53 protein-coding genes (2 of these 53 running past the window's edge) are annotated in these 56,106 nt (G+C 68.6%); 21 read left to right on the top strand and 32 right to left on the bottom strand.

All coding sequences use genetic code 11. The annotated features are described in order from the left end of the window. The 4 genes from pdsR to FHW85_RS18710 all read right to left on the bottom strand — a co-directional run. A protein-coding gene (pdsR, locus tag FHW85_RS18725) for a proteobacterial dedicated sortase system response regulator (RefSeq protein ID WP_167252635.1) crosses the window boundary here: on the bottom strand, window positions 1–582 show its 5' portion. 108 nt of this gene lie to the left of the window's left edge; only the first 582 of its 690 coding nucleotides appear in the window; the start codon lies at window positions 580–582; the stop codon falls past the left edge of the window. Between the two features lie 660 nt (window positions 583–1,242). Then, the gene (gene rpe / locus FHW85_RS18720; protein ID WP_168649264.1) at window positions 1,243–1,911 is read right to left on the bottom strand and encodes a ribulose-phosphate 3-epimerase; all 669 of its coding nucleotides are present in this window, start codon (window positions 1,909–1,911) and stop codon (window positions 1,243–1,245) included. Between the two features lie 148 nt (window positions 1,912–2,059). Next, window positions 2,060–2,863 carry a co-chaperone DjlA gene (gene djlA / locus FHW85_RS18715; protein ID WP_167252637.1) on the bottom strand — a complete coding sequence of 268 codons (804 nt, stop codon included), beginning with the start codon at window positions 2,861–2,863 and terminating at the stop codon, window positions 2,060–2,062. Continuing rightward, window positions 2,860–3,171 carry a c-type cytochrome gene (locus tag FHW85_RS18710; protein WP_167252638.1) on the bottom strand — a complete coding sequence of 104 codons (312 nt, stop codon included), beginning with the start codon at window positions 3,169–3,171 and terminating at the stop codon, window positions 2,860–2,862. Before FHW85_RS18710 ends, djlA begins: the two co-directional genes overlap by 4 nt. A 117-nt stretch (window positions 3,172–3,288) precedes the next feature. On the opposite strand from FHW85_RS18710, the gene FHW85_RS18705 reads away from it, so the two are divergent. Genes FHW85_RS18705 through FHW85_RS18695 form a run of 3 tightly spaced genes read left to right on the top strand, consistent with a single transcriptional unit; the run spans window position 3,289 to window position 5,089 of the window. Continuing rightward, on the top strand, window positions 3,289–4,185 hold the full coding sequence (locus FHW85_RS18705; RefSeq protein ID WP_167252639.1) for a phosphoribosylaminoimidazolesuccinocarboxamide synthase: 897 nt from the start codon (window positions 3,289–3,291) through the stop codon (window positions 4,183–4,185). 8 nt (window positions 4,186–4,193) lie between these two features. Further along, window positions 4,194–4,685, top strand: a complete 492-nt coding sequence (locus tag FHW85_RS18700) for an Mpo1-like protein (RefSeq protein ID WP_168649263.1) — start codon at window positions 4,194–4,196, stop codon at window positions 4,683–4,685. Then, window positions 4,682–5,089 (top strand): hypothetical protein, encoded by a 408-nt coding sequence (locus FHW85_RS18695; RefSeq protein ID WP_167252641.1) that lies wholly within the window; start codon window positions 4,682–4,684, stop codon window positions 5,087–5,089. Before FHW85_RS18700 ends, FHW85_RS18695 begins: the two co-directional genes overlap by 4 nt. A 30-nt stretch (window positions 5,090–5,119) precedes the next feature. Here FHW85_RS18695 and FHW85_RS18690 read toward each other — a convergent pair whose 3' ends face one another. The 3 genes from FHW85_RS18690 to FHW85_RS18680 all read right to left on the bottom strand — a co-directional run bounded on the left by FHW85_RS18690 (window position 5,120) and on the right by FHW85_RS18680 (window position 9,485). After that, window positions 5,120–7,216 carry a beta-agarase gene (locus FHW85_RS18690; RefSeq protein WP_168649262.1) on the bottom strand — a complete coding sequence of 699 codons (2,097 nt, stop codon included), beginning with the start codon at window positions 7,214–7,216 and terminating at the stop codon, window positions 5,120–5,122. 148 nt (window positions 7,217–7,364) lie between these two features. Beyond that, window positions 7,365–8,696 (bottom strand): amino acid permease, encoded by a 1,332-nt coding sequence (locus FHW85_RS18685; protein ID WP_168649261.1) that lies wholly within the window; start codon window positions 8,694–8,696, stop codon window positions 7,365–7,367. A gap of 105 nt (window positions 8,697–8,801) precedes the next feature. Then, a complete protein-coding gene (locus FHW85_RS18680) occupies window positions 8,802–9,485 on the bottom strand; it encodes a type 1 glutamine amidotransferase domain-containing protein (protein ID WP_167252643.1) in 684 nt (227 codons plus the stop codon). Between the two features lie 202 nt (window positions 9,486–9,687). On the opposite strand from FHW85_RS18680, the gene dinB reads away from it, so the two are divergent. Together dinB and FHW85_RS18670 are read left to right on the top strand one after the other, a co-directional pair. After that, a complete protein-coding gene (dinB, locus tag FHW85_RS18675) occupies window positions 9,688–10,782 on the top strand; it encodes a DNA polymerase IV (protein ID WP_167252644.1) in 1,095 nt (364 codons plus the stop codon). Between the two features lie 67 nt (window positions 10,783–10,849). Continuing rightward, window positions 10,850–11,533, top strand: a complete 684-nt coding sequence (locus tag FHW85_RS18670; protein ID WP_168649260.1) for a hypothetical protein — start codon at window positions 10,850–10,852, stop codon at window positions 11,531–11,533. A gap of 4 nt (window positions 11,534–11,537) precedes the next feature. Here FHW85_RS18670 and dapB read toward each other — a convergent pair whose 3' ends face one another. After that, window positions 11,538–12,341, bottom strand: a complete 804-nt coding sequence (dapB, locus tag FHW85_RS18665) for a 4-hydroxy-tetrahydrodipicolinate reductase (RefSeq protein WP_167252646.1) — start codon at window positions 12,339–12,341, stop codon at window positions 11,538–11,540. 132 nt (window positions 12,342–12,473) lie between these two features. On the opposite strand from dapB, the gene FHW85_RS18660 reads away from it, so the two are divergent. Together FHW85_RS18660 and FHW85_RS18655 are read left to right on the top strand one after the other, a co-directional pair. Further along, window positions 12,474–13,154: a hypothetical protein gene (locus tag FHW85_RS18660; RefSeq protein ID WP_168649259.1), complete on the top strand. Its 681-nt coding sequence runs from the start codon at window positions 12,474–12,476 to the stop codon at window positions 13,152–13,154. Between the two features lie 473 nt (window positions 13,155–13,627). Continuing rightward, window positions 13,628–14,656: a hypothetical protein gene (locus tag FHW85_RS18655; protein ID WP_167252648.1), complete on the top strand. Its 1,029-nt coding sequence runs from the start codon at window positions 13,628–13,630 to the stop codon at window positions 14,654–14,656. A 59-nt stretch (window positions 14,657–14,715) separates the two neighbouring features. Here the strand turns inward: FHW85_RS18655 and FHW85_RS18650 are convergent, their stop codons facing one another. The 6 genes from FHW85_RS18650 to FHW85_RS18625 form a co-directional block, all read right to left on the bottom strand. Continuing rightward, window positions 14,716–15,498, bottom strand: coding sequence for a substrate-binding domain-containing protein (locus FHW85_RS18650; RefSeq protein ID WP_168649258.1), 783 nt, complete (start codon window positions 15,496–15,498; stop codon window positions 14,716–14,718). Window positions 15,499–15,550: 52 nt separating this feature from the next. Further along, window positions 15,551–16,846, bottom strand: a complete 1,296-nt coding sequence (locus tag FHW85_RS18645) for an MFS transporter (RefSeq protein WP_168649257.1) — start codon at window positions 16,844–16,846, stop codon at window positions 15,551–15,553. A 342-nt stretch (window positions 16,847–17,188) separates the two neighbouring features. After that, the gene (gene lpdA, locus FHW85_RS18640) at window positions 17,189–18,973 is read right to left on the bottom strand and encodes a dihydrolipoyl dehydrogenase (RefSeq protein ID WP_168649256.1); all 1,785 of its coding nucleotides are present in this window, start codon (window positions 18,971–18,973) and stop codon (window positions 17,189–17,191) included. Between the two features lie 16 nt (window positions 18,974–18,989). Further along, window positions 18,990–20,687, bottom strand: a complete 1,698-nt coding sequence (gene aceF, locus FHW85_RS18635; protein ID WP_168649255.1) for a dihydrolipoyllysine-residue acetyltransferase — start codon at window positions 20,685–20,687, stop codon at window positions 18,990–18,992. Window positions 20,688–20,982: 295 nt separating this feature from the next. Continuing rightward, window positions 20,983–21,807, bottom strand: a complete 825-nt coding sequence (locus tag FHW85_RS18630; protein WP_167252653.1) for a mechanosensitive ion channel domain-containing protein — start codon at window positions 21,805–21,807, stop codon at window positions 20,983–20,985. A gap of 166 nt (window positions 21,808–21,973) precedes the next feature. Continuing rightward, window positions 21,974–22,804, bottom strand: a complete 831-nt coding sequence (locus FHW85_RS18625; RefSeq protein ID WP_168649254.1) for a DUF2884 family protein — start codon at window positions 22,802–22,804, stop codon at window positions 21,974–21,976. 186 nt (window positions 22,805–22,990) lie between these two features. Between FHW85_RS18625 and FHW85_RS18620 the strand changes: the two genes are divergently transcribed. Continuing rightward, window positions 22,991–24,649, top strand: coding sequence for an FAD-binding dehydrogenase (locus FHW85_RS18620; protein ID WP_168649253.1), 1,659 nt, complete (start codon window positions 22,991–22,993; stop codon window positions 24,647–24,649). After that, entirely contained in the window at window positions 24,646–25,662 is a 1,017-nt protein-coding gene (locus FHW85_RS18615) for a 2-dehydropantoate 2-reductase (RefSeq protein ID WP_168649252.1), read from the top strand. The genes FHW85_RS18620 and FHW85_RS18615 overlap by 4 nt, the downstream gene beginning before the upstream one ends. A 106-nt stretch (window positions 25,663–25,768) precedes the next feature. Here FHW85_RS18615 and FHW85_RS18610 read toward each other — a convergent pair whose 3' ends face one another. The 9 genes from FHW85_RS18610 to FHW85_RS18570 all read right to left on the bottom strand — a co-directional run bounded on the left by FHW85_RS18610 (window position 25,769) and on the right by FHW85_RS18570 (window position 31,362). After that, entirely contained in the window at window positions 25,769–26,995 is a 1,227-nt protein-coding gene (locus FHW85_RS18610) for a low temperature requirement protein A (protein ID WP_168649251.1), read from the bottom strand. A 65-nt stretch (window positions 26,996–27,060) separates the two neighbouring features. Beyond that, window positions 27,061–27,375, bottom strand: a complete 315-nt coding sequence (locus FHW85_RS18605) for a DUF2845 domain-containing protein (RefSeq protein ID WP_168649250.1) — start codon at window positions 27,373–27,375, stop codon at window positions 27,061–27,063. Window positions 27,376–27,492: 117 nt separating this feature from the next. Further along, window positions 27,493–27,768, bottom strand: a complete 276-nt coding sequence (locus FHW85_RS18600; RefSeq protein WP_167252659.1) for a DUF2845 domain-containing protein — start codon at window positions 27,766–27,768, stop codon at window positions 27,493–27,495. Between the two features lie 33 nt (window positions 27,769–27,801). After that, on the bottom strand, window positions 27,802–28,383 hold the full coding sequence (locus FHW85_RS18595; protein WP_243867818.1) for a DUF924 family protein: 582 nt from the start codon (window positions 28,381–28,383) through the stop codon (window positions 27,802–27,804). A gap of 8 nt (window positions 28,384–28,391) precedes the next feature. After that, window positions 28,392–28,829 carry a PA2169 family four-helix-bundle protein gene (locus FHW85_RS18590; protein ID WP_168649249.1) on the bottom strand — a complete coding sequence of 146 codons (438 nt, stop codon included), beginning with the start codon at window positions 28,827–28,829 and terminating at the stop codon, window positions 28,392–28,394. Window positions 28,830–28,958: 129 nt separating this feature from the next. Next, entirely contained in the window at window positions 28,959–29,705 is a 747-nt protein-coding gene (locus tag FHW85_RS18585) for a DUF2884 family protein (protein WP_168649248.1), read from the bottom strand. 69 nt (window positions 29,706–29,774) lie between these two features. Beyond that, window positions 29,775–30,248 (bottom strand): hypothetical protein, encoded by a 474-nt coding sequence (locus FHW85_RS18580; protein WP_168649247.1) that lies wholly within the window; start codon window positions 30,246–30,248, stop codon window positions 29,775–29,777. Continuing rightward, complete coding sequence (locus FHW85_RS18575; RefSeq protein ID WP_168649246.1) at window positions 30,248–30,808, bottom strand: peroxiredoxin; 561 nt, start codon at window positions 30,806–30,808, stop codon at window positions 30,248–30,250. The genes FHW85_RS18580 and FHW85_RS18575 overlap by 1 nt, the downstream gene beginning before the upstream one ends. 101 nt (window positions 30,809–30,909) lie before the next feature. Beyond that, window positions 30,910–31,362 (bottom strand): hypothetical protein, encoded by a 453-nt coding sequence (locus FHW85_RS18570; protein ID WP_167252665.1) that lies wholly within the window; start codon window positions 31,360–31,362, stop codon window positions 30,910–30,912. A gap of 199 nt (window positions 31,363–31,561) precedes the next feature. Between FHW85_RS18570 and FHW85_RS22580 the strand changes: the two genes are divergently transcribed. The 3 genes from FHW85_RS22580 to FHW85_RS18555 all read left to right on the top strand — a co-directional run bounded on the left by FHW85_RS22580 (window position 31,562) and on the right by FHW85_RS18555 (window position 33,338). After that, window positions 31,562–31,900, top strand: a complete 339-nt coding sequence (locus FHW85_RS22580; protein WP_168649245.1) for a glycine zipper 2TM domain-containing protein — start codon at window positions 31,562–31,564, stop codon at window positions 31,898–31,900. Between the two features lie 33 nt (window positions 31,901–31,933). Then, window positions 31,934–32,347 (top strand): universal stress protein, encoded by a 414-nt coding sequence (locus tag FHW85_RS18560; RefSeq protein ID WP_168649244.1) that lies wholly within the window; start codon window positions 31,934–31,936, stop codon window positions 32,345–32,347. A 169-nt stretch (window positions 32,348–32,516) separates the two neighbouring features. Next, entirely contained in the window at window positions 32,517–33,338 is an 822-nt protein-coding gene (locus FHW85_RS18555; protein ID WP_167252668.1) for a ferritin-like domain-containing protein, read from the top strand. A gap of 155 nt (window positions 33,339–33,493) precedes the next feature. Here FHW85_RS18555 and FHW85_RS18550 read toward each other — a convergent pair whose 3' ends face one another. The 4 genes from FHW85_RS18550 to FHW85_RS18535 all read right to left on the bottom strand — a co-directional run bounded on the left by FHW85_RS18550 (window position 33,494) and on the right by FHW85_RS18535 (window position 35,970). Then, on the bottom strand, window positions 33,494–33,757 hold the full coding sequence (locus FHW85_RS18550) for a hypothetical protein (RefSeq protein ID WP_168649243.1): 264 nt from the start codon (window positions 33,755–33,757) through the stop codon (window positions 33,494–33,496). Further along, on the bottom strand, window positions 33,754–34,212 hold the full coding sequence (locus FHW85_RS18545) for a DUF6491 family protein (protein ID WP_167252670.1): 459 nt from the start codon (window positions 34,210–34,212) through the stop codon (window positions 33,754–33,756). The genes FHW85_RS18550 and FHW85_RS18545 overlap by 4 nt, the downstream gene beginning before the upstream one ends. Before the next feature lie 66 nt (window positions 34,213–34,278). Beyond that, complete coding sequence (locus tag FHW85_RS18540) at window positions 34,279–35,019, bottom strand: hypothetical protein (RefSeq protein WP_168649242.1); 741 nt, start codon at window positions 35,017–35,019, stop codon at window positions 34,279–34,281. A gap of 63 nt (window positions 35,020–35,082) precedes the next feature. Continuing rightward, a complete protein-coding gene (locus FHW85_RS18535) occupies window positions 35,083–35,970 on the bottom strand; it encodes a LytTR family DNA-binding domain-containing protein (protein WP_168649241.1) in 888 nt (295 codons plus the stop codon). A 156-nt stretch (window positions 35,971–36,126) separates the two neighbouring features. On the opposite strand from FHW85_RS18535, the gene FHW85_RS18530 reads away from it, so the two are divergent. Next, a complete protein-coding gene (locus tag FHW85_RS18530) occupies window positions 36,127–37,947 on the top strand; it encodes an FAD-binding protein (RefSeq protein WP_168649240.1) in 1,821 nt (606 codons plus the stop codon). 99 nt (window positions 37,948–38,046) lie between these two features. On the opposite strand, the gene FHW85_RS18525 is transcribed toward FHW85_RS18530, so the two are convergent. Beyond that, a complete protein-coding gene (locus FHW85_RS18525) occupies window positions 38,047–38,352 on the bottom strand; it encodes a DUF3247 family protein (RefSeq protein WP_167252674.1) in 306 nt (101 codons plus the stop codon). Window positions 38,353–38,485: 133 nt separating this feature from the next. Between FHW85_RS18525 and FHW85_RS18520 the strand changes: the two genes are divergently transcribed. The 3 genes from FHW85_RS18520 (at window position 38,486) to FHW85_RS18510 (ending at window position 40,886) form a co-directional block, all read left to right on the top strand. Next, window positions 38,486–39,751, top strand: a complete 1,266-nt coding sequence (locus FHW85_RS18520) for an MFS transporter (protein ID WP_168649239.1) — start codon at window positions 38,486–38,488, stop codon at window positions 39,749–39,751. Window positions 39,752–39,781: 30 nt separating this feature from the next. Further along, window positions 39,782–40,456 carry a glutathione S-transferase gene (locus FHW85_RS18515; protein ID WP_168649238.1) on the top strand — a complete coding sequence of 225 codons (675 nt, stop codon included), beginning with the start codon at window positions 39,782–39,784 and terminating at the stop codon, window positions 40,454–40,456. A 100-nt stretch (window positions 40,457–40,556) separates the two neighbouring features. After that, window positions 40,557–40,886 (top strand): hypothetical protein, encoded by a 330-nt coding sequence (locus FHW85_RS18510; protein ID WP_167252677.1) that lies wholly within the window; start codon window positions 40,557–40,559, stop codon window positions 40,884–40,886. 150 nt (window positions 40,887–41,036) lie between these two features. Here the strand turns inward: FHW85_RS18510 and aceE are convergent, their stop codons facing one another. From aceE to rsgA, 4 genes are all read right to left on the bottom strand, one after another. After that, window positions 41,037–43,730, bottom strand: a complete 2,694-nt coding sequence (gene aceE / locus FHW85_RS18505; RefSeq protein WP_168649237.1) for a pyruvate dehydrogenase (acetyl-transferring), homodimeric type — start codon at window positions 43,728–43,730, stop codon at window positions 41,037–41,039. Window positions 43,731–44,086: 356 nt separating this feature from the next. After that, a complete protein-coding gene (locus FHW85_RS18500; RefSeq protein ID WP_168649236.1) occupies window positions 44,087–46,372 on the bottom strand; it encodes an NADP-dependent malic enzyme in 2,286 nt (761 codons plus the stop codon). A gap of 185 nt (window positions 46,373–46,557) precedes the next feature. Continuing rightward, window positions 46,558–47,832: a flavohemoglobin expression-modulating QEGLA motif protein gene (locus tag FHW85_RS18495; protein ID WP_168649235.1), complete on the bottom strand. Its 1,275-nt coding sequence runs from the start codon at window positions 47,830–47,832 to the stop codon at window positions 46,558–46,560. A 25-nt stretch (window positions 47,833–47,857) separates the two neighbouring features. Further along, window positions 47,858–48,910, bottom strand: coding sequence for a ribosome small subunit-dependent GTPase A (rsgA, locus tag FHW85_RS18490; RefSeq protein WP_167252681.1), 1,053 nt, complete (start codon window positions 48,908–48,910; stop codon window positions 47,858–47,860). Window positions 48,911–49,049: 139 nt separating this feature from the next. Between rsgA and FHW85_RS18485 the strand changes: the two genes are divergently transcribed. The 5 genes from FHW85_RS18485 to FHW85_RS18465 all read left to right on the top strand — a co-directional run. Further along, window positions 49,050–50,288: an aminotransferase class I/II-fold pyridoxal phosphate-dependent enzyme gene (locus tag FHW85_RS18485; protein ID WP_168649234.1), complete on the top strand. Its 1,239-nt coding sequence runs from the start codon at window positions 49,050–49,052 to the stop codon at window positions 50,286–50,288. 7 nt (window positions 50,289–50,295) lie between these two features. Beyond that, the gene (locus FHW85_RS18480; RefSeq protein ID WP_168649233.1) at window positions 50,296–50,892 is read left to right on the top strand and encodes an SGNH/GDSL hydrolase family protein; all 597 of its coding nucleotides are present in this window, start codon (window positions 50,296–50,298) and stop codon (window positions 50,890–50,892) included. Window positions 50,893–50,993: 101 nt separating this feature from the next. Further along, entirely contained in the window at window positions 50,994–51,851 is an 858-nt protein-coding gene (locus tag FHW85_RS18475) for a UDP-2,3-diacylglucosamine diphosphatase (protein ID WP_168649232.1), read from the top strand. A 258-nt stretch (window positions 51,852–52,109) separates the two neighbouring features. Beyond that, window positions 52,110–53,033, top strand: coding sequence for a Grx4 family monothiol glutaredoxin (gene grxD, locus FHW85_RS18470; protein WP_167252685.1), 924 nt, complete (start codon window positions 52,110–52,112; stop codon window positions 53,031–53,033). Between the two features lie 548 nt (window positions 53,034–53,581). After that, on the top strand, window positions 53,582–56,106 hold the 5' portion of the coding sequence (locus tag FHW85_RS18465; protein WP_167252686.1) for a TonB-dependent receptor. The gene runs 547 nt beyond the window's last position; 2,525 of the gene's 3,072 nt are visible here — the first part of the coding sequence; its start codon is at window positions 53,582–53,584; its stop codon lies off the right edge, out of view.

The following is a 56,106-nucleotide window of genomic DNA, read 5'->3' as shown; positions in this document are numbered from 1 at the left end:
GGCGTCGTCCACCACCAGCTCCGCCTCGCGCATCAGCTGGTCGCGGTTCTTCACGTGGCCGGGGAAGCGCACCAGGGTGTGCACCATCCAGAACTCGGTGACGGTGAGCGGGATCTCTTCGTTGTTCCAGGTGATGCGCATGCGCTCGGATTCGAGCTTGAGCGGGCCGTGCTCGATCACCGTCTCGCTCGACGCCGGCGCCTTCATCGACTCGATGCGGCGGAACAGCGCCGCGATGCGCGCGGCCAGCTGGTGCAGGCTGGTGTCCTTGCTCAGGTAATCGTCGGCGCCCAGGCGCAGCCCGGAGATCACGTCGAAATCGGAATCGCGCGCGGTGAGGAAGATGATCGGCAGCGTCGGCGATTTCGCGCGCAGCTCGCGGCACAGGTCGAAGCCGCCTTCCGGTTCGTCGCCCAGGCCGATGTCGATGATCACCAGCTCCGGCAGGCGCATGGCGAAGGCGGTCGAGGCCTCCTGGCGCGAGCCGTAGCCGCGCGTGTCGTAGCCGAAGCGGTTGAGCGCCTCGACGTAGTTGGCGCGGATCAACGGTTCGTCTTCGACGATGGCAATGCTGCGGCCCATGGAGCGTTCCCTCTCGGTGCGGATGGCGCGCAGGGTGCTATGCCGACTCGCGCGGCGCAAGGCGGAGGCTGGCGCTGCCCGCGTTTTGCCAGACGCCATCGCGCCTTCGCCCGCACCGTGCCGGGCCGCGCGCCCGCCGCCGGCGCCTCATAGGCAGCACTTCGACGCACCCCGGATGCCGCCATGAACAAGCCCGAACCCACCGACCCCAATGCCGAACTGCGCGGCTTCGAACCCCTGCGCGTGGTGCTGGCCCTGGGCGCCCTGCTGCTGGGCCTGGTGATGAGCATCCACTGACCCCGACTCTGTAGTGAGCTGCCGTGGAAGGCATGGGCGGCCGGTGCGCAGGGAGGCGTACCGGGCCGCCGGGGCAAGGAGCCTGCCGCGATACCGTCAATCGAGTGCCCCTTCCCGTCCTCCTCCGGACGGTGAGTTCCGCCCCGCTCCCTCGCGGGGCTTTTTTCTTGCGGCGGAAATATTTTCGTCCTGCAAGGAACCATCCGGGGAATGCCCTGTCAAAACTTGCGGTGGCGCCCGAGTCCATTGCCGTGGAACCCGCAGGAGCGTAGGGCGCAACCAGCGTGGTCTCCTCTGGCGTCGTTCCGACGTCTTATCCCGGCGCTTCCCCGCGCCGGGATTTTTATTGCCCGCGGTTCAGGCTCAGGTGCCCAGCTGGGCGTGCATGGCCTTGATCACCGCCTGGTAACCCGGCGCATTGAAGATGGCCGAGCCCGCCACGAAGGTGTCCGCGCCAGCGGCGCCGATCGCGCCGATATTGTCGGCGGTGACGCCGCCGTCCACTTCCAGGCGGATCGCGCGGCCGCTCTCGTCGATGCGGCGGCGCACTTCGCGCAGCTTGTCCAGCGCATGCGGGATGAACTTCTGGCCGCCGAAGCCGGGATTGACCGACATGATCAGCACCAGGTCGAGCTTGTCCAGCACGTGGTCCAGCCAGTTCAGCGGCGTGGCCGGGTTGAACACCAGGCCGGCCTGGCAGCCGGAATCCTTGATCAGGCCGATGGTGCGGTCGACGTGCTCGCTGGCTTCCGGATGGAAGCTGATCACGCTGGCGCCCGCCTTGGCGAAGTCCGGCACGATGCGGTCCACCGGCTTGACCATCAGGTGCACGTCGATCGGCGCGGTGACGCCGTAGTCGCGCAGCGCCTTGAGCACCATCGGGCCGATGGTCAGGTTGGGCACGTAATGGTTGTCCATCACGTCGAAGTGCACCCAGTCCGCGCCGGCGGCCAGCGCCTTGGCGGTGTCCTCGCCCAGGCGGGCGAAGTCGGCGGAGAGGATCGAGGGGGCGATGACGTTGGGCTGTTTCATAGGGGCGGGGAACTGGAATTGGGGAACAGGGAACGGGAAAAGCCTAGCACCGGGTTACGCAGCGCCGGATGAGGACTCCGAGTGGGTAACGATGGATCAAGTTACCGGGAACTCTCTGTTCCCCGCTCCCCAATCCCCGTTCCCCGCATCACTTAAACCCGCGCTCGGCCTTGATCCGCTCGTACGCCGCGTTGATCTCGCTGGCGCGCGCTTCGGCCCGCTTGCGCATGTCCTCGGGCAGGTCGCCCAGGCGGTCGGGGTGGTGTTCGGAAATCAGCTTGCGGTAGGCGCGCTTCACGGCGCGGTCGTCGACGTCGCGGCCGATGCCCAGCACGGTGTAGGGATCCGGGCCGCTGGTATTGCGCTGCGGCGGCGCGTAGCCGTTGCCGTTGCCATAGGCCTGGCCGCGGTAGTTGGCGCCAGCGTTCCAGGCATAGCCCTTCATCGCCATCAGCGCCATCAGCTCCATGTCGCTGACCCGCAGGGCGAAGGCGAGCTGGCGCAGGATGGCCATTTTCTCCGGGGGCGGATTGCCCTCGGCCAGCACGGTGTCGATCACCACGTCCAGCACCGGGAAGGCATGGTCGCGGCGCACGCCCACCCACTGGCGCAGCTCGTCGATGGCCGGGGTCACGTCGAACTCCGGCGCCTTGCCGGCGTTGAAGGCGGCCACCGCCTGCTGGCGCTGCTCGGCCGGCAGGCCCATGCGCGACATCAGGCGCTCGGCGACGGCGATCTCCGCCTCCGACACGCGGCCATCCGACTTGGCCACCGCGCCCAGCAGGGCGAACAGCGGGCCGATGTAGCCGCCCTCGGACGGGGTACGGCGGCGCCGGGTCTGGCGCATGCTGTCGATGACGAAGCCGACCACGCCGCCGGCGATCATGGTCGACAGGCTGTGGCCGAAGACCAGGCCCAGGAAGGCCAGCACCAGGGTCCAGGACATGCTCATGGCTGCGCCTTCACCGGCGCCTGCTGGCTGTACCAGCGGGCCAGTTCGTCCAGGTCCGCCTCGCTCACCGGGCCGATCGCCGCCTGCATGATCGGCGCCTTGCGGCGGCCGTCGCGGTACTGGCGGAGGGCCTCGCGCAGGTACTCGGCCTTCTGCGCGGCCAGGTGCGGCGCGCCGGGAATCTGCGCGATGCCGGTTTCGCCATGGCAGGCCGCGCACAGGCCCAGCCGCGCCGGCTTCGGCGGCGTGGCGGCAACGGCGGGAAGGCTGGCGGCGAGAACGAGTACCGCAGTCAGGGCGAGGCGCATCGGCGACACAGGTAAGGGGCTAAAGACTCCCATACTAGCAGCCCCGCCACGGCGATCCGCGGCCCACCCGCCGCTACAATAGCGGGCTTGCCCGCCTTGACCGCCCAGGAGTCCGCCGTGCCCACCACCCTGCTGCAATCCGATCTGCCCGGCCTGGAACTGCTCCACCGCGGCAAGGTGCGCGACGTCTACGCGCTGCCCGGCAACCGCCTGCTGATCGTGGCCAGCGACCGCCTGTCCGCCTTCGACGTGGTGCTGCCCGACCCGATTCCCGGCAAGGGCGAGATGCTCACCCAGATCTCCAACTTCTGGTTTGCCAAGACCGGACACCTGGTGCCGAACCACCTGCTGCACACGCCGCTGAGCGAGGTGCTTCCCGCCGGCACCGACCTGGCCCTGTACGAGAAGCGCGCCGTGGTCACCCGCCGCCTGAAACCGGTGCCGGTGGAGGCGATCGCGCGCGGCTATCTCATCGGCTCGGGCTGGAAGGACTACCAGGCCACCGGCGCGGTCTGCGGCATCGCGCTGCCGGCGGGCCTGAAGCAGGCGCAGCAGCTGCCGGAACCGATCTTCACCCCGTCGACCAAGGCCGCCGTCGGCGACCACGACGAGAACGTCAGCTTCGACGCGGTGGTCGCCGCGGTGGGCGCGGAGCTCGCCGAACAGGTGCGCGAGGCCACCCTCGCCATCTACAAGTGGGCCGCCGCCTATGCCGCCGGGCGCGGCATCATCCTGGCCGACACCAAGCTGGAATTCGGCACCGACGAAGACGGCAAGCTCTACGTGATGGACGAGATGCTCACGCCCGACTCCTCGCGCTACTGGCCGGCCGACGAATACCAGGTGGGCATCAGCCCGCCCAGCTACGACAAGCAGTTCGTGCGCGACTACCTGGAAACGCTGGACTGGAACAAGACCGCGCCCGGCCCGCGCGTGCCGGCCGAGGTGATCGGCCGCACCGAAGCCAAGTACGCCGAGGCGCTGCGCCGCCTGGCCGATATCGAGCTGGGCTGAGCGCCGCCATGCGCACCGCGGAACCGCGCACCGGCCTGGGCCCCTGGCTGGACAGCTACGCCGGCGACCATCGCCACCCCGTCAACCAGCGGCTGCACGAGGTGTGCGTGCCGCTGATCCTGTGGAGCGCCATCGCGCTGATGTGGACCATCCCGGTGCCGGCCCTGCTCGGCCGCCCGGGTTTCTGGTCCGTCGCCGCGCAGGTGCTGGCCTTCGCCTGTTACTGGAAGCATTCGCGGCGCATGGGCGGCGCCATGTTCGTGGTGTTCGTGCTGCTGGACCTGCCCACCGCATGGATCCACGCGCAGTACGGCGCCGGCGTGCTGCGCTGGAGCGCGGTGGCGGTGTTCGCGGTGGCCTGGGTCGGCCAGTTCGTCGGCCATGCGATCGAAGGCCGCCGCCCCAGCTTCCTCACCGACCTCTCCTACCTGCTGGTCGGTCCCGCCTGGCTGCTGGACAAGCTGATGCGCCGCCTGGGCCTGGGCGGGGAGCAGGCATGAACACCTTCCTGGTGCTGCTCAGCAGCCTGCTGTGGTGGGTGCTCTACAGCAGCATCGGCGCGCTGTTCCTGGCGATCATCGCGTGGGCGGTGCTGCGCTGGATCGAACGCAGCCCGGTGGTGTTCAACCGCACCTACCTGGCCTGCCTGCTGTGGATGCTGCTGGACGTGATCGTCGGCGGCGCCGTGCTGATGAAGCACGGCGCGCAGGTGGACCCATTGGCCCTGCTGCGCACCGCCGGCTGGCGCGCCGCCATCGTGCTGAACATGCTGATCGGCGCCGCGCTGCTGTGGCGGCTGGTGCCGCGCATCGATGCGCGTCGCATCAAGCCGACCAGCGCCTGCCTGGCGGTGGCGGTGATCATGCTGGTGGTGTTCGGCGCGGTGACCAGCCTCGTCGGTTGAACACTCTCTCGGCTGATCAGGCTCGACTGATCAGCGCGCGCCGGCCTGCTCGTTGGCCTTGCGCACCGCGTCGACGAAGCTCCCGAACGGGATATCGGTAATGCCGACCAGGCCGACGTGCGAGTTCTCGCCGTCCAGCGTACGGCCGCTTACCGGCTGGTCGGTGTACTCGAACCAGTGCGCGCCGACCACGTTCGGGTCCTGCGCCGCGGCCTGCACGTAGCGCGCATACGCCTCGCCGCGCTGCGCCTCGTTCCACACCGGCACCACGCCGCGGCCGAACGGTCCGCGGTCGTCCGAGCCGAAATGGAATTCGGTGAGCATCACGGGCTTGCCGAGCTTGGCGATGGCCGCCATGTCGACGCCGTGCTGCGGCACGTCGGTGTAGGCGTTGAAGCTGAGCACGTCGCAGTAGCGCGCGCAGGCAGCGACGGCTTCCGGCGTGTTCACCGCGAAGCGGCCGCCGAGGAACAGATGATGCGCATCGTGCCTGTGCAGCGCTTCGCTCACCACGCGGAAATATTGCTCGGCGTATTGCCGCAGCCAGGCGCTGTAGTCGGCGGCGACCGCCGGATGCGCTTCGCTGGGCAGCGGCGCGTTGTAGCCCGTGGCGTTGAGCGCATCCCATGAAGGCAATGCGATGCCCCACGCCGCCGCCAGCTTCGCCGGTTCGCCGTACTTGCGCTTGAGCGCCGCGATAAAGGCCTGCTTCGCATCGCTGCGCGCCTCGCCGCGCAGCGTGCCCAGCGCAAGGCCCCAGCGCCCCTGCGGCCCCTGGCCGGCCCACGGCAGTTCGTTGTCGGCGAAATAACCCAGCAGCCAGGGATCGCCGGCCACGCCCTTGCTGGCCTTCACCGCCGCCGCTTCCGCCGCCTGCGCGAAGCGCGGGTCGAACGGATCCGGCATGCGGCCCCAATAGTCGTAGCCGCTGGAGACATTGCCGAATACGCCGGCGACTTCGATCGAACGCGTGTAAGCCAGGCGATTCGTGCGCTCGCCCGCCAGCGCCTCGTCGCTCCAGTTGCCCAGCGTGTTGAAGCCCCACGCATGCAGGCGCGCCAGCGTGCGCTGGCGCCAGGCCTGCGGCCAGTCCGCGCCGTCGAGGCGATACAGGTTGGCCGCGTAGAAATCGAACCAGCGCCCGTGGTTGTAGCCGATGCCCGCGGCGGCCTGCGCATCGGGCGAGCGGTTGTCGCCGCTGCCGTAGAAGGCATGCCAGGCGCCACTGTCGGGCGGCAGGCCGGTGAACATCCACTCGCGTCCCTGCACGTAGCTGCGCTGCTCCGTGGTCACCGCATTGACGCCGAGCGAGAAGAACGCATGGCCGTCCGGCGTCACCAGCGACCAGCGGCCGTCGCGGCGCTCGGTGTGGAACCAGCCGTTGGCTTTGAACGCAGGCAGGTCGGTGCGGCCGCCGTAGGGATCGCGCTTCGCCGGCGACGGCGCCGCAACGGACTTGGCCTGCGCGGCGCGCAGCGCGGCATCGCTGTCGATCTTCTCCGGCCATTGGCCGCGCGTGTACTGGCCGTAGGCGTCGACGATGGCGGTATACGCGTCGCGCAGCGCAGCGTCGCCAGACATCGTCTCCAGCTTGCCGAACAGCAACGTCTGCGCGGCTTGCGGCGCAGGCATGCTCAGGCGCACTGCAGCGACCTTGTGCAGATCGAGCTGCCCTTCGACCACGGTGGCGACCAGCACGCGCTGGCCCTTGCGCTCGTACGGCATCGGCGGCCCCGCCTGCATGCCCTGCGCGCGTGGCGAGACGGCATGCAGCGGCACCACTACGGTCTGCGGAGGGCCGGCAGGAATGCCAACCGTGGCGTGCAGCGCCTGATCCTTGCCGGCGCCGTCGATATCGATGCGCAACGTTACCGCCCAGGCCATGCCGCTCTGCACGCGCAGGTGCAGTTCGCCCTGGGCGCTCCAGTCCCAGCTGCCTTGAGCGGGTGCGAGCGTGAGATGCGGAGCGGCAGCGGGCTGAAACACGAAGGGCTGCAGCACCGCGGCGCCATCGCGCACTTCATGGGCGCCGCGCTGCACCTGTTCGAGCGCGACCTTGGCGGAGGGCTGGCCGAGATCGACCACCTGCCCGGCCACGGCGGACCCGCCGCACAGGGATGCCAGCATCAAGCAGCCGAATGTATGCCATCGCCTCACGTGCCACTCCTCCACCCCGACTGGAGCGCCGTAGGTTGGGGTGAACGCAGTGAACCCCAACAACACGGCACCCGGCAGCGCTTGTTGGGGTTCGCTGCGCTCACCCCAACCTACGGCGTCACGCCGGACCTTGCCGCCGCTGCCACGCACGCCACACCAGATAAACCGGCACGCCGACCAGCACCAGCAGCAGGCTCATGCCGGCGTCTCCCGGCGAATCGAACACCGTCGCCGCGATCACACCCAGCACCGTCAGCACGAACAGGAACGGCAGCACCGGATAGAACGGCACCCGGTACGGCGCCGGCTCCGCCGCGAAGCGGCGGCGATACCAGAACAGCGTGGCAATGCCGAAGGCATGGAACAGCCACTCGCCCACCGTGGTGTAGTTGAGCAGCTGGCCGAAGCTGCCGGACAGCACCAGCACGATGGCCCAGCCGCCGAGCACCGCCAACGCCACCTGCGGCGCGCGCGACCGCGCGTCGATGCGGCCCACCGCGCGGAAGAACATGCCGTCCGCGCCCATGGTCTGCAGCACGCGCGCGCCGCCGGCAATGGCGATGCTGCAATAGCCGAAGGTGGAACAGGCGATGCCGATCGCCATCACCCGCGCGCCGGCTTCGCCGAACAGCTTGTGCATCAGGTCCGCGGCCGGCGCATGGCTGGCGGCCAGGCCCGCATGGCCGAGCCCGGCCAGATAAGCGAAGTTGACCAGCAGATAGCACAGCACCACCGCCGCCAGCCCCAGGCCCAGTGCGCGCGGCAGCGTGCGCTGCGGTTCGCGCACTTCGCCGGCCAGGTCGTTGAGGTAGTGGAAGCCGCCGTAGGTGAACAGCACCGGCAACAAGGCGCCGAGGAAATCCCAGGGCCGCGCCTGGTGCACCGGATCCGGCGCCAGCGCCATGCCCAGATGCCCGCGCGCCAGCACCAGCGCCGCCGCCACCAGCATGGCGATGGCGGCCAGCTTCAGCACGGTGAACAGGTTGAGCATGCGCGAGCCGGCACGGATGCCGAAGAAATTCACGCCGACGATGAACAGGATCGCCGCCGCCGCCACTGGCTTCACCCACGGCAGCGGCAGGCCGACCGCGGCGCAGAAGTAATCGGCGAAGGTGGTCGCCACCGCCGCCACGCTGCCGGGATAGTTGATCAGCGCCATGGTCCAGCCGAACAGGAACGCCGGCAGCTGGCCGAAGGCCTCGCGCAGATAGATGTAGATGCCGCCCGCCTGCGGCCTCCGCGCGCCCAGCTCGGCGTAGCACAGCACGCCGGCCAGGGTCAGCGCGCCGCCGATCGCCCACAGCAGCAGCAGTTCCGCGCCGGAAGAGGTGCGCTCGGCCACGGTGGAGGTGCTGCGGAAGATGCCGCCGCCGATCACGCCGCCGATCACGATGGCGGCGGCGTCCCAGGTGCCGAGGCGGCGGAGGTACGAAGGTGAGGTATCGGTCATAAGCGTCGACGATAACCCGGGACGCCCCCGCATGACTGATGACCTATGCCCTATGCGCGGCAGCATGGAGACGGGCAGGCCGCCCTGCCCGTCTCCGCGCGCGGCTCAGTCCTCGTTGCGCAGCAGCGCCAGCACGGCCTTGGCCGCATCCACCGACGACGCCGGGTTCTGTCCCGTCACCAGGTTGCCGTCGGTGACGGCGTAGGGGTGGAAGTCGGCCTTCTTCGAATACTCCGCGCCATGTGCCTTGAGCATGTCCTCGACCAGGAACGGCACCACGTCGGTGAGCCCGACCGCGGCTTCCTCGCCGTTGGTGAAGCCGGTGACGCGCTTGCCGCGCACCAGCGGCTCGCCCTTGAAACGGGTGTGGCGGAACACCGCCGGCCCGTGGCACACCGCGCCCACCGGCTTGCCGGCGGCGTAGGTGCGCTCGATCAGCGCGGCGGAGTCGGCATCCTCCGCCAGGTCCCACAGCGGGCCGTGCCCGCCGGGATAGAACACGGCGTCGTACTGCGCCTTGGCCGCCTCGGCCAGCGGCTGGGTATGGGCCAGCGCCTCCACCGCCTTGGCATCGGCGCGGAAGCGGCGGGTGGCCTCGGTCTGCGCGTCGGGCTCGTCGCTCTTGGGATCGAGCGGCGGCTGGCCGCCCTTGGGCGAGGCGAGCACGATCTGCGCGCCGGCGTCCTTGAACACGTAGTACGGCGCGGCGAATTCTTCCAGCCAGAAGCCGGTCTTGCGGCCGGTATCGCCGAGCTGGTCGTGCGACGTCAGCACCATCAGGATCTTCATCGGTTTTTCCTCGCGTGATTGCCGCCCATCCTGGCAGGCGGGGCGGTAAGTGCACGTGATCTGCGGGCCGGCGCGGTGCCTTCAAGCGTCGCGCCAGCGGATCGGCAGAAATGGGCAAGCCCGGCAGCGGATCGGGCAGGCGCGGCGGTTCCGTGCTTAACTCTCGCCGCCATCCACGCTCGCGATCCCTGCCGCTCCGCTCGTGCCACCGCCTCCGCGCAAGATCATCCACATCGACATGGACGCGTTCTACGCGTCGGTGGAGCAGCGCGACGACCCCGAGCTGCGCGGCAAGCCGGTGGTGGTGGCCTGGCGCGGCGCGCGTTCGGTGGTGTGCGCGGCCAGCTACGAGGCGCGCAAGTTCGGCGTGCGTTCGGCGATGCCGGCGGTGCGCGCGGAGCGGCTGTGCCCGCAGGCGATCTTCGTGCCGCCGGATTTCAGCCGCTACAAGGCGGTGTCGCGGCAGGTGCGCGAGATCTTCGCGCGGCATACCGAGCTGATCGAACCGCTGTCGCTGGACGAGGCCTACCTGGACGTCACCTCGTCGATCACCGCGCTGCCTTCGGCCACCGCCACCGCCGAGGCGATCCGCGCGGCGATCCGCGAGGAAACGCAGCTCACCGCCTCGGCCGGCGTGGCGCCGAACAAGTTCCTGGCCAAGATCGCCTCGGACTGGAAGAAACCGGACGGCCTGTTCGTGATCCGCCCGCACCAGGTGCTGGACTTCCTCGCCCCGCTGCCGGTGGGCCGCCTGCCCGGCGTGGGCAAGGTGATGGAAGCCAAGCTCACCGCCATGCATATCGCCACCGTGGGCGAGCTGCGCAACGTCGCGGCGGAAGAACTGGAACAGCGCTTCGGCCGCTGGGGCCGGCGCCTGCACGAGTTGTCGCTGGGCATCGACGAACACGCGGTGGAACCGGACCGCCCCACCCTGCAGGTCTCCGCCGAGGACACCTTCGAGAGCGACCTCACGCTGGACGAACTCGAACCGCATATCCGCCGCCTGGCCGGGAAGACCTGGGCCGCGCACGAACGCGAGGCGGCAGGCGCGCATGGCCGCATCGCGCGCACCGTGGTGCTGAAGCTCAAGACCAGCGACTTCCACACGCTGACGCGCAGCCTCACGCCGTCGACGCGCCCCACGTCAGCCGAAGAACTGGCCGACCTGGCCTGCGCCCTGCGCGCCCGCGTGGAGCGGCCGGCGGAAAGCCGCTACCGGCTGGTCGGGGTGGGGCTCTCCGGCTTCGTCGAGCAGGACAGCTTCGTCGCCCAGGGCGACCTGTTCGAGCACGGCTAGGCGCACTGCTGCGCCGCGCCGGGATCGGCTACGCTGCGCCTCCTCCAGCCTCGCCGAGACGTACGACATGCATCTCGAACTGCCGAAAATGCGCTTGCATTCGCTGACCGATTTCACCAAGCACTATCTGATGATCGTGCTCAGCATTCTTACCGCGCTGGGGCTGGAGGCGTGGATCGAGCGCTCGCATCATGCGCATGCGGCGGAAACGGCGAACCGGCATATCCGCGCGGAGATCGAGGCCAACCTCAGCGACGTGCGCCTGTCGATCAAGACCAACGAGGCCTTGATCAAGCCGCTGATCGAACTGGACGAGACGGTGAGCGCGGATATCCGCGCGGGCGCCACCGCGGCGGCGATCAACCAGCATATCCAGGCGCGCCACGCCTCGTTCAAGCTGAGCGTGAACTGGCCCACCGTGGCCTCGCAGGCCTGGGACGTGGCCGTGGCCAACCAGTCGGCCAGCTGGATGGACGATGCCGACCTGCGCCGTTATTCCGCGGCCTATGCGGACCTGCACGACGCCTCCAACTGGCTGACCCACGACAGCATCATCCTGCTCAATGCGCCGAGCATGGCGGCGCTGCGCACGCGGATCGAACTCCATGCGGCGGTCGATCCGCTGGAATTCGCCACCGTGCTGCGGCAGATGATCAGCACCTCGCAGGAAATCCAGTCGCACCTGCACCAGCTGGAAGGCCATCTGGTGCATGCGCTGGAACACGACGACACCGGCGCCGCGCACGGCTGAGGCCTCAGATTTCCAGCACCTTGTCCAGGCCGCGGTGCAGGCCGGGCGCCAAACCCGGCACCTTGCGCAGCGCCAGCAGCGCGCCGTCGACGTAAGGCTTCGCGCTGCTGCCGGCGTTATGGCGCAGGGTGAGCGTCTGGTCCGGCATGCCGAAGATCACCTCGGCGCCGAGCACGAAGCCCGGCAGGCGCACCGCGTGCACCTGTGCGCCGCCCAGGGTGCCGCCGCGCGTCTCGCGTACGCCGCGGGTCTGCTCCAGCGGCAGCCCGAGTTCCGGCTGGCGCACCTGGCCCAGGCGTCCGGCCAGTTCGCGCACGGTGCCGCTGGGAGCGTCCGGCTTGCCTTCGTAGGCGTAGTCGATGATTTCCCAGCTCGGGATGTACTGCGCCGCCTGCTCGGCGAATTTCTGCAGCAGCACCATGGTCAGCGCGAAGTTGCCGCAGGCGAGCACGGCGCGGCCCCTGGCGCGCGCGGCCTGGTCTATCTGCGCGTAGTCCTCATCGCTCAGTCCCGAGGTGCCCACCACCACGTGCGCACCGTGTTCCAGCGCGGCGAGGATGTTGGCCTTGGCGCTGTCGGGCCTGGTGTATTCCATGAACACGTCGACCGGCCGGGCCAGGGCCTCGGCGGCGGTGGCGAACACCGGCGCATCCAGGCGCGCATCGCCCAGCGCCTGCCCCAGCGTGCCACCGGCATGCTTGCGCGATACCGCGCTCACCAGCTTCAGGCCATCGGTGGCGGCCAGGCCGCGCGCCAGTTCCGAACCGGCCCAGCCGGTGGCTCCTGCCAGACAGACGTTCAAGCTCATGGGTCACCTCGCCAGTCAAAGAAAACCAGATGCCGCCGTGCCGGGCGCTTTGCAAGCCCTTGCGCACTGCCGGCCCGCGGCGCCTTCGGTTAGGCTCGGCAGTTTCCCGCATATCGCCGCCCGGACGCTGCCATGCACCTCGAATTGCCCAGAACGCGCCTGCAATCGCTCAAGGATTTCATCAAGCATTATCTGATGATCGTGCTCAGCATCCTCACCGCGCTGGGGCTGGAGGCGTGGATCGAGCATGTCCATCACAAGCACGCGGCCGAGGAGGCCAGCGTGCGCATCGATGCGGAGATCCAGCAGAACCTGGCCGAGATCGAGCGCGTGCTCGAACACGACCGGGCGCGCATGGAAGCACTGGCCCACCTGCGCGACGTGCTCGCCGCCGACATCAAGGCGCATGCCTCGGACGAAACGATCCGCCAGCACGCCCATGCGAACGCACCCGACGGCCTGTACCTGGACTACCGCTGGCCGGTGCTGCGGCGCGAAGCCTGGGACCTGGCCGTGGCCAACCAGTCCGCCAGCTGGATCGACAACGAGCGCCTGCGCGCCTATTCGTCCATCTACGCGTCCCAGACCGCCAGCCTCAACAATCTGGCGGCCGACATTCCGCTGGTGTTGAACGGCCCGCATGCGATGGACATGGGGCTGGACTTCGACAACGACGATTACCAGCCGCGCGAACTGCTGCACGTGGCCAGCCAGATGGCGGGCACGGTGCACGAGGTGGTCAGCATGCTGGACGGGCTGCACAAGCGGATCGAGGCGGCGATAGCGGCGGACAAGCAGCACGGGCACTCGTAGCAGCACCTCGTCATTCCGGCGCAGGCCGGAGTGACGAGCGTTCGCTCTTCACACCTTGCACACGTATTCGCATCGCGCGTTTTTTCGAATGCACGAATCGTTGAACATCATTAACGGCGCGCGTTCTCTTTCACCCGGAAGCTATTTTCAAGGCATGTGCGAAGCGCCTTCGCGCGCGCATCGGGCGATTTGCATCGCAGGTGTTTGACGCAGTCTCTTTCGATTTGCAAAGCGCACCGAAGATGCATTACCAAAGCCGCCGGAACGTTTGTGGCCCGGATGGCCGGACGCTCTTTCAGGGGATGCGTCATCGCTCGACTCTCCGCCGTGGGATGCAGCGGAGCACAGGTAGTCGCATGAATCGTCGCCACCGCGATGCGGTCGGCGCGCAGGTGAGTTGTTGCCCGAAACCGGCGGCTGGAATCCTCCAGCGCCGGAACCGAAAACTTATTTTTCGCATCAGGGAGAATTCAATGCTTGCGAAGTTGACGTTTGTCGTAGCCGCCGGCGTGCTCAGCGCCGCCTGTGTTTCCGCGGCCTATGCCGCGCAGCCCACCACCGACCTGGTCGGTGCGCTGGAAGCGCAGGCCCATGCGCAGTGGCGCGAGGACATCTCGCATATCGCCACGCCCGCCGAAGGCTGCTTCCATGCCACCTATCCCAGCGTCGTGTGGGAGCGCGCCGCATGCACGGCGGCGATCCCGCGCGTGACGCCGACGCCGCGCTGGCGCAGCTTCGGCCCCGCGCAGAACGCCGGCAACGGCAACGACTACACGCTGCATTCGTCCACGCTGATCACCAAGGCGGTGGGCAGCTTCCCGAGCGTGACCGGCGTGACTTCGGAATCCGGCGTGGGCGTGGCCGCCTACGGCGGCGGCGGCATCCTCGGCCCGAACGAGTATTCGCTGCAGATCAACTCCAGCTTCGACGACACCACCTCGGCCTGCAAAGGCCACTCCGGCTGTACCGTGTGGCAGCAGTACGTGTACGCGCCGGACTACGAAGTGGACGGCCAGGCGGCCGTGTTCATGCAGTACTGGCTGATCGGCTACGGCGGCAGCAGCTGCCCCAGCGGCTTCGGCAGCGACGGCGCCGGCGACTGCTACAAGAACAGCGCCGCGGCCACCGCGCCGGACGTGCCGGCCACCCAGCTGGCCAACGTGAAGCTGACCGGCACGGTGAGCTCGGGCGGCAACGACACCGTGGTGTTCACCAACGGCACCCAGGCCTACAGCTCCAGCGGCAAGGACAGCGTGCTGTACCTGGCGACGGTGTGGAAGGTGGGCGAGTGGAACGTGGTCGGCAATGCCGGCGGCTCGATGGCCAAGTTCAACACCGGCTCGTCGATCACCGCGAAGCTGGCGGTGACCAACGGCTCCACCTCGGCGCCGTCGTGCGTGGCCAACTCCGGCAGCACGGGCGAGAGCAACAACCTCAACCTGGGCAGCTGCTCGACGGGTGGCGGCTCGACGCCGTACATCCAGTTCACCGAGTCGAACTGAGCTCGGCGCAAGGCAAAGAAAAAGCCCGGGCATGCCCGGGCTTTTTCCGGCGCCGCATTTCAGTGTGCGGGAACGGGATCGAGCCCCGTCGCCTTTACCTCCGGCTGCGCCTCGGGCGACGCGAGATAGTCGAGCAGCGCCTTGGCTTCCTCCGGATGCCGGGCGCCCGCGGGGACGCCGCCGGCAAAGCGCGTGACCGATTGCAGCGACTCGGGAATCTTGCCGACGAAGGTTGCCCCCCGCACGGGAAGCAGTTCGCTCACCTGCTGGAGGCCGACGTCGTAGTTACCGTTGGCCACGACCGACGCCACCGGAACCCGCGGAATCATCTTCGCCTTCGACTTGACCTGGTCCTCGATGCCAAGCTTCCTGAACAACTCCCGCTCGACATAGACACCGCTTGCGCTGTCCGAATAGGCGATCGATTTCGCCTGCAGCAGCGCCTGCCTGAAGCCTTCGACCGACCGGATGTCCGGTTTCGCCGCACCTTCGCGCACCACCATGCCGATACGCGAATCGGCCAGCTCGACCCGTGACCCCGGCAGGACCCGGCCTTGCGTGATCAACTCGTCAAGCGCGTAACCGACCATGATGACGACGTCCGCGGGTTCGCCACGCGCAAGCCGGTTCGGTATCGCCTCGGGCGATTTGCCCATCGACGGCCCCAAGGTGGTCTCGAGCGTATGGCCCGTATGGGCGGCGAACCGCGGGCCCAGCAGCTTGTAGGCGGCGGTGAATCCGCCGGAGGTCATCACTTGCAACTGGGCGGCCTGCACGTTCGCGAAGCAGGCGGAGGCCGCGACGATCGAGGCCGCGCATAGTTTCAGGATAGGATTTTTCATGGCGGTGCCCGTACGGATCTGGCGGTGTTCGTGAGGCGGGACGAGCCTGGCGTCAGTGCGCCGGCGCCAACGCAGATGCGCCGCGGCGGTAGAGCACGAACGTCGCGATGAGTGCGCATGCCGCGGCGAAGCTCATCCAGTAGCCGGGAGCGGCCTTGTCGCCCGTCATGTGAATCAGCGCCATGGAAACCGCTGGCGTGAAACCGCCGAACACAGCCGTCGCGAGGCTGTACGCCAGCGAGAATCCGGCGACGCGCACCTGCACCGGCATCACTTCCGTGAGCGCGGCGACCATCGCGCCGTTATAGATGCCGTAGATGAAGGAGAGCCACAGCAGGACGAGCAGCATGCTGACGAACGAAGGCGCATGGGCAAGCAGGGACAACGCCGGATACACGGTAGCGATGGCGAGCACGGTCATGCCGACGAGAAGCGGCCGGCGGCCGACGCGGTCGGAGAGCGCGCCGCCGATCGGCAGCCATACGAAGTTGGACACTCCAACGCACAGCGTCACGAGCAGGCTGTCGGCGGTACTGAGGTGCAGAACCGTCTTGCCGAAGGTCGGCGCGTAGACGGTGATCAGATAGAAGCTCGCGGTGGTCATGGCCACCAGCATCATCCCGGCGATCACCACGACCCAGTTCCGCGCCAGCGTGCCGAGCAGTTCTTTCATGTCCGGCCGATGCTGGCGTGCCTTGAATTCCTGCGTCTCCTCCAGGCGGCGGCGCAGGATGAAGATGAACGGCACGATCATGCAGCCGACGAGGAACGGTATGCGCCATCCCCACGAGGCGATGACCGGCGCGCTCAGCCATCGATCGAGCGCGAAACCCAGGCCGGCCGCCACGACAATCGCGACCTGCTGGCTCGCCGATTGCCAGCTGGTGAAAAAGCCCTTGCGGCCCGGCGTGGCCATCTCGGCCAGATACACCGACACGCCGCCCAGCTCGGCACCGGCCGAAAAGCCCTGCAGCAAGCGTCCGAGCAGCACGAGCGCGGGAGCCAGAAGGCCGATCGTCGCGTAGCCCGGTACGAAGGCGATCAGGATCGTGCCGCTGGCCATGATCGACAGCGTGACGATGAGACCTTTGCGGCGGCCGACGTTGTCGATATAGGCGCCAAGCACGATCGCTCCGAGCGGCCGCATCAGGAATCCGGCGCCGAAGGCGGCGAAAGTCATCATCAACGAGGCGAATTCGCTTTGCGCCGGGAAAAAGACCTGGGCGATCTGCGTCGCGTAGAACCCGAACAGGAAGAAGTCGAATTGCTCAAGGAAGTTCCCCGCCGTCACGCGAAGGACCGCAACGGCTTTCGAAAGGCCGGCCGGAAGGCTGGGCGAAGGATCCATCGACGTGTCTCCTGGTCTCTTGAACATGCGCAAGCGGGCGAACAATGACTTCCCGGCGGTGTCGGCCCCCGGCGGTATCGGCAACGGAAAGCACGATGGGCCAGGGCGGGATTGGATCGGCGATTTCGAGCAGCCATGGAAAATATCAGAACGCGCGAACGCGTCAGCACGGACCAGCTCTTGAAATGACTTTCATCGCGCGTTTTGCCGTGCAGGCGGCAGAACGAAAACTTTCTGATTTATCGCCATGGCGAGCCGGCGTAAGGAAATGACATGATGCGCGGCTTGGCCAGCCAAGAGAAAAAGCCTGGGCAGGCCCAGGCTTTTCAATGACGGCGGCACTTACTTCCGCTTGGGGATATACAGGTCGGTGATGGTGCCTTCGTACACCTCCGCCGCCATGCCCACCGACTCGCTCAAGGTGGGGTGCGGATGGATGGTGAGGCCGATATCGGCCGCCTCGCTGCCCATCTCGATAGCGTGGGTGATCTCGGCGATCAGGTCGCCCGCATGCGGGCCGACGATGGCGCCGCCGACCACGCGGTGGGTTTCCTCGTCGAAGATCAGCTTGGTGAAGCCTTCGGTGCGGTCGATGCCGATGGCGCGGCCGCTGGCCACCCAGGGGAACTTGCCCACGCCGATCTTCAGGCCCTTCTCCTTGGCCTCGCGCTCGGTCACGCCCACCCATGCCACTTCCGGATCGGTATAGGCCACGGACGGGATCACGCGCGCATCGAAGTAGCTCTTCATGCCGGCGACCACCTCGGCGGCGACGCGCGCCTCGTGGGTGGCCTTGTGCGCGAGCATCGGCTGGCCGACCAGGTCGCCGATGGCGAAGATGTGCGGCACGTTGGTGCGCATCTGCGTGTCGACGTTGATGAAGCCGCGCTCGGTCACCGCCACGCCGGCCTTGTCCGCGCCGATCTTGTTGCCGTTGGGCGAGCGGCCCACGGCGACCAGCACGCGGTCGAACAGCTTGGTCTCGGGGATGCTGTCGCCTTCGTAGGCGACCTCGATGCCCTTCTTGGTGGCCTTGGCCTCGGTGACCTTGGTTTTAAGGTGCACGCCCTTGAGCTTGCCGCCCAGGCGCTTGGCCAGCGGCTTGATCAGGTCGGTGTCGGCGCCGGGGATCAGCTGGTCCATGAATTCGACCACGGTCACTTCGCTGCCCAGCGCGCCATACACCGTGGCCATTTCCAGGCCGATGATGCCGCCGCCGACGACCAGCAGCTTGGCCGGCACGTCCTTCAATTCCAGCGCGCCGGTGGAATCCATCACGCGCTCGTCGTCCCACGGGAAGGCCGGCAGCTTCACCGACTGCGAGCCGGCGGCGATGATGGCCTGCTCGAAGCGGATCAGCTTCTTGCCTTCGGCCGTCTCCACTTCCAGTTCGTGCGGCGACACGAACGTGCCCACGCCCTGCACGGTGCGCACCTTGCGCTGCCTGGACATGCCGGCCAGGCCGCCGGTGAGCTGGGCCACGACCTTGTTCTTGAACGAGCGCAGCTTGTCCAGGTCGAGCTTCGGCTTGCCGAAGCTGACGCCGTGCGCGGCCATCGCCTCGGCCTCGTCGATCACGGCGGCGGCGTGCAGCAGCGCCTTGGACGGGATGCAGCCCACGTTGAGGCAGACGCCGCCCAGGGTGGCGTAGCGCTCGACCAGCACGGTGTCCACGCCAAGGTCCGCGGCGCGGAACGCGGCGGTGTAGCCGCCGGGGCCGGAGCCGAGCACCACCAGCTTGCATTCGATGTCGGCGCTGCGGCCGGAGGCGCCGGCTGCCTGCGGGGCGGGTGCCGGAGCCTTGGCGGCGGGTGCCGGCGCAGGCGCCGGTGCCGGAGCGGGCGCCGCGGCCTTCGGCGCTTCGGCCGCGGGCGCGGCGGCGTCGCCGGCGACTTCGAGGATGGCGATGACGGCGCCTTCGGACAGCTCGTCGCCCACCTTCACTTTCAATTCCTTGATGGTGCCGGCCGCGCTCGAGGGGATCTCCATCGTCGCCTTGTCGGACTCCAGCGTGATCAGGCTCTGGTCCTTGGTCACGCTGTCGCCGGCCTTCACCAGCACTTCGATCACCGGCACGTTCTCGTTGCCGCCGATGTCGGGGACTTTCAGTTCGATCGTATTCGCCATGTCGTCGGTCTCCGCGTCAGAGCAGCAGGCGGCGGATGTCGCCGAGCTGGGTGGCGAGGAAGGAGGCGAAGCGGGCGGCCAGTGCGCCGTCGATCACGCGGTGGTCGTAGCTCAGCGACAGCGGCAGGATCAGGCGCGGGGCGAATTCCTTGCCGTTCCACACCGGCTTGGTCTGCGCCTTGGACACGCCCAGGATGGCCACTTCCGGCGCATTGACGATCGGCGTGAACGCGGTGCCGCCGATGCCGCCCAGCGAGGAGATCGAGAAGCAGCCGCCGGACATGTCGTTCGGGCCGAGCTTCTTGTCACGCGCCTTCTTGGAGATTTCGCCCAGTTCCACGGCGAGGTCCAGCAGGCCCTTCTTGTCGCAGTCGCGGATCACCGGCACGACCAGGCCGTCCGGCGTGTCGACCGCGATGCCGACGTGGAAATACTTCTTGAGGATCAGCTTTTCGCCGGTCTCGTCCAGCGAGGCGTTGAACTGCGGGAACTTCTTCAGCGCCGCGACCACCGCCTTGATCTGGAACACCAGCGGGGTGATCTTCAGGTCCTTGTTCTCTTCGCCGAGCTTCTTGCGGAAGGCTTCCAGCTCGGTGATGTCCGCGTCCTCGTGCTGCGTGACGTGCGGGATCATCGCCCAGTTGCGCGCCAGGTTGGCGCCGGAAATCTTCTGGATGCGGCTGAGCGGCTTCTCCTCGATCGCGCCGAACTTGGCGAAATCCACCTTCGGCCACGGCAGCAGGTTGAGGCCGCCGCCGGCCGGCTGGGCCGGACCGCTGGGACGCGCGCCGGAGGCCAGCGCGTGCTTGACGTAGGAGGCCACGTCCTCGCGCACGATGCGGCCGCCGCGGCCGCTGCCCTTGACCTGACGGATGTCCACGCCCAGCTCGCGCGCGAAGGCGCGGATGGCGGGGCTGGCGTAGGGGGCGTCGCCCGGCATCACGATGCGCGAGTCGAACGGCGGGCGGGCGGCCGGCGCCACGTCGCCTTCCGGCGCGTTGCCGGGCAGGACACCGCGGCCGCCGAGCGGGGCGGGCTTTTCTTCCACCTGGGGCACGGCGGCCTTGGCCGGTGCCGGGGCCGGCGCCGGCGCGGCGGCCGGGGCGCCTTCGCTGCTCTCGATCAGGGCGATCACGGCGCCTTCGGACAGCTCGTCGCCGACCTTGACCTTCAGCTCCTTCACCACGCCGCCGAACGCGGCGGGCACTTCCATGGTGGCCTTGTCCGATTCCAGCGTGATCAGGCTCTGGTCCTTGGCCACGGTGTCGCCGACCTTGACCAGCACCTCGATCACCGGCACGCCTTCATGGCCGCCGATATCCGGCACCAGGGCTTCGCGCACGCCGCCGGCGGCCGGCGCGGGAGCGGCGCGGCTGGGTTCGGCGGCCTTGGCCGGGGCGGCAGCGGGAGCCGGCGCGGGGGCCGGGGCGGCGGCCTGGGTGGCCGGCGCGGGTGCAGGCGCGGGGGCGGAGCCCTCGTCGGCCTCGATGATGGCGATCACGGCGCCCTCGGACACCTCGTCGCCCACCTTGAGCTTGACTTCCTTGACCGTGCCGGCGAACGGCGCGGGCACTTCCATGGTGGCCTTGTCCGACTCCAGGGTGATCAGGCCTTGTTCCTTCGCGACCTTGTCCCCGGGCTTCACCAGTACTTCGATCACCGGGACGTTGTCGTGCCCGATATCCGGCACGCGGGCTTCTTTCAGGTCGGCCATGGTTACTCCTGCGATGTCGATGGCGCCGCGCGTGGGGGATGGCGGCACGCAAGAGCCTAATCATAGCGAAGGCGCCCGGTCCCGTCTGGATCGATCTTGGTCGCGGGGGACCATGCGCATACGTATGCACAGGAACTCTTCTCCCCTCCGGGGAGAAGATGCCGGCAGGCAGATGAGGGGTGGGTGCTCGCCAAAACGGATCGACAGGGCGGGGCTTGCTTGCTGCTCCCGCTTCCACGCTCCGCCCGCCCCCTCACCCCAGCCCTCTCCCCGGCGGGGAGAGGGGGCAGAAGCGTCAGTCCGGCAGCTTTCCCTGCACCACCCGCAGCTCGCGCTGCGGGAACGGAATGGAGATGCCCGCGGCCTCGAAGCGCTCCTTGATCCGGCGCAGCAGGTCGGTCTGGGCGCCCCAGATATCCCCGCTGCGGGTGTAGGCGCGGATCACCAGGTTCACCGCGCTGTCGCCCAGGGATTCGGTCCAGATGCCCGGCGCGGGGTCGCGCAGGATGCGCTCGTCGGCGTCGAACAGCTCGCGCACCACGTCCATGGCCTTGCCGATGTCGTCGCCGTAGCCGATGCCCACCTTCAGCTCGAAGCGGCGGGTGCCGCGGCGGTTGAAATTGACGATGGCGTCGGCGCCGATCTTGCCGTTGGGCACGATCGCCTCGCGGTTGTCCGGCAGCACCAGCAAGGTGTGCATCAGGTTGATCGAATCCACCGTGCCGTCGATGCCGCCGGCGGTGATGTAGTCGCCCACGCGGAACGGCCGGAACACGATCAGCAGCACGCCCCAGGCCAGGTTGCTGAGCGACCCCTGCAAGGCCAGGCCGATGGCCAGGCCCGCGGTGCTGAGCGCGGCGATCAGCGGCGCCGACGGCACGCCGGCCTGCTGCAGCGCCATCACCACCAGCAGCACGATCAGCACGCCGTTGATCAGGTTGCGCAGGAAGCCGCTCAGGGTCGGGTCGAATTTCGCGCGCTGCATGGCGCGCAGCGCGAAGTTGGCGACGCGTGCGGCCAGCCACAGGCCCAGCAGCAGGATCAGCAGCGCGGCGCCGAGATTGATCAGGTGGTCGATCGCATTTTCGGAAAAATGCAGGCGCACCAGGAAATCGTGCATGGCGGGGAGTCCATCCGGGGAAGGCGGACTTCAAGCCTAGCAGCCATGCGCGCGCAGCCGGAACCCGGCAACGGCGCGCAGAAAAAGGCCGCGCCATGGGGATGAACGCGGCATGGAGTGGAGCGTCCGTGGGGGGAAAGCGCGGGAGCGCTCGTTTCGCCTCGCCTCAGCGCGAGGCGACGTCCGGTTCCTGCTTGGCCGGCGTCTTGTCGTTGTGCTTCTCGTAGGTGACCAGCTGCAGGCGCGAGCCGTCGGCCAGGCGGAACTGGAACTGCTGCTGCAACTGACCCAGCGCCTGCAGCCGCGGGCACAGCGCCTTGGCGCGTTCGCCCAGGCGCTCACCCTGCGCGTCCATTTCCTTGTCGATGCTCTTGTCCAGCGATTGCGCACGCGCTTCCAGCGCGGCGACCTTGGCCTGGTCGCCGCTGAGCGCGGCCGTCACCGCGCTGGCGGTGACCTTGCCCACCAGGTCGCCGACCGTCTCGCCGACGCTGTCGGTCAGCGCTTCGCTCACCGCGCCGTGCTTCCAGATGCCGCGGCCCAGCGTGCTGTCGATATCGGCCCGCGCCTGCGCATGGCGGCGGTCGAGGCGCTCGACCAGCTTGCGGCGCTCGCCCTCGCCTTCGGCGAAGGTCATCAGCACCGTGCGCATCGCGGCGAAGCCGACGTCGACGCCGTCGCGCGCGATGCCGGCCACTTCGGGCAGCAGCGCGCGCACCTTGTCCTCGTACTGGCGCAGCCGCGCAGCGTCGGCGGCGGAGACGGCGAGCGCACGGTCGTCCACGCGCAGCTGGCCGTCGTGCATGAACACGTCGCCGGGCTTGCCGTCGTCGCGCTGGAAGCGGATGCCGGAGGCATCGACGCGCACGTCGTACGGCGTGCGGTAGCCGCAGCTGTCGTCGTCGACCTGAATGGTGCGGGCCTGCGCCGGCAAGGCCATGGCCAGGCCCAGAGCGAGGGCGAGGCCAAGCAAGGTGGTGGCGGAAGTCTTGCGCATGGTCGATCCCCTCGTGGCATGGCCCGGCCCTCCGCCAGCCCATGTTGCAGACGATGCGTCGGCGCCCGGCGCAGCGGCATGGGCCAGCCGTCATGCCCTGCCATCGGTCACATGCGGCGTCGCGCATAGGCAGGCGCGCCGCCAGCCGCTAAGTTGGCCGGACTATCGGCCTGGGGAAGCACGCATATGCGGGACGGCTGGGATGTGATCGTGATCGGAGCCGGCCTGGCCGGACTGGCGGCGGCGACCGAACTGGCGGATGCCGGGCGGCGCGTGCTGGTGCTCGAACAGGAGCCGGGACAGAGCCTGGGCGGCCAGGCGTTCTGGTCGTTCGGCGGGCTGTTCTTCGTCGACTCGCCCGAGCAGCGCCGCATGGGCGTGCGCGATTCGCACGCGCTGGCCCTGGCCGACTGGATGGGCACGGCCGCGTTCGACCGGCCGGAAGACTACTGGCCGCGGCGCTGGGCCGAGGCCTATGTCGACTTCGCCGCTGGCGAAAAGCGCGCCTGGCTGCACGGCATGGGCATGCGCTGGTTTCCGGTGGTGGGCTGGGCCGAACGCGGCGGGCATGGCGCGTATGGGCATGGCAATTCGGTGCCGCGTTTCCATGTGACCTGGGGCACCGGCCCCGGCGTGCTGGAGCCGTTCGTGCGGCGCGCGCGTGCGGCGCAGGCGAAGGGGCTGATCGAATTCGCGTTCCGCCATCGGGTGGATGAGCTGCTGGTGGAAGGCGGCGCGGTGGTCGGCGCGCGCGGCGCGGTGCTGGCGCCGGATGCGATCGAGCGCGGACGGCCGAGCACGCGCGAGGTGGCCGGCGATTTCGAAAAGCGCGCGCAGGCGGTGATCGTCGCTTCCGGCGGCATCGGCGCCAACCATGAGCTGGTGCGCCAGCATTGGCCCAGCCGGCTCGGCCCCGCGCCCGCGCACATGCTGTGCGGCGTGCCGGCGCACGTGGACGGCCGCATGCTGGCGATCAGCGAAGCGGCCGGCGCCCAGCTGATCAACCGCGACCGCATGTGGCATTACGTGGAAGGCATCGAGAACTGGAATCCGATCTGGCCCGCCCACGCCATCCGCATCCTGCCCGGCCCGTCCTCGCTGTGGTTCGACGCCACCGGCCGGCGCCTGCCCGGCCCGCTGTGGCCGGGCTTCGACACCATGGGCACGCTGGCCTGGCTGCGCCAGACCGGCTACGACTACAGCTGGTTCGTGCTGGACCAGCAGATCATCCGGCGCGAGTTCGCGCTGTCCGGTTCCGAGCAGAATCCCGACCTCACCGGCAAGAGCTGGCGGCAGGTGGCCAGGCGCGCCGTCGGCAAGGGCGCGCCGGCGCCGGTGGAAGCGTTCAAGCAGCACGGCCGCGACTTCATCGTGCGCGACACGCTGGAAGAACTGGTAGCCGGCATGAATGCGCTCACCGGCGAGGGCCTGATCGATGCCGCTGCGCTGCGGCGCGAAATCGAGACCCGCGACCTGCAGTTCGACAACCCTTACGCGAAGGATGCGCAGGTAATGGCCATCCATAACGCGCGGCGCTATCGCGGCGACAAGCTGGTGCGCGTGGCCAAGCCGCATCGATTGCTGGATCCGGCCAATGGGCCGCTGATCGCGGTGCGCCTGCACGTGCTGACGCGCAAGACGCTGGGCGGGCTGGAGACCGATCTGCAGGCGCGGGTGCTGGCGCCAGACGGGCAGCCCTTGCCGGGCTTGTATGCGGTGGGCGAGGCGGCGGGGTTTGGCGGTGGCGGCTTGCATGGCTATCGCGCGCTGGAAGGGAGCTTCCTCGGCGGCTGCCTGTTCTCCGGGCGGGTCGCGGGGCGTGCCGCCGCGGCGGCGGTGGCTTGAGCGCGGCAGCGGACATCGCCGTCTATGGCACCGGCAGTGTCGGTGGCTATCTCGGCGGGCGCTTGCACGGGCATGCGGCGGTGCGTTTTATCGTGCGCGATCGGATGCGGGCGACGTTGCGCGAACGCGGGATGACGCTGACCGATCTGCATGGGTTTCATCGGACGATCGATGGCGCGTCGCTCGACCTGTGCACGGCGCCGGCGGATGCGGCCGCGCCGCTGGTGCTGGTGACGGTGAAATCCGGCGATACGGCGCAGGCGGCGCAGGAGCTGGCCGCGGTGCTGCCGCCGGATGCGCTGGTGATCAGTTTCCAGAACGGCCTGCACAACGCCGACACGCTGCGCGCCGCCCTGCCCGGCCGCACGGTGCTGGCGGGCATGGTGCCGTTCAATGTGCTGCAGCGGGAACCGGGTGTGTTCCATCAGGGTTCCAGCGGGGAGCTGATGATGGAGGAGCATCCGGCGCTGCAGCCTTATCTGCCGGTGTTCGCCGCCGCCGGGCTGCCGATCGAGCCGCGCCGCGACATGGCGGCGGTGCAGCGGGCGAAGCTGCTGTTCAATCTCAACAATGCGATCAATGCGCTGTCGGGCTTGCCGCTGCGCGATGAGCTGGCGCAGCGGGGATGGCGGCGTTGCCTGGCGCTGGCGCAGGCGGAAGCGCTGGGGATCTTCGCTCGCTTGCATCTTCCGGTCGCGAAGCTCACGCCATTGCCGCCGCGCTGGCTGCCCGCGCTACTGAAGCTGCCCGATGCGCTGTTCGCGCGCCTGGCCTCGCGGATGCTGGCGATCGATCCGCTGGCGCGTTCGTCCACCTGGGAAGATCTGCAGGCGGGGCGGCGCACCGAGGTCGATGCGCTGCATGGCGCGGTGGTGGAACTGGCGGAGCGTGCGGGGCGCGCGGCGCCGGTCAACCGGCGCATCGTCGAGCTGGTGCGCGAGGCGGAAGCAAAGCCGGTGGCATGGACGGCCGAACGCCTGCTGGGCGAATTGCGCGAAACCGCGCGCCGCTAGCAATGTAGGTTGGGGTGAGCACAGCGAACCCCAACGTGGGCCGCATCCGGCGATGCACCTGTTGGGGTTCGCTGCGCTCACCCCAACCTACGCCGGTCCGTGACGCTTATCCGTGCCCCGCGTGCGTTGCCAGGCGCCGCCGCACGCCGCGCAGCGACAAGGTCTCCCACACCGCCACCACCAGCAGCACCACCGTGGTGAGCGTGGCCAGCCAGAACACCGACAGCTGCAAAGCAGGCACCGCCAGCAGGGCCAGCAGTACCAGCCCCACCAGATGCGACAGCGGGAAAGGACAGCGCCCCGCCGTCATCTTGAACAGCGCATTGCCCAGCAGATAAAGCAGCGGCCCACCGATCAGCACGATGGCCGCCGGCAGTTCGCAGCGTGCGTGCGGATGGCTGAGGCTCAGTTCGTCGCCCACCGCACTCACCACGATGCCGGCCACGATCGGCAGGTGCAGATAGGTATAGGCCAGCCGCGCCGTGCGCCCCGGATCGGCCGCATGGCGGATCGCGCGGCTGCCGCGCTCCGCGCCCAGGTCGAAATAGATCCACCACATCGCCACGCAGCCCAGGAAAGCCGCCACGAAGGCGGGCGCCGCGTCGGCCATGGCGCTGGATTCGGCGAAGCTCGACCCGGTGACCACCAGCGACTCGCCCAGCGCGATGATCACGAACAGGCTGCAGCGCTCGGCGAAGTGGCCGCCTTCCACGTCCCAGTCCGCGGTGGTCGAACGGCCCAGGCCCGGCACGAAGAAATACGCGGCCGGGCCGAGGTATTCGATGCCTAGCGCGGCGATCCACCACAGGAAGCGCGGCGCGCCGTCCTGCCACGCCCCGATCAGCCAGCAGGCGCCGGCCACGCACAGCCACAGCAGGATGCGTACGAAGTTGGTGCGCTGGGATGCAGTGCCGCCGCGGTGCAGCGCCCACACCATGAACAGCGAACGCCCCACCTGCATCGTCACGTAGGCGCCGGCGAACAGCAGGCCGCGCTCGCCGAACGCTTGCGGCAGCGAGGCCGACAGCAGCAGGCCGGCGAAGGTCAGCGCCAGCATCATGGCGCGCACCGCGATGCGGTCCGGGTCCAGCCAGTTGGTGACCCAGCCGGTGAAGATCCACACCCACCACACCGCCAGGAACAGCAGCAGCACGTGTGCCGCGCCGATCAGGCTGAGGTCGTGCAGCAGGGTGTGCGACAGCTGGGTCACGCCGTAGACGAACACCAGGTCGAAGAACAGCTCGATGTTCGTCACCTTGCCGTGCCCGCCGGCGGTGCGTTCGCGCAGCAGGCCGGACGGAGCGTGGTGCGAAGAAGATTTGTGCGTGGACATGGCGGGCTTCCCTGGCATCGGCGCCTTTATGGCACGGCATCCGTGCGCCGGCTACGGCGCCGCCGCTATTCGATACGAGCTACCTTGCCCTGCACCAGCACGACGGTGACGGTGCGGCGGCCCTGGCGGTATTGCCAGCGCTCGCCTTCCGTGGCCTTGCCTGCCGCCTGTTTCGCGCGGCTGCCGCCTTTGGAGCTGCGTTTGTTCGTTGCCTTCCCGGCCTTGCCGCCGCTGGCCTTGTGGGCCGGCTGACCCAGCAACTCGACTACGCGCGCCGCGCTGTCGCCGGTGACCAGCACCTGCTGCCCGACCCGCAAGCTGTCCGCCCATGCCGGCGCTGCCGCGCAGAGGCAAAGGATCACCCATATCCAGCAACGCATGATTCACTCCCATGGCGCCACCAGCGCCGTGAGAGTGAATTTAGGCTTGCGCGGCGAAACGCATCAGCGGCGCATGCCGCCGCGGCGTGTAAGGCAACGCCGCGCGGACAGGCAGGCTCAGTTGCTGAGTTCCTCGATCTTGGTCACCTTGCCGCCGATCACGGTGAGGGTGGTGACCTGGCTGTTCTCGCGCTGGTACTGCCAGCGCTGGCCGACATAGCCGCCGTGCCTGGTCTCGATCGGTTCCTTGAAGCTCGGCTCGCCAAGCAGCTGGATCGCGCGCGAGGCGCTTTCCCCCACGGTCAGCACCTGGCTGCCGATGCGCAGCGTGCTGGCGGCATGTGCGGCAACGCTGGCCAGCGCCAGCACGGACATCAGAACGAGACGGCGCATGGTGGAACTCCTTTCCAGGCAGGGGGAGGGAACTTAGAACCCGGCGCCAGGCTGCGCCAGGTACTGCAACTCTTCGGGTGTGCAGGTGCGGCCGAGCACGGCGTTGCGGTGGGGAAAGCGGCCGAAGCGCTCGATCACCTCGCGGTGGCGCTGCGCATAGCTCAGATAGTTGGCGTACACGGCCTCGCCGGGAAACGCCGCGCACAGGCCTTCGACCAGGGCCACGCTGCGGTCCTGCAGGGCGCGGTCCTCGGCATGTTCCAGCGGCATGTAGGCGAACACGCGCCAGGCCGGCGGCAGACGTTCGTCGAAACCCTGCGCGATGCCTTCCAGCGCCAGCCGCTGCGCCTTGGCATCGCAGGCGAAGGTGCGCGCATCGCCGCGATGGAGATTGCGGCTGAACTGGTCGAGCACCAGCAGCAGCGCCATCCAGCCTTCGGGCAAGGTGATCCAGCTGTCGAGTTCTCCGCGCGCGGCCGCCTCGTGCAGCGCGCCGAAGCGGCTGCGGATGGCCTCGTCGAAGGCGTCGTTGCGCTCGAACCAGAGCGCCTCGTGATCGGGGTCGAACCAGAAGGCCAGCACATCCTGCGCGTCGGTCATGAGGTTCTCAGCCATGGGCGGCATCAGCCATGCGTGGTGCCGGCCAGGCAGTGCATGTCGCGGTGCATGCCGTACAGGCGGTCGAGCTGGCGGCTCAGGCCGGCTTCGGGACGGCCCGCGCGCTGCAGCTGGCGTTCGAAGCTGTGCAGCAGCCAGCATTCGTGCCGGGCCAGGCACTGCACCCACGCGGTATCGCGCTGCGCGGCGAAGCGGGTGGAAAGATCGGCCAGCAGGATACGCAGCGCACCGGCCGCGGTACCGCGCTGTGCGGCGTCGCCACCATCGGCGCTCACCTGCGACTGCAGGTCGGCGATCAGCGAGTCCAGCGTCTGCAGATTTTCGAACAGCAGGATCTGCAGCGCCGGATCGCGCACCCGCTCCAGGGCCCGCCGATGCAGGTCGCGGTCGTCGATACCGCGGCGGATCAGGGCGTTGAACAGAGTCTGGTCGAGATGCGACACGGCGACCGCCTCCGGGCGGTTCGGTGCTTGGGATAGTGGACGATGCGGCTATGCTCGGACTCGCCCGCTTAGCGGGGCATTAATCCCCGGGTGTCCAAAAAAGCCGCGCTCAGCAGCGGTTTGCCGACGTCATTGGGCGATCTGCAAAAGGTTCAGAGCTTGTCCGTTGGCGCCCGGCACGCCCTGCTGCAATTCGGCCAGGCGGCGGATCGACGGGCACAGCGCCTGCAGCTGCGGACGCAGCGCCTGCATGCGCTGCTCCAGCCGCGGGCGCAGCTGGGTGGCCAGGTCGCCGGCGCGGTCGCGCAGGCTGGCGGCGGCCTGCATGTCGCCGCTCATGGCGGCCTGCACGGCCTGCTGGCCCAGGTCTCCGGCGATCACCGGCAGCAGGTCGCTGGCGATCTGGTTCGCATACTGGTCGGCCAGGTCGCCCTGCCAGTCGTGGGTGCTCTGGCTGGCGTCGATGCGTTGCTTCAGCTGCGCCACGCGGGCGTCCAGGCGCTGGTTCAAGTCGGCCATGGAGCCGGCGCTCAGGCCCAGGTTGGCCGCTTCTTCGCGCACCGACTGCGCCAGCAAGTCCACGCCGTTGCGCGCCACGCTCTTGGCGCGCGGCGCCAGCGCGCGCAGTTCGCGTTCGAACAGGGCGATGCGGTCCTGGTCCTCCGGCCGCAGCGATACCGGCTGGCCGTCGGTGCGCAGGCTGCCGTCATGCAGCTCGACGTGGAAGGGCGCCGGCTGCGGCCGGTCGAACGACAGCTCGGCCGGTTTCAAGGTGACGTCGTAGCTGCTGCTGGCCTGGCAGGTGGTGGCCAGGTCCTGCGCGTGCAGGCCCAGGCTGGCCAGGGCCAGGAAGGTGGACGGGATCAGGCGGCGCATGCGGCGTCCTCGGGCGGAAGGCATGCAGCGATAGCCCGCCGCCGGACAACCCGGGCTGAACTTGCCGGCTCAGCGCCGCCGCGTATGGAACTGCGCGGCGACCTTGGGGCGGCCCATGGTCCAGGCCAGCCACAGCAGCAGGGGCACGCCGATGGCCTTGATCGCGATCACCACCTGGAAGGTGCGCCGCGCGCGCTCGACCATCAGCAAGGCCACGTCGCCCAGCTGCGGATTGGCCAGCGCCGCCTGCCGCGCCATGTCGAACTGCTCGCGCCCCTGCCACATCGCCACGCCGGAATAGACTGCCCAGCACGCCAGCAGCACGGCGGTCGCGCGCATCGCCAGCCGCGCCCATTCCTGCCGCAGCACGCAGCCGGCGCAGACCACGATCACACCCAGCGCGCCGGCCAGATAGTCGTAGACGCCGAAGCGCAGGTACTGCACGCCGCCATAGGCGGCGAGCAGCAGCAGCAACCAGACGGCGACCGGCCACGCGGCGAACTCGCGCGAGCCCGCCGTGTCCTTGCGCACCTTCAACAGCATCAGGACGAAGCCTTGTCCGAGGACTTCAGCGTGGTCAGGTCCGATTGCACCTGGGCGGAGTTCTTCTCCGGATCCACATCCTGGTAGACCTTGGCCACCTTGCCTTCCGGATCGATCAGGAAGGTGGTGCGCCTGGCGTAGTTCATGCCCATCTTGGAGGTCAGCACGCCGTAAGCGGTGGCCACCTTCTTGTCGCTGTCGGCCAGCAGCGGGAACGGCACGTGGTACTTGGCGGCGAAATCGGCATGCGACTTGACGTCGTCCAGGCTCACGCCCACCACCATCGCGCCGGCCTTGCGCAGCTTGGCGACGTCGTCGCGAAAGGTGCAGACCTGGGTGGTGCAGCCCGGGGTGAAGTCCTTCGGATAGAAATACAGCACCAGCCAATGGCCATGGAAATCAGCCGGCGTGTGCCACTTGCCGTTCTGGTCCTGCAGGCGGAAATCCGGCGCGGCCTGGCCCACCTGCGGCAGTGCGGAAGCCGGCGCGTCGTCGGCGAAAGCCGGGGCGACCATTCCGACCAGGAGAATCAAGGCGAACAACAGGAAGTTACGACGCATGAGAGCACTCCACGGGGAAAAGGGAACTCCGGAAGTGTACGCCTGCGCCCAAAAAGAAGGGCGCCCTCGGGCGCCCTTCCCATGCGTCAAACCGGCAAAGCTTACGGACGCTTGATGCTGAACTTGCCGATCGACACGCCGAGGTTCACGCCCTCGCCGGTGCCAGCCAGCGCCAGCGAGGTGGTGCCCTTGGTCAGCACCTGCGCCTGGCCGCTCTTGACCACGCCGGCCTCGGCGCCGGCCTGGGCGTAGTCGCCGAACACGTCGTCGATCGAACGCACGTGGCTGATCTCGCCCTTGCCGTTGTCGATGCGGTACTTGCCCGCCGTCAGGCCGCCGCCGACCACTTCGATCTTGACCGTGGCCTGCTGGCCGTTGTCGCAAGTGATGGTGCCGTTGCCCTCGGCGTGCTTGTAGATGATCGACCAGCCCGAGAGATTGAACCGCAGCTTGCAATCCACGTTCGCGTCGGCAGCCCGTGCGCTTCCCGTCGCGGCCATGCCGCCCGCCATCGCCAGCACCAGAGCCATCATTCCCATCGAACGCTTGATCATGTCGCTCTCCTTTAACTCGGTTGGGTCAGTACCCGGTCGCCATGGTAGGCGCGCTGGCTGAACAGACGGCGAAGCCGGGCGGTGGCGTTCAGCCTTCGCCAATAGCCGTGAGAGCCGCGTGCAAAACGTGTGTTCTTGATCTACCGCTAACGGAAGTCCGCGCAAACTCTTGCTCCACCGGAACCGATAAGGACTCGCCATGAACACGCGGACCGCTCTCGCCTTCGGCCTTTCCTGCCTGCTGTGCGCCGGCAGCGCGGTGCATGCGCAGAACTCCACCAGCAAGCCGCGCACGCGCACCGTGTGCGAGAACGTCACCGTGCAGGACCAGCCCAAGGACCAGCACCAGATCGCCGGCATGGCCATCGGCGCCGTGGCCGGCGGCGTATTGGGCAACCAGGTCGGCGGCGGCAAGGGCAAGACGCTCGCGACCGTGGCCGGCGCCGTCGGCGGCGGCTATGCGGGCAAGAAGATCCAGGAAAACCAGCAGACCAAGAAGACGCATGTCGAACGGCGCTGCCGGCAGGTCGCCTACTGAGTTCCAGGCTCCACCCGCCTGAGGAGGCGGCCCATGAAGTACACGCTGGTCGGCTATGACGGCTCGCCTTCCTCGCAGCGCGCGCTGCGCTTCGCGGTGGCCCTGGCCCAGGCCTGCGGCGGCCGCGTGCGGGTGGTCAACGCGGTGAAGCTGGTGGAAGGCGCGGCCGATACCTGCGCCCTGCTGATGGCTGATTCCGGCGCGCAACGCGCCGGCGAACTGCTGGCCGAAGTGCGCGCCCTGCTGCCCGACGCGGCCGGACTGATCGACGTGGAAGTGATGTCCGGCTGCCCCGGCGAGGTGCTGCTGGAACAGGTGCGTCGGCACGGCATCGACCACATCGTGATCGGCCACACCGAGCGCGGCGCGCTGGGGCGCTGGCTGCTCGGCTCGGTCTCCGACGATATGCTCGCGCGGGCCCACGTGCCGGTGACGGTGGTGCGCTGAGGCCGCCAGGAGCGGAGCGCGCAACTTCTTGCCGTGCCCCATGCCGCGTCCAGGTCGGCAGTCATTAATCCCGGACCCCGCTCTCGTCGTATGCTTTGTCATATAACAGTCATGCCAGGCCGGCGCGCGCCCCGCTCCGAACGGCCCGGGCCCGCACAGGAAATGCCGCGTGAGCTACAACACCACCCTGCCCTGGACTCTGGACAGCCTGGATCTGGACCGCATCGAATTCGAGCGCGTCCGCCACAACGAAGACCTTTTCTTCCTGCTGTGCAGCGCGTCCTTCGTGGAAAGCGGCTCGGACCTGTACACGCATAACCTGATCGACCACTTCGCCGGCGACGAAGCCCTGCAGACCTGGCTGAGCCAGCACTGGGAACACGAGGAACTGCAGCACGGCCGCGCGCTCGCCGCCTATGTGCGCAAGGTGTGGCCGGAGTTCGACTGGGAGCGCGGCTTCCAGTCGTTCTGGGACGAATACGGCAAGGTCTGCACCGCCGACGAACTCGAACCCAGCCGCGGCCTGGAGCTGGCCGCGCGCTGCGTGGTGGAAACCGGCACCGCCAGCCTGTACCGCGCGCTCAACGACATCACCGACGAGCCCGTGCTCAAGCAGCTCACCAACCACATCAAGAGCGACGAAGTGCGCCACTACAAGCACTTCTACCAGCACTACCGGCTATACCGCGAACGCGAAGGCTTCGGCCGCTACAAGGTGTTCCGCACCCTGCTGCGCCGGGTCAACGAGATCAAGAGCGAGGACAGCGACATCGCGCTGCGCCACGTGTTCAACCAGTGCTATCCGCAGCACGTGGACAACCAGGCGGAGTTCAAGCGCATCACCGGCCGCGCCCAGGCCCTGCTCCGCCGCAACATCCCCGCCGAGATGACGGTGAAGATGCTGCTCAAGCCGCTGGACCTGCCGCCGCGCGTGCAGGGCATGGTGGAGAAGCCGCTGGCGAAGATTGCGGAGAAGCTGTTTCTCAACTGACGCCGTCCAGGCGTCATCCCGGCGCAGGCCGGGATCCAGTAGCGAAAGACGGCACGATGGCTTGGACGTCCAAAGACTGACTTGGGCGTTATTTCGACAACCGGCTACTGGCGCTACTGGATCCCGGCCTACGCCGGGATGACAGTAGGTGGCGCTCAGTCGCGCCCCACTTCCAGCTCCCGCTCGCGCTCCCGCGCACTGCCCTCCGGCCAGTGATACCAATCCTCATGCGGCGAGAACTGCCGGCACGACGGGCAGAACGTGATCTGCCAGCGATAGCTGCAGCCGGGGCAGACGCCGGCGGTCCAGAAGGTGTTCCACACCGTGCCGCAGCCGCCCATGCGCGGCGAGCATTGCCAGCGGTCCTCGCCCTGCGGGCGCCAGGCGCAGCGCGGGCAGAAGATCTGCGGCTCGTTCATGGCGAAGGCTGGTCCGCCGCGGCGGCCGCGCGCTGCGCGGACTGGATCTTGCGCTGCTCGTGCTCCACCGACTTGAGCCTGGCCAGGTCCACCGGGCGGATCTCGCCGATGGTGCAGGGGATGTCGCGTCGCCCGGTCAGCACCTTGTCGAAGCGCACCTGCACTTCGTTCAAGTTGGAGGTGAGGCCGATGGCGTCGGTGAATTCCAGATCGGGGCACGGCCCCATCACGCTCACCAGGTACGCCTCGTTCGGCCGCGTATAGATGGCCAGCTGGCTGTCGCCCAGCGGTTCCCACGAATACAGCTCGAAGAAACGGAAGCTGCGCACCGGATCGCGCGCGGCTTCCCTGTAGGCGGCCTGGCGCGCGCCGATGCGCTGCGCATACGGCACGCTGGAACATGCCGCCATGCCGAGCACGGCGATGGCGGCGAACAGAACACGGTGGGCGAACATGGCATGTCCTCCAGTGGAAGGAGACCCGCATCGGAACGCGCGGCGCCTTCCGCGGTGCACCTCGCGTTATTTCTTCCTGGCGCCGCCCTTGCCCACCGGCTGCCACTTGTCCGCGTCGAAGCCGCCGACTTCGTACACCAGGGTGAGCTTCTTCTCGCCGTCCTGCATGGTGACGTCGATCGACATCTTCTTCGACTTCTCCAGCAGGGCGATGAAGGCCTTGTCGTCGCGGATCATCAGCGCCGGCTCGCCGGTGCTGGGCGCGAAGGCCTTGATGCCGGTGTCCTTGCCGTCGACCACGGCCTTCAGCGTGCAGTTGCCCTTGCACACGAAGCCATGCTCGCCGCCGGCATACAGGAACGCGTTCTGCCCCCACTCGGTGTGCCGGCGCAGCACCAGCCGCACGCGGTCGTTGCCGGAAGGCTGGCTGCTGTAGATGGTGGCGGTGGACTGCGTGCCGCCGGCCATCGGCGACACCTGGTACAGCCACAGGCCCTGCAGGCGGTTCTTCTCGCTGTTTTCCTTCCAGCGCTTTTCCACTTCCGGCAGGGTCTGCTGCACTTCCTTGGCGGCCTCGCTGCTGGGGTAGCGGCTGACGATCTCCTTGCCCATCGAGGTGGCCATCTCGTCGTTATGGATGCGCAGCAGCTGGCGGTAGGTCTCCAGCTTCTGCGCCGACTCGTCGGCCTGCGGCGCCTGCGCCGGCGCGGCGGCCTGGTCGCCGCCGGACGGCGAGCAGCCGGCCAGCACGCCGGCGAAAACGAACGAAGCGGCCAGGACGGCGGGACGAAGGCGCGGCAGGTTCATCGGCGGTACCCGTGAATTGGAAAGAAGCCAAGAGTGAAACGGCGCGCCCCCAGGCGCAACCGCTCAGGCGCCGGCCGGTGCGTCGCCGAAGCGCTCGCGCAGCTGGCTGCGGTAGCGCCGGCTGCACGGCACCACGGCGCCGTCGCGCATGCGCAGGCGCGCCTCGCCAGCGTCCAGCGGCTCGATCTCGGCCAGGTAGTCCAGGTTGATCGCAAAGCTGCGGTGCACGCGCAGGAAGCGGCGCGCGTCCAGGCGCTCCTCGATGCCGGCCATGGTGCTGCGCAGCGGATAGTCGCGGCCGCGCACGTGCAGGTTCACGTAGTTGCCCGAGGCCTGCAGCCATTCGATCTCGCTGGCGTTGACGAGGAACTCCTTGCCCAGCTTGCGCACCAGGAAGCGCTCCGGCCGCTCCACCGGTTCCACCGGCGGGCCTTCGTCGGGCTCGGCCAGCAGGCGCGCCTCGCCCTGCCAGCGCATCAGCCACAGCCGGGCCAGGCTGACCAGGGCGATGATCAGGAAATAGGTGCGGACGTCCTTGAGGTATTCGTAGCCGAAGTTCGGCCACCAGCTGCCGAAGTCGTAATGCCGGCCCATTGCCGCGTAGACCACGCCCCGCAGCGCCACCATGCCGGCCACGTGGAGCAGGCTGAACGGCACGCTGGCCAGCAGGTGCCAGGGCAGGCTGGCGCGCCAGCTGTCCAGGCGGAACGGCCAGCGCCGCTCCACCGCCAGCACGGCGGGGATCAGGGCCAGGATCAGCAGGCCGCTGCTCCACTCCCAGGTCCAGGGTTCCCAGGCCGGCAGGCGCGGGTTGTCCATCCGCGCGACGATGGCGTTGAACGTCGTATTGAGCAGGGTGACCAGCACCCAGAACGCGCACACCACCGGCCGGCGCCAGCGCTGGAAATCCCGGTAGTCGAAGCCGGCGTCGAAGCTGGGTCGGTTTTGCATGGCCGGCATTCTACGGGCGGGGCGGCTCGTCACCACGGTCCGCCATTCGTCCCTTGCAGCCCGCGATCAATCACCTGGCGCTGGGTTGCCTGGCGCCCGCCGCACAGCATGGGTGGCATCCGGCGCCGCCGCGCCTTCCACGAGCCAGCCACTCCCATGAACCGCCGCGACCTGCTCAAAGCTTCCCTCGCCCTTCCGCTGCTGCCGCTGGCGCTGCGCGCCGGGGCGCTCCCGTCCGCCAGGGCGGCCCATGTGCTGGCCGGCCCGCTCGCCTTCCAGCGCGTCCGCCCCGGCCAGCCCGGCTGGCCGGCTCCAGCTCAATGGGACGAACTGCGCCGCCAGGTCGGCGGCCGCCTGCTGCAGCCGCGCTCGCCGTTCGCCGAATGTCCGTCCGCCGCCTGCACGCAGGCGCTGAAGCAGCTGGACAACCCGTTCGCCCTCGGCGACGACCCCGCCCTGACCCAGACCAGCGGCTGGGCCGACGCCTGGACCTCCCAGCCCAGTGCCTATGCCGTGGCGGCCGAGAGCGCGGCCGACGTCGCCGCCGCGGTGAACTTCGCCCGCCAGCACCGCCTGCGCCTGGTGGTGAAGGGTGGCGGCCACAGCTACCAGGGCACCTCCGAGGCGCCGGATTCGCTGCTGGTGTGGACCCGCCGCATGAACCGCATCGAGCTGCACGACGCCTTCGTGCCGCAGGGCGCCGCCGGCCGCGCCGCGCCGCTGCCGGCGGTAAGCGTGCAGTCCGGCGCGCTGTGGATCGACGCCTATGACGCGGTCACCACCCAGGCCCGCCGCTACGTGCAGGGCGGCGGCTGCGCCACGGTGGGCGTGGCGGGGCTGGTCCAGAGCGGCGGCTTCGGCAGCTTCTCCAAGGGCTTCGGCAGCGCGGCCGGCAACCTGCTGGAGGCGGAGATCGTCACCGCAGACGGCAAGCTGCGGGTGGTCAATGCCTATAACGATCCGGAACTGTTCTGGGGCATCAAGGGCGGTGGCGGCGGCAGCCTGGGCGTGGTGACGCGGCTGACCCTGCGCACCTTCGACCTGCCGGAGTTCTTCGGCGCCGTGATGGGGCGCATCAAGGCCTCTTCGCGCGAAGCGTTCCACGCGCTGATCCGCCGCTTCGTGGCGTTCTACCGCGAGGCGCTGTTCAACCCGCACTGGGGCGAGCAGGTGGCCTTCCGCGACGGCGACACGCTGAAGATCTCGATGGTGTTCCAGGGCCTGACCCAGGAACAGGCGCAGCAGACCTGGGAGCCCTTCCTGGCCTGGCTGAAGGAGCATCCGGAATACACCGTGGCCGAACCGGTCCACGCCATCGCCCTGCCCGCCCGGCATTTCTGGGATGCGGTGTTCTTCCGCAAGCACGCGCCGGAATACATCGTGCCGGACGACCGCCCCGGCGCGCCGGCGCACCACATGATCTGGCGCGGCGACCGCGACCAGGTGGGCTGGTTCATCCACTCCTACCAGTCGGCCTGGATGCCCGCCGCGCTGCTGCAGCCCGGGCGGCAGGACGTGCTGGCCGATGCGCTGTTCGCCGCCTCGCAGCACTTCGACTACGCGCTGCACTTCAACAAGGGACTGGCCGGCGCGCCGGCCGACGCGATCGAACGCGCCCGCGACACCGCGACCAACCCCGGCATGCTGGAAGCCTTCGCGCTGGCCATCTGCGCCAGCGGCGGCGAACCGGCCTTCGCCGGCATGCCCGGCGGCGCGCCCGAGCTGGCCCAGGCGCGCCAGCAGTCGCGGAAGATCGACCAGGCCATGCAGGCCTTGCTGAAGGTGGCGCCGGAGGCGGGCTCCTACGTGTCGGAGAGCGATTACTTCCTGCGCGACTGGCAGCAGCGCTTCTGGGGCTCCAACTATCCGCGGCTGGCGGCGGCGAAGCGTCGCTACGATCCGGATGGATTGTTCTTCGTGCACCACGGCGTGGGCAGCGAAGCCTGGAGCGCGGACGGATTCACCCGCCACGCGTAGGTTGGGGTGAGCGCAGCGAACCCCAACAAACCCGCACGATCCCGCCATGTTGGGGTTCGCCTGTGGCTCACCCCAACCTACGCCAGCGGCGAGGCGTGGTCAGCATTCGCTGCCCATCGTCGAATCCAGATGCTCCACCCGCGCGATCTCGTCCAGCCAGACCCGGCGCTGCCAATCCGGCGCCTCCGGGCGCTCCAGGCGCAGCTCGCCGTTGATGCCTTCGCGCCGGTCGCTGGGGTCGAGATAGAGCTGCACGTTGGGGCGTTCGACGATCACGCCCTCGCAGCGGTCGCCATTGGTCAGCTCCAGGCGTACGCGGCCGTTGGTCGGCAGTTCGCGCACCAGCGCTTCCAGGGCCAGGATGGTGGGTTCATCGGTGTAGACATGTTCGGCGGACCGGGCCATGCGTGCTCTCCGCGTTGGAACTTGCGCCCACCGTAGCGGCGCGCGGGGCAATCGCGGATCAAATCGGCGGCACGATGGCGTCAAGCGGGCCGGGCAGCGCGACTACAATGCGCGATCCCCGGCAAGGACTCCCATGTCGAACTCGACCTCCGCCGCCTCCCTGTGGCAGCACCCCGCCTTCGTGCAGTTCTGGTTCGCGCGCATCGCCTCCGGCTTCGGTTTCCAGATGCTCTCGGTGGCGGTGGGCTGGCAGATCTACGAGATCACCGGCCGCGCGCTCGACCTCGGCCTGATCGGCCTCGTGCAATTCATTCCTTCCGTGGTGCTGGCGCTGCCGGCGGGCCACGTGGCCGACCAGTTCGAGCGGCGGCGCATCGTGCTGCTGGGGCAGATCGTCGACCTGCTCGCAATCGCCGTGCTCGCCGCGCTCAGCCTGCTGCATGCGGCGCACGAGGCCGGCATCCTGGCCCTGGTGTTCGTGATCGGCGTGGCCAAGGCCTTCGAGTTTCCGGCGATGCAGTCGATGCTGCCGGCGCTGGTGCCGCCCGCGCTGCTGGGCCGCGCGATGGCGGTGAACGGTTCGGCCGGCCAGGCAGCGATGATCATGGGCCCGGCACTGGGCGGCCTGCTGTATGTGGCCGGCCCCGGCGTGGTGTACGTGGTGTGCGCGCTGCTGTATCTGGCCGCGGTGCTGCTGATGAGCCGCCTGCGCTACGAGCAGGCGCAGCCGAAGCGCGAACCGGCCACTTTGAAGACCTTGTTCGCCGGGGTGCATTTCATCCGCGCGCGGCCGGACGTGCTCGGCGTGATCTCGCTGGACCTGTTCGCCGTGCTGCTCGGCGGCGCCACCGCGCTGCTGCCGATCTTCGCCAAGGACGTGCTGCACACCGGCCCCTGGGGCCTGGGCCTGCTGCGCGCGGCGCCGGCGGTGGGCGCGCTGCTGATGTCGGTATGGCTGGCGCGGCACAACCTGGAGCGGCGCGTGGGCACGCTGATGTTCGCCTCGGTGGCGGGCTTCGGCGTGGCGACGCTGGTGTTCGCGGTGTCCACCTGGCTGTGGCTTTCGCTGGTGGCGCTGTTCGCGCTGGGCGCGTTCGACATGGTCAGCATGGTGATCCGCGGCGCGCTGGTGCAGCTGGACACGCCGGACGACATGCGCGGGCGGGTGAGCGCGGTCAATGCGATCTTCATCAATACCTCCAACCAGCTGGGCGAGTTCGAATCCGGCCTGCTCGCCGCCTGGCTGGGCGCCGTCAACGCCACGCTGATCGGCGGCATCGGCACCCTGGTGGTGGTGGGCCTGTGGATGTGGATGTTCCCCTCCCTGCGCCGGCGCCAGAAGCTGCATGCGGAACCGGACCCCGCCGAGGCGGGCGAACATGCGGCCAATACGCTGTAATGCCACGTCGCCGGCCATGAAGGGAATCCGATGATCACCGTCCACCATCTCAACAACTCCCGCTCGCAGCGCATCCTGTGGCTGCTGGAAGAGCTGGAGCTGCCGTACGAGATCAAGCATTACCAGCGCGACCCCAAGACCCTGCTGGCGCCGCCGGAACTGCGCCGCATCCATCCGCTGGGCAAGTCGCCGGTGATCACCGACGGCGAGCTGACCCTGGCCGAGTCCGGCGCCATCATCGAATACCTCGCCGACCGCTACGGCAACGGCCGCCTGCTGCCGGCGCCGGGCACGCCGGAGCGCCTGCGCAGCACGTACTGGCTGCACTACGCCGAAGGTTCGGCGATGCCGCCGCTGCTGCTGAAGCTGGTGTTCCAGCGCCTGCCCAGGAACCCGGCGCCGTTCTTCGTCAAGCCGCTGCTGCGCGGCATCGCCGGCAAGGTGCAGCGGGTGTTCGTCGATCCGCAGCTCAAGAACCACCTGGCCTATCTGGAAGGCGAGCTGGCCAAGGCGCCCTGGTTCGGCGGCGAGCAGTTCGGCGCGGCCGATATCCAGATGAGTTTCCCGGTGGAGGCCGCCGCCTCGCGCGCGGGACTCACCGCGGCCAGCCATCCGCGCCTGTGGGATTTCCTCCAGCGCATCCATGCGAGGCCGGCGTATCGCCGCGCGCTGGAGCGCGGCGGCCCTTATTCGATGGTGGACTGAAGGCGAATCAAGCACTTTGCTGAACCTTGCCGGCGCTGTTTACGCACCGCTCACGATGGCGCTGGCATGGTCTTTAACCCTGCATCGGAGGAGAACTGCCATGGGCCGTCAACGCGATATCGAGAGCACCATCAACGGCATCGGCGACCAGATGCGCGACCGCGCACGCCATTACGCGGACGTCGCGGGCAGCCACGCCGACGACCTGGTCGAGCGCGGCCGCAACCTGCGCCGCCGCTTCGGCCGCGACAAGGTCGACTACGCCCGCCGCCTCTCGCACGCCGCCGAGGACATCGCCGACGAGGCGAACTACCAGTACCGCCGCCTGCGCCGCCAGGTGAGCCGCCATCCGGTGGCGACCGCGGCGATCGTGGCCGGCACCATCGGCGCCTTCCTGCTGCTGCGCCGGGCGCTCCGCGACGACGATTGATCCCGGCGTTCAGACGGCTAAACAAAAAACCCGCCTTCCGGCGGGTGACGCGACAGAATAAAAAAAAACCGCCTTCCGGCGGGTGACGCGACAGAATAAAAAAACCCGCCTTCCGGCGGGTTTTTTGTTACTTCTCTCAACGCTTGCGCATCAGACGTACAGCGGATTCGGCTTCTCCGGATCCAGCTTGTACTCCTTCATGGCACGCGCCACGTCCTTCGGATTGACCTTGCCTTCCTTCGCCAGCGCCGACAGCGCGGCCTGGGCGATCCAGTAGCGGTCCACCTCGAAGAAGCCGCGCAGGTGCTCGCGCGTGTCCGAGCGGCCGAAGCCGTCGGTGCCCAGCACGGTGTAGCGCATGCCGTCCGGCACGAAGGCGCGGATCTGGTCGGCGAACTCGCGCACGTAGTCGGTGGCGGCGATGGCCGGGCCCTGGCGGCCCTGCAGCAGGGCGGTGACGTGCGGCACGCGCTGTTCGGCTTCCGGATGCAGGCGGTTCCAGCGCTCGGCGTCGAAACCGTCGCGGCGCACTTCGCTGAAGCTGGGCACGGACCAGATGTCGGCGGTGACGCCGAAATCCTTCTCCAGCAGTTCGGCCGCGGCGATCACCTCGCGCAGGATGGTGCCGGAACCGAGCAACTGCACGCGCGGCTCGCCCTTCTTCGGCTTGCCGGCGTCCTTGAACAGGTACATGCCCTTGATGATGTGCTCTTCCACGCCGGCCGGCAGGTCCGGATGGCTGTAGTTCTCGTTCATCACGGTGATGTAGTAGTACACGTCCTCCTGCTCCTGGAGCATGCGGCGCGTACCGTCCTGCATGATCACCGCCACTTCGTAGGAGAAGGTCGGGTCGTACGACTTCACGTTCGGGATCGCGCCGGACAGCAGGTGCGAATGGCCGTCCTCGTGCTGCAGGCCCTCGCCGTTGAGCGTGGTGCGGCCGGAGGTGCCGCCGATCAGGAAGCCGCGCGCGCGCATGTCGCCGGCCGCCCAGGCCAGGTCGCCGATGCGCTGGAAACCAAACATGGAGTAGTAGATGAAGAACGGCAGCATCGGCTGGTTGCTGATGCTGTAGCTGGTGGCCGCGGCCATCCAGGCGGCCATGCCGCCGGCCTCGGAGATGCCTTCCTGCAGCACCTGGCCCTTCTGGTCTTCGCGGTAGTACAGCAGCTGGTCGGCGTCCTGCGGGCGGTATTTCTGGCCGAACGGCGCGTAGATGCCGATCTGGCGGAACATGCCTTCCATGCCGAAGGTGCGCGCCTCGTCGGCCACGATCGGCACGATGCGCTCGCCGATCTGCTTGTCGCGCAGCAGCAGGTTCATGCCGCGCACCAGGGCCATGGTGGTGGAGATCTCGCGCTCGCCGGTGCCCTTGGTGATCTGCTCGAACGCCGACAGCTCCGGCGCCTTCAGCTTCACGTCGGAGGTGCGGCGGCGCTGCGGCAGCGAGCCGCCCAGCGCGCGGCGGCGCTCCAGCATGTACTGCACTTCCGGCGAGTCCTTGCCGGGGTGGTAGTACGGCACGTCCTTGAGCTTGTCGTCGGTGACCGGGATGTTGAAGCGGTCGCGGAAGTGGCGCACGGCTTCGTCGTCCAGCTTCTTCTGCTGGTGCGTGGGGTTCTGCGACTCGCCGGCCGCGCCCATGCCGTAGCCCTTCACCGTCTTGGCCAGGATCACCGTGGGCATGCCCTTGGTGTTCACCGCCTGGTGGTAGGCCGCATAGACCTTGTGCGGATCGTGGCCGCCGCGGTTGAGGCGCCAGATGTCGTCGTCGCTGAGGTTGGCGACCATCTCGCGCGTCTGCGGATACTTGCCGAAGAAATGCTCGCGCGTGTACGCGCCGCCGAAGGCCTTGCAGGCCTGGTATTCGCCGTCGATGGTTTCCATCATCAGCTTCTGCAGCACGCCGTCCTTGTCGCGCGCCAGGAGCGGATCCCAGTAGCTGCCCCAGATCACCTTGATGGCGTTCCAGCCGGCGCCGCGGAACACGCCTTCCAGCTCCTGGATGATCTTGCCGTTGCCGCGCACCGGGCCGTCCAGGCGCTGCAGGTTGCAGTTGATCACGAACACCAGGTTGTCCAGGCCTTCGCGGCCGGCCAGCGAGATGGCGCCGAGCGACTCGGGTTCGTCCGTCTCGCCGTCGCCCATGAAGCACCAGATCTTCCGGTCGGACTTCGGCACCAGGCCGCGGTGCTCCAGGTACTTCCAGAACTGCGCCTGGTAGATGGCCTGGATCGGACCCAGGCCCATCGACACGGTGGGCGCCTGCCAGTAATCCGGCATCAGCCACGGATGCGGGTACGAGGACAGGCCACGGCCCTTGCCCGCCACTTCCATGCGGAACAGGTCGAGCTGGTCTTCGCCGATGCGGCCTTCCAGGAAGGAGCGCGCGTAGATGCCCGGGCTGGAATGGCCCTGGTGGAACACCAGGTCGCCCGGGTGGTCGGCGCTGGGTGCGCGCCAGAAATGGTTGAAGCCCACGTCGTACAGCGTGGCCGAGGACGCGAAGCTGGCGATATGCCCGCCCAGTTCGCCCGGCTTGCGGTTGGCGCGCACCACCATCGCCATGGCGTTCCAGCGGACGAGGGTGCGGATGCGCCACTCGATCGCCGCGTCGCCGCTCATCTTCGCCTCGTTGGCCGGGGCGATGGTGTTGACGTATTCGGTGGTGGGATTGAACGGCAGGTAGCCGCCGGCGCGACGGGTCGAGTCGACCATCTTTTCCAGCAGGTAGTGCGCGCGCTCGGTGCCGTCGTGGTTGATGACCGCATTGAGCGAATCGACCCATTCCTGGGTTTCGGTGGGGTCGAGGTCCTGGTGGAGGATGTCGTCGAGCTGATCCATGGGGAGTCTTCTCTCCGCGACGCCGGGAACCGGCGCGGCTGCAGGTGGTGCATCGGGGATGCGGGAACCGTCCGAGTTTAGCTCCGGCGGGGTCGGGCCGCCAATTCGACGGGGGTCGATACGGGGCCGCATGGGGGCTGGGGCTTATTTAGAAATGGCAAAAAGAACCGGCGTGGTGAGCGCCGGTTCTCGATAAACCTTGAAGCTGGAACCCTTCTCCCTCTGGGAGAAGGTGGCGGCAGCCGGATGAGGGTTCGGCCGGAGCGGTGCACCTCACTCTTGCGCTCCGGCCGTACCCTCACCCCAACCCCTCTCCCCGTGCACAAATTGGTAAACGGGGAGAGGGGCTCACAGCATCAGCGGCTCTTCTGCTGCGCCCGGATCTGCGCATCCACCGCCGCAATCGCCGTCATATTGACCACCCGGCGCGGCGTCGAGGCTGGGGTCAGGATGTGCGCCGGCTTGTCCACACCCATCAGGATCGGGCCGATCGCCACGCCGTCGGTCATCACCCGCACCATGTTGTAGGTGATGTTGGCGGCGTCCAGGTTCGGCATCACGAACAGGTTGGCGCGGCCGGTCAGCGTGGTGTTGGGGAACATGCGCGTGCGCAGGCCCTCGTCCCAGGCGGTGTCGGCCTGCATCTCGCCGTCCATCTCCAGCTTCGGCAGGCGCGACTTCAGCAGCTCGTAGACCTTGCGCATCTTCGCCGCGCTGGGGTTGTCGTGGCTGCCGTAGTTGGAATGCGACAGCAGCGCCACCTTCGGCTCGATGCCGAACAGCTTCAGGCGGTAGCTGGCCTGCAGGGTGGCCTCGGCGATCTGTTCGGCGGTGGGGTCGACCTGCACGTGGGTGTCCAGGAAGAACCAGGCGCCCTGGTCGTTGATCACGCCGGTCATGGCCGAGGTGCACTGCACGCCCGGGTCCAGCCCGAACACGCTGCGCAGGTAGCCGAGCTTCTTGTGGAAGCGCCCGACCAGGCCGCAGATCATCGCGTCCGCCTCGCCGCGCTCGACCATCAGCGCGGCGATGAGCGTGGGCCGCGAGCGCAGCAGGTTCTTGGCCGCCGCCGGCGACACGCCGCGGCGTTCGGTGAGCGCGTGGTACTGCTGCCAGTACTCGTTGAAGCGCGGATCGTCGTCGATATTGGTCAGCTCGAAATCGACGCCGGCCTTCATGCGCAGGCCGAGGCGCTGGATGCGCGTCTCGATCACGCTGGGGCGGCCGATCAGGATCGGGAAGGCCAGGCGCTCGTCGATCACCGTCTGCACGGCGCGCAGCACGGTTTCCTCTTCGCCCTCGGCATAGACCACGCGCTGGCGGTCGGCGCGGGCGCGCTCGTACACCGGCTTCATCAGCAGGCCGGTGCGGTAGATGAACTGGCCGAGCTTTTCCTTGTAGGCGTCCATGTCGGTGATGGGACGCGTGGCCACGCCCGAATCCATCGCCGCCTGCGCCACCGCCGGCGCCAGCATCACCAGCAGGCGCGGGTCGAACGGGCGCGGGATCAGGTATTCCTCGCCGAAGGTCGGCACGTCGCCGCCGTAGGCGCTGGCCAGGTCGCCGGCTTCCATGCGGGCCAGCTCGGCGATGGCGCGCACGCAGGCGGTCTTCATCGCCTCGTTGATGCCGGTGGCGCCGACGTCCAGCGCGCCGCGGAAGATATAGGGGAAGCACAGCGCGTTGTTGACCTGGTTCGGATAGTCCGAACGGCCCGTCGCGATGATGCAGTCCGGCCGCACGCGCTTGGCGTCCTCCGGCAGGATCTCGGGATTCGGATTGGCCAGCGCCAGGATGATCGGCTGGCGCGCCATGGTGGCGACCATCTCGGGCTTGAGCACGCCGCCGGCGGACAGGCCCAGGAAGATGTCCGCGCCGTCGACGATCTCGGCCAGGGTGCGCGCCTTGGTGTCGCGCGCATAGCGCTGCTTGTCCGGGTCCATCTGGTCGCGGCCGGTGTACAGCACGCCTTCGCGGTCGTAGGCCAGGATGTGCTCAGGCTTGAGGCCCAGCGCCACCAGCATGTCCAGGCAGGCGATGCCGGCCGCGCCGGCGCCGGCGGTGGCCAGCTTCACGTCCTCGATCTTCTTGCCCACCACTTCCAGCGCGTTGAGCACGGCGGCGCCCACGATAATCGCGGTGCCGTGCTGGTCATCGTGGAATACCGGGATCTTCATCCGCTCGCGCAGCTTGCGCTCGACGATGAAGCACTCCGGCGCCTTGATGTCTTCCAGGTTGATGCCGCCGAAGGTGGGCTCGAGGCTGGCGATGATGTCGACCAGCTTGTCCGGGTCGCGCTCGTCGATCTCGATGTCGAACACGTCGATGCCCGCGAACTTCTGGAACAGCACGCCCTTGCCTTCCATCACCGGCTTGCCGGCCAGCGGGCCGATGTCGCCCAGGCCCAGCACCGCGGTGCCGTTGGTGATCACCGCCACCAGGTTGCCGCGCGCGGTCATCTCGCTGGCGGCGTTGGCGTCCTCGACGATGGCTTCGCAGGCGTAGGCCACACCGGGCGAATAAGCCAGCGACAGATCGCGCTGGGTGACCATGGCCTTGGTGGCCGAAACCTTGATTTTGCCGGGGCGCGGCAGGCGGTGGTATTCGAGGGCGGCGAGTCGAAGTTCTTCGGGGAGTGCCATGGGTGCGCGATTCGCTGGAGATGCGGAGGGATAGGAGTGCCGCTGGCGGCAACATCGCGGGATGTTAGCACCGCGCCGGTGCGATTCCCTTGCGCAATGCGCAAGAACGTACGCGTATGGCGAGCGCGGATGTGCGGCATTAAGCCACGCCGCATGGCGCGTGGCGGACGCTTAGCCCGAATGTGTTAGAGGCTCAATGACAGGCTCTCGGCCTGCACCCGTCCCATATGGATGCGGTTGACGAACAGCGAGAACGCCAGCTTGCCGGCCAGGCCGTGCACGTGCTGCATCCATGGCGGCAGCCAGCGCGGCGGCACGATCGCGCCGGATTCGAAATGCGGCTGCAGGCTCAGCACGTCGTGCAGCGCCAGCTTGCCGGCGAACAGGTGGCGCAGCATGTCCATGCGGCGCTGCTTGAGCGCCCAGCGGAAGAAGGTGTGCACGGTGAGCAGGCCGCTCAGGTACACGTTGTCCTTGGCGAAGGCCGAGCCGCCGTCCAGCGGCACGCCGCGGAACACGCGCTGGGCCGAGTGGAAGCTGTCGAACGGGTTCTGCCCGCAGTCGGAAAAATACTTGTAGACCTCGACGAAGTCGGCGCCGTTGAGCGCCATGTCGATGGCCAGGATGCGCAGGCTGATGCGCTTGAGCCGCGCGATGTCGATCGCGCCGGACATCAGCTCGGCGAACACCGCCAGCCCTTCCTGCGTGGCCGTCACACGCGGCGAGGTGCGCGCCAGCGAGGCCAGCACCGGCTGGGCGCGGCCGTTGAGCGCGGTCAGCGAATGCACGTAGGCCTCGTGGGCCAGCAGCTGGTGGCGGTCGTACTCGCTGAAGCGCGTGCCGCCGCGCAGGCGGATGCGGGTGGCGCCGGCCGCGGCCTTGGCGGTGAGTTCGTCGTCGACCTCGACGTTGATGACGCCTTCGCCGAAGAACCGGTCCAGCGTGGCGGCCAGGTCGGCGCGCAGCACGTCGGCCTGCATGGTGGCGCTGTCGTCGTCGCCGGGCAGGTCCGAGCCCAGTTCGTCCGACAGCTCCACGAAGTAGCGCGCCGCATCGAGGTTGCTGCGGTCGCTGCCGGGGATCGGGTCGCCCGGGCGGCCGTACAGCACGATCGACGGCGCGGTGAAGCCGGCCGTGCCCACCGCCTCGAGCATTTCCGCGGCGATGCGCCAGGACTCGGCGGTGCGGCACAGGTATTCGCCCATCGGGTCGTCGTGGCCGGCCTCGCGTTCGATCCTGGCCAGCTCGGCGCGCGCCTCGGACAGGTCCGGGCGCGGGTAGTCGACCTGCGGCAGGCTGAAATCGCCCTTGGTGAAGGCGGCGATCAGGCGGTTTTCCAAAGTGGCCGGCCAGGCCACGGTGGGCAGGATGCGGATGGCCTTCACCGCCGCCAGCAGGCGCTGATCCAGCTCGGCGTAACGTTGCAGGGTGGGCGTGAGCGTGGCGGTGACGGCGTTCATGGCTGGCTCCTGACCCGGGGGTACTTCATTCTTTGTCGCGTCCGCGATGCCCGTGCGGCTTGGTCGGCGGACGTCCGCCGCGCTGCCGGCGCAGGCGCGCCTCCAGCGTGGCGGCCTGTTCTTCGCGCTCGTCGCGCAGCTTGAGGTAATTGCGCCAGCGCTCGGCGGAGAGGTCGCCGTTGTCCAGCGCCGCCTGCACCGCGCAGCCCGGTTCGCTGCCGTGGCCGCAGTCGGCGAAGCGGCAGCGTTCGGCCAGGGCGTCGATGTCGGCGAACAGGTCGAGGTTTTCCTCGCCGGTGAGCTTCAGCTCGCGCATGCCGGGCGTGTCGATCAGGCAACCGCCGCTGGGCAGCTGCAGCAGGGCGCGGTGCGTGGTGGTGTGGCGGCCGCGGCTGTCGTGCGAGCGCACTTCGCCGGTGGCCATGCGCTCCCTGCCCAGCAAGGTGTTGGTGAGGGTGGATTTGCCCGCGCCGGAGGAACCGACCAGCACCGCGCTGTCGCCCGGCTGCAGGTAGCGCGCCAGCTCGGCCGCGCTGGCCGGGTCCTTGCCGTTGACCGCGTGGATCGGCGTGCCGGCGGGCAGGCGCGCGCGCAGGTTGGCGACCAGGGCCTCGGCGTCCTCGCGGATATCCAGCTTGCTCAGCAGCACCACCGGCTGGGCACCGGAATCCTCGGTCAGCGACAGATAGCGCTCGATGCGCGCGGGGTTGAAGTCGCCGTCCAGGCCGGTCAGCACCAGCACGTAGTCGATATTGGTGGCGATGATCTGCCGCTCGTAGCGCTCCCCGGCCGCGGCGCGCGACAGCACGGTGCGGCGCGGCAGCACCTTGACGATATGCGGCGGGCTGCCCGGTTCCAGCTCGACGAAATCGCCCACCGACGGGCGTTCGGCGGGATCCAGGCCGCGTTTCAGGAAATGTCCGGCAGGCTGCGCCCCGAACAATGAGGCACCATCGTGCAGCTCGTAGCCGGCGCGGTGCTGCGCCACCACCCGGGCCAGCCGGAGATTGCCTTCCGGGAGGGCATCGCCGCGCCAGCCGACGCTGCGCAGACGTTCGATGGTCTCGGCCTGAGTCATGAGGGGCGATTATGCCCTGCCCGCACGTCGCCCGGAATCGGGCCAGCGCACGCCTCGCACGGCCTCGCGGCCGCTGCTAGCATGCGGAAGCACCCCCAAAAGCGCCGCACAGCGCTGAGCACTCGAAGGATCCAAGACGTTGGCCCCGATCAAACCCAGTGCGCACCTGGCTGAAGTGCGCTACGAAATCCGCGGCGCCCTTACCCGTCGTTCGCGTGAACTGGAGGCCGCCGGCCTGCCGATCATCAAGCTCAATATCGGCAACCCGGGCCGCTACGGCTTCGAAACCCCGCCCCACCTGCGCGAAGCCATCGCCGCCCACCTGCGCGACAGCGAAGCCTATGGCCACGAGCAGGGCCTGGAAGAAGCCCGCGAGACCATCGCCGCCCAGCAGCGCGCCCGCGGCGCGCGCGGCGTGGAAGTGGAGCGCGTGTTCGTCGGCAACGGCGTCAGCGAACTGATCGACCTGAGCCTGCGCGCCCTGCTGCAGCCGGGCGACGAAGTGCTGCTGCCCAGCCCGGACTATCCGCTGTGGAGCGCCGCCACCATCCTCAACGACGGCCAGCCGCGCTATTACCGCTGCCTGGCCGAGAACGGCCACCTGCCCGATCCGGACGAAATCGAGGCCCTAGTCACCGCGCGCACCCGCGCGATCGTGCTGATCAATCCGAACAACCCCACCGGCGCCGTGTATCCGCGCGAGCTGCTGGAGCGCATCGTGCGCATCGCCGAGCGCCATCACCTGCTGCTGCTCACCGACGAGATCTACGACGAGATCCTCTACGACGGCGCGCAGTTCGAGCCGCTCGCCCGGGTGGCCGGCGACGTGCCCTGCGTCAGTTTCGGGGGCTTGAGCAAGGTGCACCGCGCCTGCGGCTACCGGGTGGGCTGGATGAGCCTTTCCGGCGACCCGTCGCGCACCCACGACTACCGCGACGCCCTGCAGCTGCTGGCCGCGCTGCGCCTGTGCGCGAACGTCACCGCGCAATGGGCGGTGCGCCCGGCGCTGGAGAGCAAGCCGACCATCGGCGCGCTCACTTCGCCCGGCGGGCGGCTGCACGAGGCGCGGCGGATGATCCTGGAAGGCGTGGCGCAGAGCGAATTCCTCGACCTGGTCGCCCCCGGCGGCGCGCTGTACGCGTTCCCGCGCGTGCGCGCCGACCGCGTGCCGCATTTCGACGACAATGCCTTCGCCCTGCGCCTGCTGGAAGAAGAATCCGTGCTGGTGGTGCCGGGCAGCAGCTTCAACGTGCCGGCCAGCCGCCATCTGCGCCTGACCCTGCTGCCGCCGCCGGAACAGCTGCGCGAGGTGTTCGTGCGCATCGAGCGCGTGCTCGCGCGCATGGCCGAGGGACAGCAGACGCGCGCGGTCGCCTGACCGCCGCATGCTCAGCTATCTCGCGCTCGGCGATTCCTACACCATCGGCGAAGGCGTGCCCGCCGAGGGCCGCTGGCCGATGCGCCTGGCCGCCGCCCTGCGCGCGCAGGGCGTGGCGCTGGCGGACCCCATCATCCTCGCCACCACCGGCTGGACCACCGACGAACTCTCGGCGGCGATGGACACCGCCGCGTTCGCGCCGCCATACGACCTGGCCAGCCTGCTGATCGGCGTCAACAACCAATACCGCGGCCGTTCCGCCGACGCGTACCGAGGTGAATTCCGCCGCCTGCTGGAACGCGCGATCGCGCTGGCCGGCGGCCGCCCCGGCCACGTGCTGGTGCTGTCGATTCCGGACTGGGGCGTCACCCCGTTCGCCCGCGACAGCGGCCGCGACACCGCGCGCATCGCTGCGGAGCTGGACGCCTTCAACGCCGTCGCCGTCGCGGAAACCCGCTCCATGGGCGCGGCCTTCGTGGACATCGCGCCGATCTCGCGCGACTTCCCCGCCCTGCTCGCCGACGACGGCCTGCATCCCTCCGCCGCGCAATACGCGCTATGGGCCGAAGCCGCGCTGCCGGCCGCGCGCGCCCTGCTGGCCTGAGCACGCCTTTCGCATCGCAACAAAGCTGCAACCGCGCCGCCACGAGCCGGTGACCTGCCCCGCGCAGACTGAGCTCCCGGATACCACCGGGAGAGACAGCCATGGCGACCTTCCACTGCCGCAGCGCCTTCATCTCCGACGTGCATCTGGGCACGCCTGACTGCAAGGCTTCCTACCTGCTCGACTTCCTGCGCAAGCTGCGCTGCGAGAAGCTTTATCTCGTCGGCGACATCATCGACATGGAAGCGCTTTCGAAGCGCATCTGGTGGCATGCCGACCACGGCGCGGTGCTGGCCGAAGTGCTGGACATGGCGCGGCGGGGGATCGAGGTGATCTATATCCCCGGCAACCACGACGCCCCGCTGCGCGGCCTGGCCGGGCAGAGCTTCGGCGGCGTGCGCATCGCGCTGGATGCCGTGCACGAAGGCGCCGACGGGCGCCGCTACCGGGTCAGCCACGGCGACGAATTCGATCCGGAACAGATCGGTCGCACCTGGATGCTGCACCTGGGCGAGGTGATGCACCGCTTCATCTGCTGGACCAACCGCCGCGTGCATGCCATGCGGCGCCGGCTGGAGCTGCCCTACCTGCCGCTGTCGATCATCGTGAAGTCGCATATCCGCAAGGCGCTGGCCTATATCCGCGCCTACGAGGAACGCGTGGCCACCGATGCGCGCGAGCGCGGCTTCGACGGGCATATCTGCGGCCACATCCATTTCGGCCACGTGCGCGACATGGGCGGTGTGCTGTACCTCAACGACGGCGACTGGGTGGAGCACTGCACCGCCCTGGTCGAGGACCACACCGGCGCCATGGAGCTGATCCACTGGAGCGAGCAGCCGGCCGCGCTCGGCCGCGCCAGCCGCGAGCTGGTGCTGCCCTCGCCCGCCTCCGGCCTGGCGCTGGCGCCCCTGGCCCGGCACCGGCGCAATCTCTCGGAGCTGCGCCCGGCGGCCTGAGCGCAGGGGCTTGCGCCAGGGACGAGCGGCGAGGACGCGGGGCGATAAGGACGCGCCGCCGCAGGATGCGGGCCGCGTCCTCGCCGGTCGGCCCTGAACGTAGGTTGGGGTGAGCCAAAGGCGAACCCCAACAAATCTTCCCCGTGATCGCGGCGTTGGGGTTCGCTGCGCTCACCCCAACCTACGCTTGAAGCCGCCCCGGGGCGCCGGCATATGCAGGGGGCGTATCATTGCCCCTCTTTACCGGAGTCCCCCCTGATGTCCCTCGACAGCGCCACCCGCGAACGCATCGAAACCCTGCTCAAGAACCACCGCGTGGTGCTGTTCATGAAGGGCACCCGCCAGCAGCCGATGTGCGGCTTCTCCGCCGCGGCCACCAACACCCTCAACGAGCTGCTGCCCGACTACCACACGGTGAACGTGCTGGAAGACCCGGAAATCCGCGAAGGCATCAAGGCCTACGGCGAGTGGCCGACCATCCCGCAGCTGTACGTGGAAGGCGAGCTGGTCGGCGGCGCCGACATCATTCGCCAGATGTACACCAGCGGCGAGCTGCACAGCCTGTTCGGCGCCACCCCGCCGGACCGCAGCGCCCCCGAGATCACCATCACCGACAAGGCCGCCGAAGCGATCCGCCAGGGCACGGCCAATGCGCAGGGCCTGGCCCTGCACCTGGAGATCGGCCCGGACCACAGCGCCGGCTTCCAGCTGGCGCCGGCCGGCGACCACGACATCGTGTCCAGCAGCAACGGCATCGAAGTGCACTTCGACCCGGGCAGCGCCCAGCGCGCCAAGGGCATCGTGATCGACTGGGTGTCCACCGTGCAGGGCGAGGGCCTGAGCCTCAAGTTCCCCGGCGCGCAGGAGATCAAGAGCCTGACCGTGCAGGAGCTGCAGGCGCGCCTGGCCGCCGGCGACCTGGTGCTGGTCGACGTGCGCCCGGCCCACGGCCGCGCCCAGGCCGCTCCGCTGGCCCAGGCCCGCGTGCTGGACGAGGTCGGCTACGACAGCCTGGCCGCCCTGCCCAAGGACACCGCCATCGCCTTCATCTGCCACCACGGCGTATCCAGCCGCGGCGTGGCCGAGCGTTTCGCCGCGCACGGCTTCAGCAACGTCTACAACGTGCAGGGCGGCATGGACGCGTGGGCGGCGGAGATCGATCCGAGCGTGCCGCGCTACTGATTCGATCTAGGAAAAATTCCTAGTAAAAAGCGGGGCCTACGGGCCCCGCTGGCGTTTCCGGCGCGCGAAAAAACCGGTCAAAACACGCCGCTTATTTATGATCCGTTCACTCATGGCGCAAGTTGCTGCGAAATCACAGCCCTGGCGCCACGCAAGGGCGACCCCGCCCACCGCAAGCCCCTTCGCGTTTCTTGCCGCTGGCTTGCGTAAGTCCGCCTTAGCGAAAATTCTTGCGATAGAACTGCGAAAAATTACCCGGCGCATAAAACGGGCCAACGCAGGTTCCGCTCGCTTTTTCCTGCGACGGATAACCATTGCATAACAAATCCGTGGTTCGTAGCTTCGGACTAGGCCACAAGTCACGGCGGGGCACGCCATGAAAGGCCTCCGGATGTGGGGACATCCGGACGAATCGGGGGAGTACGGCTTACCAAGGCAGGCATGACAGGGGCATCCCGCCTCGGGCATGGCTTTGCCGTGGGCGGCATTCCGGTTCGATGAACTCGCTCAAGTCCGCGACCAAAACAATCATCAACCGAGGTTCGACCATGACTTCCAGCAAAGCCAAACGCTACGGTGGTTCCACGCTGCCGCGGCGCCCGCTCGTACTCGCCCTGGCCCTGGGCCTTGGCCTGGCGAGCAGCGGCATCGCGCTTGCCCAGTCCAACGCGACGGGCGTGATCTTCGGCCAGGCCGCGCCGGGAGAAACCATCCACATCGAAAGCACGCAGACCGGCCTCAAGCGCGACCTCACCACCGACGCGCAGGGCCGCTACCGCGCCGCCTCGCTGCCGATCGGCACGTACAACGTGTCGGTGCTGAAGGACGGCAAGGTGCTCGACAGCCGCAACGACGTGCAGACCACGATCAGCAGCGGTACCGAGGTGTCCTTCAACGCCAGCGCCGCCAATGCGCAGACGCTGGGCGCGGTGCAGGTGGTGGGCAACGCGCTGCCGGCGATCGACGTGTCCTCGGTGGACTCGCGCGCCGTGCTCACCGCCGACCAGCTGGCCAAGCTGCCGATCGCGCGCACCTCGATCAGCTCGATCGCGCTGCTGGCGCCCGGCACCACGCCGGCCGCGCGCGGCTACGGCAACGCGCTGTCCTTCGGCGGTTCGTCCGCGTCGGAGAACGCTTACTACATCAACGGTTTCTCGGCCACCAACCCGCTGACCGGCGTGAGCTCGCGCCAGCTGCCGTACGACGCGATCGACCAGGAGCAGGTGCTGATCGGCGGCTACGGCGCCGAATACGGCCGTTCCACCGGCGGCGTGATCAACGTGGTGACCAAGCGCGGCACCAACCAGTGGAAGGGCGACGTGCAGGCGTTCTGGTCGCCCAGCGAACTGGCCCAGCAGCCGCGCAACGTGTATCGCCGCAACGGCACGCTGTACCAGGTCGGCAACGCCTTCTCGCCGCGCGACCGCGACGAAGTGCAGTACTCCGGCTCGATCGGCGGCGCGCTGATCAAGGACAAGCTGTTCTTCTTCGGCGCCGCCGATGCGGTGCGCCAGACCGACGTCGCCTACGGCACGCAGTCGAACAACTCGACCGTGCAGAACGACACCAACAAGATCACCCGCTGGCTGACCAAGTTCGACTGGAACATCACGGACAACCACATCCTGGAGTTCACCGGGATCGGCGACGACGAGCAGACCGACTCGCAGATCTACGGCTACAACTACTCCACGCTGCAGAACACCGGCTACAAGGGCCACCAGTACACCAAGAACTACAACGGCACCCAGACCAACGGCACGCCGGGCGGCAACATCTACATCGGCCACTACACCGGCTACATCACCGACGACCTGACGGTCAACGCGATGTACGGCAAGAGCAACTCCGACCACATGCAGAACATCACGGGCGCCGGCGGCGCGCCGTGCCCGGCGATCACCGACAACCGCGCCATCGCCGCCACCAATCCGGCGCCCAGCTGCCAGTTCGGCGCCGCCACCACGCTGCGCGAGGGTTCGAAGGACAAGACCAGCGGCTGGAGCTTCAACATCGAATACCGCCTGGGCAGCCATGACTTCCGCGGCGGCATGGACAACTACGTCCTGCGCGCCACCTGGGGCAGCGCGCCGGTCACCGGCACTGCCTGGCGCTACTTCGACCTCGGCTCCGGCCAGGCCATCACCCAGCGCCTGACCAACCTGGGCCTGAGCCCGAGCCTGTACAACCCGGCCTCGTTCGCCAACGGCTACTACGCCGAAAGCACGGGCCTGAGCACCGGCACCTCGGCGCGCACGGCGCAGCGTTCGGAGTTCATCGAAGACCACTGGCAGCTGACCGACCGCTGGAACATCTACCTGGGCCTGCGCAACGAGCAGTTCACCAACTACAACGGCGTCGGCGACGCCTACGCCAAGGAGCGCAACCAGCTCGATCCGCGCCTGGGCTTCGCCTGGGACGTGTACGGCGACAGCTCGCTGAAGGTCTACGGCAACGCCGGCCGCTACCACCTCGGCCTGCCCACCAGCGTGGCCGTGCGCGGCGCCGGTCCGTCCACCTTCCCGTCCACCTACTACTCGTTCACCAGCATCGACCCGGTCACCGGCGTGCCGCAGGGCCTGAGCGTGGGCGCGCCGTGGTCGCAGACCTTCTACAACAACGGCGCCAATGGCACCCCGCCGGATGCCAAGACGGTGTCGGTGAAGGACCTGAAGACCTACTACCAGGACGAGTACATCCTCGGCTTCGACAAGCAGCTGCCGAACAACTGGACGGTCGGCGCCAAGGCCATGTTCCGCGTGCTGCGCAACCTGATCGACGACGACTGCGACAGCCGTCCGATCCAGGCCTGGGGCGACGCGCACGGCATCAGCGCGCTGGTCGCCGCCGGCATCGCCAACAGCACGCAGTGCTGGCTGTACAACCCGGGCAACGCCAACACCTTCATCCTGTCGCCCGCCGCCGGCCAGTACTTCGAAGTGCCGCTGAGCGCCCGCGAGATCGGCGAGCCGAAGGCCAAGCGCCGCTACTACATGCTCGACATGTACGCCGAGCACCAGTTCAGCGACAAGTGGTACGCCAAGGTCGAGTACACCTTCTCGCGCAGCTACGG

Source organism: Dyella sp. SG609, assembly GCF_012275375.1.
GTDB classification, from domain to species: domain Bacteria; phylum Pseudomonadota; class Gammaproteobacteria; order Xanthomonadales; family Rhodanobacteraceae; genus Dyella_D; species Dyella_D marensis.
This window is presented reverse-complemented; position numbering and strand designations above follow the sequence as displayed.

Coding starts and splice junctions, on each gene's coding strand:
- rpe (WP_168649264.1), bottom strand. CDS start 1,911: ATGAAACAGCCCAACGTCATCGCCCCCTCGATCCTCTCCGCCGACTTC.
- djlA (WP_167252637.1), bottom strand. CDS start 2,863: ATGAGCATGTCCTGGACCCTGGTGCTGGCCTTCCTGGGCCTGGTCTTC.
- FHW85_RS18710 (WP_167252638.1), bottom strand. CDS start 3,171: ATGCGCCTCGCCCTGACTGCGGTACTCGTTCTCGCCGCCAGCCTTCCC.
- FHW85_RS18700 (WP_168649263.1), top strand. CDS start 4,194: ATGCGCACCGCGGAACCGCGCACCGGCCTGGGCCCCTGGCTGGACAGC.
- FHW85_RS18695 (WP_167252641.1), top strand. CDS start 4,682: ATGAACACCTTCCTGGTGCTGCTCAGCAGCCTGCTGTGGTGGGTGCTC.
- FHW85_RS18690 (WP_168649262.1), bottom strand. CDS start 7,216: ATGCTGGCATCCCTGTGCGGCGGGTCCGCCGTGGCCGGGCAGGTGGTC.
- FHW85_RS18685 (WP_168649261.1), bottom strand. CDS start 8,696: ATGACCGATACCTCACCTTCGTACCTCCGCCGCCTCGGCACCTGGGAC.
- FHW85_RS18680 (WP_167252643.1), bottom strand. CDS start 9,485: ATGAAGATCCTGATGGTGCTGACGTCGCACGACCAGCTCGGCGATACC.
- FHW85_RS18670 (WP_168649260.1), top strand. CDS start 10,850: ATGCATCTCGAACTGCCGAAAATGCGCTTGCATTCGCTGACCGATTTC.
- dapB (WP_167252646.1), bottom strand. CDS start 12,341: ATGAGCTTGAACGTCTGTCTGGCAGGAGCCACCGGCTGGGCCGGTTCG.
- FHW85_RS18660 (WP_168649259.1), top strand. CDS start 12,474: ATGCACCTCGAATTGCCCAGAACGCGCCTGCAATCGCTCAAGGATTTC.
- FHW85_RS18655 (WP_167252648.1), top strand. CDS start 13,628: ATGCTTGCGAAGTTGACGTTTGTCGTAGCCGCCGGCGTGCTCAGCGCC.
- FHW85_RS18650 (WP_168649258.1), bottom strand. CDS start 15,498: ATGAAAAATCCTATCCTGAAACTATGCGCGGCCTCGATCGTCGCGGCC.
- FHW85_RS18645 (WP_168649257.1), bottom strand. CDS start 16,846: ATGGATCCTTCGCCCAGCCTTCCGGCCGGCCTTTCGAAAGCCGTTGCG.
- lpdA (WP_168649256.1), bottom strand. CDS start 18,973: ATGGCGAATACGATCGAACTGAAAGTCCCCGACATCGGCGGCAACGAG.
- aceF (WP_168649255.1), bottom strand. CDS start 20,687: ATGGCCGACCTGAAAGAAGCCCGCGTGCCGGATATCGGGCACGACAAC.
- FHW85_RS18630 (WP_167252653.1), bottom strand. CDS start 21,807: ATGCACGATTTCCTGGTGCGCCTGCATTTTTCCGAAAATGCGATCGAC.
- FHW85_RS18625 (WP_168649254.1), bottom strand. CDS start 22,804: ATGCGCAAGACTTCCGCCACCACCTTGCTTGGCCTCGCCCTCGCTCTG.
- FHW85_RS18620 (WP_168649253.1), top strand. CDS start 22,991: ATGCGGGACGGCTGGGATGTGATCGTGATCGGAGCCGGCCTGGCCGGA.
- FHW85_RS18610 (WP_168649251.1), bottom strand. CDS start 26,995: ATGTCCACGCACAAATCTTCTTCGCACCACGCTCCGTCCGGCCTGCTG.
- FHW85_RS18605 (WP_168649250.1), bottom strand. CDS start 27,375: ATGCGTTGCTGGATATGGGTGATCCTTTGCCTCTGCGCGGCAGCGCCG.
- FHW85_RS18600 (WP_167252659.1), bottom strand. CDS start 27,768: ATGCGCCGTCTCGTTCTGATGTCCGTGCTGGCGCTGGCCAGCGTTGCC.
- FHW85_RS18595 (WP_243867818.1), bottom strand. CDS start 28,383: ATGGCTGAGAACCTCATGACCGACGCGCAGGATGTGCTGGCCTTCTGG.
- FHW85_RS18585 (WP_168649248.1), bottom strand. CDS start 29,705: ATGCGCCGCCTGATCCCGTCCACCTTCCTGGCCCTGGCCAGCCTGGGC.
- FHW85_RS18580 (WP_168649247.1), bottom strand. CDS start 30,248: ATGCTGTTGAAGGTGCGCAAGGACACGGCGGGCTCGCGCGAGTTCGCC.
- FHW85_RS18575 (WP_168649246.1), bottom strand. CDS start 30,808: ATGCGTCGTAACTTCCTGTTGTTCGCCTTGATTCTCCTGGTCGGAATG.
- FHW85_RS18570 (WP_167252665.1), bottom strand. CDS start 31,362: ATGATCAAGCGTTCGATGGGAATGATGGCTCTGGTGCTGGCGATGGCG.
- FHW85_RS22580 (WP_168649245.1), top strand. CDS start 31,562: ATGAACACGCGGACCGCTCTCGCCTTCGGCCTTTCCTGCCTGCTGTGC.
- FHW85_RS18560 (WP_168649244.1), top strand. CDS start 31,934: ATGAAGTACACGCTGGTCGGCTATGACGGCTCGCCTTCCTCGCAGCGC.
- FHW85_RS18550 (WP_168649243.1), bottom strand. CDS start 33,757: ATGAACGAGCCGCAGATCTTCTGCCCGCGCTGCGCCTGGCGCCCGCAG.
- FHW85_RS18545 (WP_167252670.1), bottom strand. CDS start 34,212: ATGTTCGCCCACCGTGTTCTGTTCGCCGCCATCGCCGTGCTCGGCATG.
- FHW85_RS18540 (WP_168649242.1), bottom strand. CDS start 35,019: ATGAACCTGCCGCGCCTTCGTCCCGCCGTCCTGGCCGCTTCGTTCGTT.
- FHW85_RS18535 (WP_168649241.1), bottom strand. CDS start 35,970: ATGCAAAACCGACCCAGCTTCGACGCCGGCTTCGACTACCGGGATTTC.
- FHW85_RS18530 (WP_168649240.1), top strand. CDS start 36,127: ATGAACCGCCGCGACCTGCTCAAAGCTTCCCTCGCCCTTCCGCTGCTG.
- FHW85_RS18525 (WP_167252674.1), bottom strand. CDS start 38,352: ATGGCCCGGTCCGCCGAACATGTCTACACCGATGAACCCACCATCCTG.
- FHW85_RS18520 (WP_168649239.1), top strand. CDS start 38,486: ATGTCGAACTCGACCTCCGCCGCCTCCCTGTGGCAGCACCCCGCCTTC.
- FHW85_RS18515 (WP_168649238.1), top strand. CDS start 39,782: ATGATCACCGTCCACCATCTCAACAACTCCCGCTCGCAGCGCATCCTG.
- FHW85_RS18510 (WP_167252677.1), top strand. CDS start 40,557: ATGGGCCGTCAACGCGATATCGAGAGCACCATCAACGGCATCGGCGAC.
- aceE (WP_168649237.1), bottom strand. CDS start 43,730: ATGGATCAGCTCGACGACATCCTCCACCAGGACCTCGACCCCACCGAA.
- FHW85_RS18500 (WP_168649236.1), bottom strand. CDS start 46,372: ATGGCACTCCCCGAAGAACTTCGACTCGCCGCCCTCGAATACCACCGC.
- FHW85_RS18495 (WP_168649235.1), bottom strand. CDS start 47,832: ATGAACGCCGTCACCGCCACGCTCACGCCCACCCTGCAACGTTACGCC.
- rsgA (WP_167252681.1), bottom strand. CDS start 48,910: ATGACTCAGGCCGAGACCATCGAACGTCTGCGCAGCGTCGGCTGGCGC.
- FHW85_RS18480 (WP_168649233.1), top strand. CDS start 50,296: ATGCTCAGCTATCTCGCGCTCGGCGATTCCTACACCATCGGCGAAGGC.
- FHW85_RS18475 (WP_168649232.1), top strand. CDS start 50,994: ATGGCGACCTTCCACTGCCGCAGCGCCTTCATCTCCGACGTGCATCTG.
- grxD (WP_167252685.1), top strand. CDS start 52,110: ATGTCCCTCGACAGCGCCACCCGCGAACGCATCGAAACCCTGCTCAAG.